The sequence below is a fragment of the Polaromonas sp. genome, from assembly GCF_010365105.1.
Lineage (GTDB): Bacteria > Pseudomonadota > Gammaproteobacteria > Burkholderiales > Burkholderiaceae_C > Polaromonas.
In genome coordinates this window covers 55,776-109,935 of the sequence record NZ_JAAFGZ010000009.1, presented here as the reverse complement: position 1 = coordinate 109,935, position 54,160 = coordinate 55,776, and the positions used below count along the sequence as shown (strand labels likewise).

Annotated in this window: 57 protein-coding genes, 3 tRNA genes and 1 pseudogene (2 of these 61 only partly in view); 31 read left to right on the top strand and 30 right to left on the bottom strand. The window is 61.4% G+C overall.

Annotated features, from left to right (window positions below; genetic code table 11):
• A protein-coding gene (locus tag GZ092_RS08270) for a proline--tRNA ligase (RefSeq protein ID WP_293635912.1) crosses the window boundary here: on the bottom strand, window positions 1–930 show its 5' portion. The gene continues 813 nt to the left of window position 1, outside the view; the window shows 930 of its 1,743 coding nt (coding positions 1–930); the start codon lies at window positions 928–930; the stop codon falls past the left edge of the window.
• 103 nt (window positions 931–1,033) lie between these two features.
• On the opposite strand from GZ092_RS08270, the gene GZ092_RS08265 reads away from it, so the two are divergent.
• Window positions 1,034–1,741: an RNA pyrophosphohydrolase gene (locus tag GZ092_RS08265; RefSeq protein WP_293635911.1), complete on the top strand. Its 708-nt coding sequence runs from the start codon at window positions 1,034–1,036 to the stop codon at window positions 1,739–1,741.
• Entirely contained in the window at window positions 1,738–2,250 is a 513-nt protein-coding gene (locus GZ092_RS08260; protein WP_293635910.1) for a CNP1-like family protein, read from the top strand. Before GZ092_RS08265 ends, GZ092_RS08260 begins: the two co-directional genes overlap by 4 nt.
• A 48-nt stretch (window positions 2,251–2,298) precedes the next feature.
• Here the strand turns inward: GZ092_RS08260 and proB are convergent, their stop codons facing one another.
• The 4 genes from proB to rplU form a co-directional block, all read right to left on the bottom strand.
• Window positions 2,299–3,435: a glutamate 5-kinase gene (gene proB / locus GZ092_RS08255; RefSeq protein WP_293635909.1), complete on the bottom strand. Its 1,137-nt coding sequence runs from the start codon at window positions 3,433–3,435 to the stop codon at window positions 2,299–2,301.
• A gap of 100 nt (window positions 3,436–3,535) precedes the next feature.
• Window positions 3,536–4,630, bottom strand: a complete 1,095-nt coding sequence (cgtA, locus tag GZ092_RS08250; RefSeq protein ID WP_293635908.1) for an Obg family GTPase CgtA — start codon at window positions 4,628–4,630, stop codon at window positions 3,536–3,538.
• Window positions 4,631–4,728: 98 nt separating this feature from the next.
• Window positions 4,729–4,986 (bottom strand): 50S ribosomal protein L27, encoded by a 258-nt coding sequence (gene rpmA / locus GZ092_RS08245; protein WP_036805995.1) that lies wholly within the window; start codon window positions 4,984–4,986, stop codon window positions 4,729–4,731.
• Window positions 4,987–5,013: 27 nt separating this feature from the next.
• Window positions 5,014–5,325: a 50S ribosomal protein L21 gene (gene rplU / locus GZ092_RS08240; protein WP_011800165.1), complete on the bottom strand. Its 312-nt coding sequence runs from the start codon at window positions 5,323–5,325 to the stop codon at window positions 5,014–5,016.
• Between the two features lie 166 nt (window positions 5,326–5,491).
• Between rplU and GZ092_RS08235 the strand changes: the two genes are divergently transcribed.
• Together GZ092_RS08235 and GZ092_RS08230 are read left to right on the top strand one after the other, a co-directional pair.
• Complete coding sequence (locus GZ092_RS08235) at window positions 5,492–6,475, top strand: polyprenyl synthetase family protein (RefSeq protein ID WP_293635907.1); 984 nt, start codon at window positions 5,492–5,494, stop codon at window positions 6,473–6,475.
• A gap of 14 nt (window positions 6,476–6,489) precedes the next feature.
• A tRNA-Pro gene (locus tag GZ092_RS08230) sits at window positions 6,490–6,566 on the top strand.
• A 188-nt stretch (window positions 6,567–6,754) separates the two neighbouring features.
• Here the strand turns inward: GZ092_RS08230 and GZ092_RS08225 are convergent.
• The 7 genes from GZ092_RS08225 to GZ092_RS08195 all read right to left on the bottom strand — a co-directional run bounded on the left by GZ092_RS08225 (window position 6,755) and on the right by GZ092_RS08195 (window position 16,019).
• Window positions 6,755–6,829 (bottom strand) — tRNA-Arg (locus GZ092_RS08225).
• A 76-nt stretch (window positions 6,830–6,905) separates the two neighbouring features.
• Window positions 6,906–10,958, bottom strand: coding sequence for a translocation/assembly module TamB domain-containing protein (locus tag GZ092_RS08220; protein WP_293635906.1), 4,053 nt, complete (start codon window positions 10,956–10,958; stop codon window positions 6,906–6,908).
• Window positions 10,958–12,802, bottom strand: a complete 1,845-nt coding sequence (locus GZ092_RS08215) for a BamA/TamA family outer membrane protein (RefSeq protein ID WP_293635905.1) — start codon at window positions 12,800–12,802, stop codon at window positions 10,958–10,960. Before GZ092_RS08215 ends, GZ092_RS08220 begins: the two co-directional genes overlap by 1 nt.
• A 180-nt stretch (window positions 12,803–12,982) precedes the next feature.
• A complete protein-coding gene (locus GZ092_RS08210) occupies window positions 12,983–14,206 on the bottom strand; it encodes a VWA domain-containing protein (protein WP_293635904.1) in 1,224 nt (407 codons plus the stop codon).
• On the bottom strand, window positions 14,200–14,820 hold the full coding sequence (locus GZ092_RS08205; RefSeq protein WP_293635903.1) for a GNAT family protein: 621 nt from the start codon (window positions 14,818–14,820) through the stop codon (window positions 14,200–14,202). Before GZ092_RS08205 ends, GZ092_RS08210 begins: the two co-directional genes overlap by 7 nt.
• Before the next feature lie 106 nt (window positions 14,821–14,926).
• The gene (locus GZ092_RS08200; protein ID WP_293635902.1) at window positions 14,927–15,160 is read right to left on the bottom strand and encodes a hypothetical protein; all 234 of its coding nucleotides are present in this window, start codon (window positions 15,158–15,160) and stop codon (window positions 14,927–14,929) included.
• Between the two features lie 16 nt (window positions 15,161–15,176).
• Complete coding sequence (locus tag GZ092_RS08195) at window positions 15,177–16,019, bottom strand: MoxR family ATPase (protein WP_293635901.1); 843 nt, start codon at window positions 16,017–16,019, stop codon at window positions 15,177–15,179.
• A gap of 133 nt (window positions 16,020–16,152) precedes the next feature.
• Here GZ092_RS08195 and GZ092_RS08190 point away from each other — a divergent pair, with 133 nt between their 5' ends.
• On the top strand, window positions 16,153–16,830 hold the full coding sequence (locus GZ092_RS08190; RefSeq protein WP_293635900.1) for a c-type cytochrome: 678 nt from the start codon (window positions 16,153–16,155) through the stop codon (window positions 16,828–16,830).
• Between the two features lie 88 nt (window positions 16,831–16,918).
• On the opposite strand, the gene GZ092_RS08185 is transcribed toward GZ092_RS08190, so the two are convergent.
• Entirely contained in the window at window positions 16,919–17,353 is a 435-nt protein-coding gene (locus GZ092_RS08185; RefSeq protein WP_293635899.1) for a DUF1841 family protein, read from the bottom strand.
• Window positions 17,354–17,534: 181 nt separating this feature from the next.
• Here GZ092_RS08185 and GZ092_RS08180 point away from each other — a divergent pair, with 181 nt between their 5' ends.
• Complete coding sequence (locus GZ092_RS08180) at window positions 17,535–17,756, top strand: hypothetical protein (RefSeq protein ID WP_293635898.1); 222 nt, start codon at window positions 17,535–17,537, stop codon at window positions 17,754–17,756.
• Between the two features lie 51 nt (window positions 17,757–17,807).
• Here GZ092_RS08180 and GZ092_RS08175 read toward each other — a convergent pair whose 3' ends face one another.
• Window positions 17,808–18,644, bottom strand: coding sequence for an IclR family transcriptional regulator C-terminal domain-containing protein (locus GZ092_RS08175; RefSeq protein WP_293635897.1), 837 nt, complete (start codon window positions 18,642–18,644; stop codon window positions 17,808–17,810).
• 133 nt (window positions 18,645–18,777) lie between these two features.
• Between GZ092_RS08175 and GZ092_RS08170 the strand changes: the two genes are divergently transcribed.
• The 5 genes from GZ092_RS08170 to GZ092_RS08150 all read left to right on the top strand — a co-directional run bounded on the left by GZ092_RS08170 (window position 18,778) and on the right by GZ092_RS08150 (window position 23,341).
• A complete protein-coding gene (locus tag GZ092_RS08170) occupies window positions 18,778–19,497 on the top strand; it encodes a 3-oxoacid CoA-transferase subunit A (RefSeq protein ID WP_293635896.1) in 720 nt (239 codons plus the stop codon).
• A gap of 9 nt (window positions 19,498–19,506) precedes the next feature.
• Window positions 19,507–20,151, top strand: coding sequence for a 3-oxoacid CoA-transferase subunit B (locus tag GZ092_RS08165; protein WP_293635895.1), 645 nt, complete (start codon window positions 19,507–19,509; stop codon window positions 20,149–20,151).
• A gap of 87 nt (window positions 20,152–20,238) precedes the next feature.
• Entirely contained in the window at window positions 20,239–21,441 is a 1,203-nt protein-coding gene (gene pcaF / locus GZ092_RS08160) for a 3-oxoadipyl-CoA thiolase (protein WP_293635894.1), read from the top strand.
• 5 nt (window positions 21,442–21,446) lie between these two features.
• Window positions 21,447–22,178: an SDR family oxidoreductase gene (locus GZ092_RS08155; RefSeq protein ID WP_293635893.1), complete on the top strand. Its 732-nt coding sequence runs from the start codon at window positions 21,447–21,449 to the stop codon at window positions 22,176–22,178.
• A gap of 143 nt (window positions 22,179–22,321) precedes the next feature.
• On the top strand, window positions 22,322–23,341 hold the full coding sequence (locus GZ092_RS08150; RefSeq protein WP_293635892.1) for a tripartite tricarboxylate transporter substrate binding protein: 1,020 nt from the start codon (window positions 22,322–22,324) through the stop codon (window positions 23,339–23,341).
• Between the two features lie 95 nt (window positions 23,342–23,436).
• Here the strand turns inward: GZ092_RS08150 and GZ092_RS08145 are convergent, their stop codons facing one another.
• A complete protein-coding gene (locus GZ092_RS08145) occupies window positions 23,437–24,078 on the bottom strand; it encodes a trimeric intracellular cation channel family protein (protein WP_293635891.1) in 642 nt (213 codons plus the stop codon).
• A 109-nt stretch (window positions 24,079–24,187) separates the two neighbouring features.
• Between GZ092_RS08145 and GZ092_RS08140 the strand changes: the two are divergent.
• Window positions 24,188–24,933 (top strand): annotated as a pseudogene (locus tag GZ092_RS08140) (sulfite exporter TauE/SafE family protein).
• Between the two features lie 55 nt (window positions 24,934–24,988).
• Here the strand turns inward: GZ092_RS08140 and GZ092_RS08135 are convergent.
• Together GZ092_RS08135 and kefC are read right to left on the bottom strand one after the other, a co-directional pair.
• Window positions 24,989–25,933 (bottom strand): delta(1)-pyrroline-2-carboxylate reductase family protein, encoded by a 945-nt coding sequence (locus GZ092_RS08135; RefSeq protein ID WP_293635890.1) that lies wholly within the window; start codon window positions 25,931–25,933, stop codon window positions 24,989–24,991.
• Window positions 25,934–26,050: 117 nt separating this feature from the next.
• The gene (kefC, locus tag GZ092_RS08130; RefSeq protein ID WP_293635889.1) at window positions 26,051–27,874 is read right to left on the bottom strand and encodes a glutathione-regulated potassium-efflux system protein KefC; all 1,824 of its coding nucleotides are present in this window, start codon (window positions 27,872–27,874) and stop codon (window positions 26,051–26,053) included.
• Between the two features lie 208 nt (window positions 27,875–28,082).
• On the opposite strand from kefC, the gene GZ092_RS08125 reads away from it, so the two are divergent.
• Window positions 28,083–28,538 (top strand): MaoC family dehydratase, encoded by a 456-nt coding sequence (locus GZ092_RS08125; protein WP_293635888.1) that lies wholly within the window; start codon window positions 28,083–28,085, stop codon window positions 28,536–28,538.
• A 35-nt stretch (window positions 28,539–28,573) separates the two neighbouring features.
• Here the strand turns inward: GZ092_RS08125 and GZ092_RS08120 are convergent, their stop codons facing one another.
• Window positions 28,574–29,053 (bottom strand): tRNA (cytidine(34)-2'-O)-methyltransferase, encoded by a 480-nt coding sequence (locus tag GZ092_RS08120; protein WP_293635887.1) that lies wholly within the window; start codon window positions 29,051–29,053, stop codon window positions 28,574–28,576.
• A 100-nt stretch (window positions 29,054–29,153) separates the two neighbouring features.
• Entirely contained in the window at window positions 29,154–29,912 is a 759-nt protein-coding gene (locus GZ092_RS08115; protein WP_293635886.1) for a ComF family protein, read from the bottom strand.
• A 147-nt stretch (window positions 29,913–30,059) separates the two neighbouring features.
• Here GZ092_RS08115 and GZ092_RS08110 point away from each other — a divergent pair, with 147 nt between their 5' ends.
• The 8 genes from GZ092_RS08110 (at window position 30,060) to GZ092_RS08075 (ending at window position 36,590) form a co-directional block, all read left to right on the top strand.
• Window positions 30,060–30,962, top strand: coding sequence for a methyltransferase domain-containing protein (locus tag GZ092_RS08110; protein WP_293635885.1), 903 nt, complete (start codon window positions 30,060–30,062; stop codon window positions 30,960–30,962).
• 198 nt (window positions 30,963–31,160) lie between these two features.
• Complete coding sequence (locus tag GZ092_RS08105; RefSeq protein ID WP_293635884.1) at window positions 31,161–31,655, top strand: DUF2244 domain-containing protein; 495 nt, start codon at window positions 31,161–31,163, stop codon at window positions 31,653–31,655.
• Between the two features lie 132 nt (window positions 31,656–31,787).
• The gene (gene coxB / locus GZ092_RS08100; protein ID WP_293635883.1) at window positions 31,788–32,975 is read left to right on the top strand and encodes a cytochrome c oxidase subunit II; all 1,188 of its coding nucleotides are present in this window, start codon (window positions 31,788–31,790) and stop codon (window positions 32,973–32,975) included.
• 90 nt (window positions 32,976–33,065) lie between these two features.
• The gene (ctaD, locus tag GZ092_RS08095) at window positions 33,066–34,700 is read left to right on the top strand and encodes a cytochrome c oxidase subunit I (RefSeq protein ID WP_293635882.1); all 1,635 of its coding nucleotides are present in this window, start codon (window positions 33,066–33,068) and stop codon (window positions 34,698–34,700) included.
• 17 nt (window positions 34,701–34,717) lie between these two features.
• Window positions 34,718–34,828, top strand: coding sequence for a cytochrome oxidase small assembly protein (locus GZ092_RS08090; RefSeq protein ID WP_293635881.1), 111 nt, complete (start codon window positions 34,718–34,720; stop codon window positions 34,826–34,828).
• A gap of 29 nt (window positions 34,829–34,857) precedes the next feature.
• Entirely contained in the window at window positions 34,858–35,439 is a 582-nt protein-coding gene (locus GZ092_RS08085) for a cytochrome c oxidase assembly protein (protein ID WP_293635986.1), read from the top strand.
• A complete protein-coding gene (locus GZ092_RS08080; protein ID WP_293635985.1) occupies window positions 35,436–35,648 on the top strand; it encodes a DUF2970 domain-containing protein in 213 nt (70 codons plus the stop codon). The genes GZ092_RS08085 and GZ092_RS08080 overlap by 4 nt, the downstream gene beginning before the upstream one ends.
• 57 nt (window positions 35,649–35,705) lie before the next feature.
• The gene (locus tag GZ092_RS08075; RefSeq protein WP_293635880.1) at window positions 35,706–36,590 is read left to right on the top strand and encodes a cytochrome c oxidase subunit 3; all 885 of its coding nucleotides are present in this window, start codon (window positions 35,706–35,708) and stop codon (window positions 36,588–36,590) included.
• Between the two features lie 90 nt (window positions 36,591–36,680).
• Here GZ092_RS08075 and GZ092_RS08070 read toward each other — a convergent pair whose 3' ends face one another.
• Complete coding sequence (locus GZ092_RS08070; RefSeq protein ID WP_293635984.1) at window positions 36,681–36,902, bottom strand: twin transmembrane helix small protein; 222 nt, start codon at window positions 36,900–36,902, stop codon at window positions 36,681–36,683.
• A gap of 18 nt (window positions 36,903–36,920) precedes the next feature.
• Here GZ092_RS08070 and GZ092_RS08065 point away from each other — a divergent pair, with 18 nt between their 5' ends.
• From GZ092_RS08065 to GZ092_RS08045, 5 genes are all read left to right on the top strand, one after another.
• Window positions 36,921–37,667: an SURF1 family protein gene (locus GZ092_RS08065; protein ID WP_293635879.1), complete on the top strand. Its 747-nt coding sequence runs from the start codon at window positions 36,921–36,923 to the stop codon at window positions 37,665–37,667.
• 84 nt (window positions 37,668–37,751) lie between these two features.
• Window positions 37,752–38,399 carry a hypothetical protein gene (locus tag GZ092_RS08060; protein WP_293635983.1) on the top strand — a complete coding sequence of 216 codons (648 nt, stop codon included), beginning with the start codon at window positions 37,752–37,754 and terminating at the stop codon, window positions 38,397–38,399.
• A 244-nt stretch (window positions 38,400–38,643) separates the two neighbouring features.
• Window positions 38,644–39,828: a COX15/CtaA family protein gene (locus tag GZ092_RS08055; RefSeq protein ID WP_293635878.1), complete on the top strand. Its 1,185-nt coding sequence runs from the start codon at window positions 38,644–38,646 to the stop codon at window positions 39,826–39,828.
• On the top strand, window positions 39,825–40,739 hold the full coding sequence (gene cyoE / locus GZ092_RS08050) for a heme o synthase (RefSeq protein ID WP_293635877.1): 915 nt from the start codon (window positions 39,825–39,827) through the stop codon (window positions 40,737–40,739). Before GZ092_RS08055 ends, cyoE begins: the two co-directional genes overlap by 4 nt.
• A complete protein-coding gene (locus tag GZ092_RS08045) occupies window positions 40,739–41,371 on the top strand; it encodes an SCO family protein (protein WP_293635876.1) in 633 nt (210 codons plus the stop codon). Before cyoE ends, GZ092_RS08045 begins: the two co-directional genes overlap by 1 nt.
• A 77-nt stretch (window positions 41,372–41,448) precedes the next feature.
• Here the strand turns inward: GZ092_RS08045 and rpoH are convergent, their stop codons facing one another.
• The 3 genes from rpoH to ftsY form a co-directional block, all read right to left on the bottom strand.
• Window positions 41,449–42,387, bottom strand: a complete 939-nt coding sequence (gene rpoH / locus GZ092_RS08040; RefSeq protein ID WP_293635982.1) for an RNA polymerase sigma factor RpoH — start codon at window positions 42,385–42,387, stop codon at window positions 41,449–41,451.
• Between the two features lie 362 nt (window positions 42,388–42,749).
• Window positions 42,750–43,052, bottom strand: a complete 303-nt coding sequence (locus GZ092_RS08035) for a hypothetical protein (protein ID WP_293635875.1) — start codon at window positions 43,050–43,052, stop codon at window positions 42,750–42,752.
• Between the two features lie 98 nt (window positions 43,053–43,150).
• Window positions 43,151–44,332 (bottom strand): signal recognition particle-docking protein FtsY, encoded by a 1,182-nt coding sequence (gene ftsY, locus GZ092_RS08030; protein ID WP_293635874.1) that lies wholly within the window; start codon window positions 44,330–44,332, stop codon window positions 43,151–43,153.
• 28 nt (window positions 44,333–44,360) lie between these two features.
• Here ftsY and GZ092_RS08025 point away from each other — a divergent pair, with 28 nt between their 5' ends.
• The 5 genes from GZ092_RS08025 (at window position 44,361) to GZ092_RS08005 (ending at window position 48,883) form a co-directional block, all read left to right on the top strand.
• On the top strand, window positions 44,361–45,860 hold the full coding sequence (locus tag GZ092_RS08025) for a pitrilysin family protein (RefSeq protein WP_293635873.1): 1,500 nt from the start codon (window positions 44,361–44,363) through the stop codon (window positions 45,858–45,860).
• A 29-nt stretch (window positions 45,861–45,889) separates the two neighbouring features.
• Entirely contained in the window at window positions 45,890–47,344 is a 1,455-nt protein-coding gene (locus GZ092_RS08020; RefSeq protein WP_293635872.1) for a pitrilysin family protein, read from the top strand.
• On the top strand, window positions 47,341–48,015 hold the full coding sequence (rsmD, locus tag GZ092_RS08015; protein WP_293635871.1) for a 16S rRNA (guanine(966)-N(2))-methyltransferase RsmD: 675 nt from the start codon (window positions 47,341–47,343) through the stop codon (window positions 48,013–48,015). The genes GZ092_RS08020 and rsmD overlap by 4 nt, the downstream gene beginning before the upstream one ends.
• Before the next feature lie 96 nt (window positions 48,016–48,111).
• Window positions 48,112–48,609, top strand: a complete 498-nt coding sequence (gene coaD / locus GZ092_RS08010; RefSeq protein ID WP_293635870.1) for a pantetheine-phosphate adenylyltransferase — start codon at window positions 48,112–48,114, stop codon at window positions 48,607–48,609.
• 4 nt (window positions 48,610–48,613) lie between these two features.
• Complete coding sequence (locus GZ092_RS08005; protein WP_293635869.1) at window positions 48,614–48,883, top strand: YfhL family 4Fe-4S dicluster ferredoxin; 270 nt, start codon at window positions 48,614–48,616, stop codon at window positions 48,881–48,883.
• Window positions 48,884–48,969: 86 nt separating this feature from the next.
• Here the strand turns inward: GZ092_RS08005 and pth are convergent, their stop codons facing one another.
• From pth to GZ092_RS07970, 7 genes are all read right to left on the bottom strand, one after another.
• A complete protein-coding gene (pth, locus tag GZ092_RS08000) occupies window positions 48,970–49,623 on the bottom strand; it encodes an aminoacyl-tRNA hydrolase (RefSeq protein WP_293635868.1) in 654 nt (217 codons plus the stop codon).
• Between the two features lie 139 nt (window positions 49,624–49,762).
• Entirely contained in the window at window positions 49,763–50,419 is a 657-nt protein-coding gene (locus tag GZ092_RS07995; protein ID WP_293635867.1) for a 50S ribosomal protein L25/general stress protein Ctc, read from the bottom strand.
• Window positions 50,420–50,533: 114 nt separating this feature from the next.
• Window positions 50,534–51,508, bottom strand: coding sequence for a ribose-phosphate pyrophosphokinase (locus GZ092_RS07990; protein ID WP_293635866.1), 975 nt, complete (start codon window positions 51,506–51,508; stop codon window positions 50,534–50,536).
• Window positions 51,509–51,723: 215 nt separating this feature from the next.
• Window positions 51,724–51,800, bottom strand: a tRNA-Gln gene (locus GZ092_RS07985).
• Between the two features lie 75 nt (window positions 51,801–51,875).
• Window positions 51,876–52,769, bottom strand: coding sequence for a 4-(cytidine 5'-diphospho)-2-C-methyl-D-erythritol kinase (gene ispE / locus GZ092_RS07980; protein WP_293635865.1), 894 nt, complete (start codon window positions 52,767–52,769; stop codon window positions 51,876–51,878).
• Between the two features lie 44 nt (window positions 52,770–52,813).
• On the bottom strand, window positions 52,814–53,326 hold the full coding sequence (locus GZ092_RS07975) for an outer membrane lipoprotein LolB (RefSeq protein WP_293635864.1): 513 nt from the start codon (window positions 53,324–53,326) through the stop codon (window positions 52,814–52,816).
• 14 nt (window positions 53,327–53,340) lie between these two features.
• On the bottom strand, window positions 53,341–54,160 hold the final stretch of the coding sequence (locus GZ092_RS07970) for a tetratricopeptide repeat protein (protein WP_293635863.1). 977 nt of this gene lie beyond the right edge of the window; only the last 820 of its 1,797 coding nucleotides appear in the window; the start codon falls outside the window, past its right edge; it ends in the stop codon at window positions 53,341–53,343.

Here is a 54,160-nt window from a genome sequence, read left to right as displayed (position 1 = left end):
CATGTGGTGGTCGCCGCGCAGCAGCAGCAGCCAGACCTGTGTCTTGACAACTTCGCCGGCTTCGTTGGTCTGGTCCGTGGCCAGCACCAGCGACTTGACGCTGGTTTCCAGCGGAATGCCGAGCAGTTCGGCCACATCGGCGCAGGTGGCTTTGCCCGGCGTTACCGTTTTGGTCAGCGGCTGCGAAGCCTGCTGGCGCGGGCCGGCGGGAGCCAGCGCCTCGGCTTTTTCCATGTTGGCTGCGTACTCGCTGGTTGGGCAATAAACGATGGCGTCCTCGCCGGTGGCAGCAATCACCTGGAATTCTTCGCTCAGGTCGCCGCCGATGGCGCCGCTGTCGGCCGCCACGGCGCGGTACGTCAGGCCGAAACGGTCAAAGATCCGGCGATACGCCTGCGCCATGTTCTGGTAGCTGACCTTGGCGGCGGTGGCGTCGCGGTCGAAGCTGTAGGCGTCCTTCATGATGAACTCGCGGCCGCGCATCAGGCCAAAACGCGGACGGCGCTCGTCGCGGAACTTGGTCTGGATCTGGTAGAGGTTTTTCGGCAGCTGCTTGTAGCTGCGGATGTCCTGGCGCATCACGTCGGTGACAACTTCCTCGCTGGTCGGCTGCACCACGAAGTCGCGGCCATGGCGGTCCTTGATGCGCAGCAGTTCAGGCCCCATGCTTTCGAAGCGTCCGGTTTCCTGCCAGAGTTCGGCGGGTTGCACCACCGGCATGCTCATTTCAATCGCGCCGGCCCGGTTCATTTCCTCTCGGACAATCGCTTCGACCTTGCGGATCACGCGCAGGCCCATGGGCATGTAGTTGTAGATGCCGGCGCCCAGTTTCTTGATCAGGCCGGCGCGCATCATGAGTTGGTGGCTGACGATTTCCGCGTCGGCCGGAGCTTCCTTGAGAGTGGAAATGAAGAACTGGGAGGCTTTCATGGGCTATTTTTCTGGGTTTGGAGACTGTCGTCCGGCCGGGCGCTTGGCGGGTGCGCCTTCGCTGTGCATAATGGACTCAGTTTAAAAATTTTGAGGTTTGATTATGCTTGACAGGGACGGATTTCGGCCCAACGTCGGCATCATCTTGCTCAACCAGAGAAGTCAGGTATTTTGGGGCAAACGCATCCGTACCCACTCATGGCAATTCCCGCAAGGCGGCATTGATCGGGGCGAAAACCCCGAGCAAGCCATGTTCCGCGAGTTGCATGAAGAGGTTGGACTGCACCCACAGCACGTTCAGGTGCTGGCCCGTACCCGAGACTGGTTGCGCTATGAGGTGCCTGACCGATTCATCCGGCGCGATGCGCGCGGACATTACAAAGGCCAGAAACAAATCTGGTTTCTCCTTCAACTGGTCGGTCACGACTGGGATTTGAACCTGCGCGCCACCAACCATCCCGAATTCGATGCGTGGCGCTGGAACGACTATTGGGTGCCGCTCGATGTGGTGGTCGAGTTCAAGCGCGGTGTTTATGAAATGGCACTGACAGAGTTGTCCAGGTTTGTGCCGCGTTGCGAATTCCGTTTCGACGCGCGTCCGGAGCAGCGCAACCGCTATCTGCGCGGCGGACTGCACCAGCGTGACCTGCTGGCCGGCCAGCCGGCGGAGTCGGCATCGTTTCTCGCCGGGGGCGGGATTCCTTCTTGCGCCAGCCGGCCGGGAGTTCCTTTCGAGTTGCCGCCCGGCGCCACTTTTGAGCCTGATCCGCAGACCAGCTTCGGTCTGGATGCACCCACGAAAAAAGCATGAAATTCAAGTCAGTCGCGATAATTGCCAGTCTTCTGCTGCTTGGCTTGACCACCCCGGCCTGGTCGCAGTTCGATGTCGATGAACCCGACTGGAAGGAATCGGACTTACCGCCACCGCCCGCTTTCGATGTGGGCAAGCTGGTCGCTCTGGAGGTGTCCCCCAATTCATCGCTGGTTTACGGCGTCGATCCTGCGTCCATCAGCATCACCCGGAGTGACGGCGTGGTGCGTTATGTGATGGTGGCGACCAGCGCCAGCGGTGTGCGCAACGTGATGTACGAAGGCATACGCTGTGCTACTGGTGAGTTCAAAACCTATGCCCGTTACTCGAGCGACGGGAAGTGGACTTCGGTCAGCAATCCGGAATGGCGCCCGATGTTTGGCAATATGCCTTCGAAACACCCCTTGCGCCTGGCGAAGGCTGGCGCTTGTGACAACGCAGCGCCAGCAACGTCGGTCAAGGAGATGGTGAGCCGGCTGAAAAACCCGAATTACAGGGTGATGCCATAAGCCAGGAGCCGGCAGAATTTTGCTGGCGATGCCGGCCCGGCGCCAGGCTCAGCGGCTTAGGATCAGGTTGGTGCGGTGGACCATTTCGGATTCGCCGGTGTAGCCGAGCAAGCGTTCGAATTCCGACGAAACCTTGCGGCAAATCAGCCGGGCTTCCGAACTGGAGTAGTTGGCAAGTCCCCGTGCAATTTCGGTTCCATCCGCATCCCTGACGGCAATCACGTCGCCGCGTGAAAAATCACCCTGAACCGCGGTCATGCCGATGGGCAGCAGGCTTTTTCCGCCGATCCGCACCATGCTGGCAGCACCGGGGTCCACCGTGACGGAACCACGCAATTGCAGGTGATCTGCCATCCATTGCTTGCGCGCCTGCATCTTCTGGGTCTGGGCCACCAGCAGCGTGCCAATCGCCTCGCCTTGGGTCAGCCGGATCAGGGCTTGGGGTTCACGGCCCCAGGCAATCACGGTCGAGGCACCTGAACCCGCCGCACGCTTGGCCGCCAGGATTTTGGTGATCATGCCGCCGCGGCCAATGCTGGAGCCGGCGCCGCCCGCCATGGCTTCCAGTGCCGCATCGCCGGCCTTGGCTTCATGAATGAATTCCGCCGCCGGGTTTTTGCGCGGATCGGCGGTGTACAGGCCCTTCTGATCGGTCAGGATGATGAGCGCATCAGCTTCGACCAGGTTGGCCACCAGCGCACCGAGCGTGTCGTTGTCGCCGAACTTGATCTCGTCATTGACGACCGTATCGTTCTCGTTGATGACCGGCACTACGCCAAGCTGCAGCAGCGTCAGCAGGGTGGAGCGGGCATTGAGGTAGCGCTCGCGGTCGGCCAGGTCGGCATGCGTCAGCAATACCTGTGCGCTGCCGATGCCGTTTTCGCGGAGCTTGGTTTCATACATCTGCACCAGGCCCATCTGGCCCACGGCCGCCGCCGCCTGCAGTTCGTGGATGGCCTTGGGCCGTGTACGCCAGCCCAGGCGTTTCATGCCCTCGGCAATCGCGCCGCTGCTTACCATGATGACTTCGCGTCCGTCCTTGACCAGGGCAGCCAGCTGCTCGGACCACTGGCCGATGGCCTCGGCATCCAGGCCGCGGCCTTCGTTGGTCACCAGGCTGGACCCGACCTTGACCACAATGCGCCGGGCGTTGCGCAGAACAGGAGAACCTGAAGGAACGTGCATTTTTCAGTGTTTTAAGGCTCTAGCGCAAGGTGGGCGGGCGCAGCCAGCTATTGTTTACAGAGCAACCAGAAAGCTTTGGCTGCGGGGAAAAGGACAGTAATCAGTCGGAGGACGCCGGGCTTTTGGGCTCGGGCGGCAGTTCGATGAAGCGTGGATCGATTTCTTCTTCGGGCTGCTCGCTTTTCTGGACTTTCTTGACATGCTGGTAGATCGTCTTGACAAGCTGCTCGCAGCCTTCACGGGTCAGCGCCGAAATTTCAAACACCGGGCCTTTGAACTTGAAGCGCTTGACGAAATCCTTGACGAGGGCTTCTCGCTTGTCTGCATCGACCATGTCGAGCTTGTTGAGGACCAGCCAGCGTGGCTTTTTATACAGCGCTTCATCGTATTTCTTGAGCTCGCCGACGATAGCCTTGGCCTGAGCGACCGGATCGACGTTTTCATCAAACGGTGCCATATCAACGATATGCAGCAACAGGCGGGTGCGCTGCAGGTGGCGCAAAAACAAATGGCCCAAGCCCGCGCCTTCAGAGGCGCCTTCAATCAGACCTGGCAAGTCGGCGACCACAAAACTTTGCTCGGGTCCGACCCGTACCACGCCCAGATTCGGATGCAAGGTGGTGAACGGGTAGTCGGCAATGCGCGGTCGGGCATTGGAAACTGCCGAGATAAAAGTGGATTTTCCGGCATTCGGCATACCCAGCAGGCCAACGTCGGCCAGCACCTTGAGTTCGAGCTTCAGGCTTTTGCGGTCGCCGGGCCAGCCAGGCGTCTTGCTGCGCGGCGCGCGATTCGTCGAGCTTTTGAAGCGCAGGTTGCCAAAACCGCCGTCGCCGCCCTTGGCGATCAGGATCTGCTCACCGGGTACCAGCAACTCGAAAAGAACCTCGCCGGTTTCAGCATCGGTCAGGATGGTGCCAACCGGCATTTTCAAAATGATGTCGTCGCCCTTGGCGCCGAACATGTCCGAACCCATGCCGTGGCCGCCGTTGCGCGCATCATGCCGGCGTGAAAACCGGAAGTCGACCAGCGTGTTCAGGTTGATGTCCGCCACCGCGTACACATGGCCGCCGCGCCCGCCATCACCCCCGTTGGGACCGCCGAACTCTTTGTATTTTTCGTGGCTGAACGAGACGCAGCCGCTCCCGCCATCGCCGGCGGCAATGTCAATATAAGCTTCGTCAACAAATTTCATGATGGAGTGATGTGCAGGTAGGAAAGGTTATCTGGGGGCGGTTGACAAACAAAAAAGCCCCGACTGGTCGGGGCTTCGATGCCATCGAAGTGATCGGCTTACGCCGAGGTCACATTGACAGTGCGCTTGTTCATCGAACCCTTGACGCAAAAGGAGACTTGACCGTCCACCAGTGCATACAGTGTGTGGTCTTTGCCGATGCCGACATTGACGCCCGGGTGGAACTGGGTACCACGCTGGCGCACGATGATGCTGCCTGCGTTGATGACTTCGCCGCCAAATTTCTTGACGCCAAGCATCTTGGGCTGTGAATCACGCCCGTTTCGCGTAGAGCCGCCGCCTTTTTTCTGTGCCATTTTTCGTTACTCCTGGTACTGGACTGATTAGCCGACGATCGCGCCGATTTGCAGTTCAGTGAAGTTCTGCCGGTGACCCTGGCGTTTCTGATAGTGCTTGCGACGGCGCATTTTGAAAATGCGAACCTTGTCGTGCCTGCCGTGAGACAGCACCGTGACAGTAACAGTTGCGCCGGAAACCAAGGGCGTACCAACCTTGATTGAACTGCCTTCGCCGACAGCCAATACCTGGTCAATAACGATCTCTTGGCCTACGTCCGCAGCAATCTGTTCTACTTTAATTTTTTCTCCAGCAGCAACTTTGTATTGTTTGCCACCGGTTTTTATGACCGCGTACATGTAAACCCTCGTAAATTGAGTTCTGCGGACGGATTTCCACAGAGCCCAAGATTCTAGCATTGCGCTTAAAAAATGTACAGCTGTACCTGCCCTGCTTCGGATTGATGGCATGTAAGGCAAGTCTGGCTTTCTATAATCTGACCAAACTTAACGTCGGGATTTCCCTTTGTCTGCCAATTCTTCCAGTACCGCTGCTGCACTTGCACTGATCGCCGACGACATGCAAGCCATGGATGCCATCATTGCCCTCCGCCTTGAATCCGACGTGCCCCTGGTCGGCCAGGTGTCGCAATACATCATTGCCGCCGGTGGCAAGCGCTTGCGGCCCGCCCTGGTGCTGCTGATGTCGGGCGCCCTGGGCTATCGCGGCCCCCAGCGCCTGAACCTGGCCGCCGTGGTGGAATTCATTCACACCGCCACCTTGCTGCATGACGATGTCGTCGATGAATCCACGCTGCGCCGGGGCCGCTCGACCGCCAACGAAGTGTTTGGCAACCCGGCAAGCGTGCTGGTGGGCGATTTCCTGTATTCGCGCGCCTTCCAGATGATGGTGGAAGTCGGCGAGATGCGCATCATGCAGACGCTGGCAGAGGCCACCAATGTGATTGCCGAGGGTGAGGTGCTGCAACTCATGAACATGCATGATGCCGGCCTGACCGAAGAAGGCTATCTGCGCGTCATCCGCTCCAAGACCGCCAAGCTGTTTGAAGCCAGTGCCCGGCTGGCGGCCTTGCTGGCCGGGTCTTCAGCCGCGGTTGAGCAGCATTGCGCCGCTTACGGACAGGCGTTGGGTACGGCCTTCCAGGTGATTGACGATGTGCTTGACTATGACGGCGACGCGCTGGAAATGGGCAAGAACCTGGGTGATGACTTGCGCGAAGGCAAGGTCACGCTGCCGCTGATCATCGCCATGCAGCGAGGCACCGAAGCCGAGCGCTTGACCATCCGGCAGGCGATTGAAACCGGCGGCACCGGGCAGATGGCGGAAATTATTGCCATTGTTCAGCAGACCGGCGCCCTGCAGGCCACCCGGGATGCCGCTGCCGCAGAAGCGCTGCGTGCGCTGAATGCCTTGCAAACCCTGCCTCAAAACCCTTACAGTCATGCCTTGGCGCAACTTGCTTCGCAATTGCTGGTGAGGCGCTCTTGAGGATCAACGGCAGTCGGGGTGTAGCTTAGTCTGGTAAAGCGCTACGTTCGGGACGTAGAGACCGGAGGTTCGAATCCTCTCACCCCGACCAGATTTCTTCAATGAACTCAACGGTCCGGCTTGAAGCGGTACAGAGAGCGCTGGCGAAAACCAGCGAAAAGGCGCGCAATATGCCAAATCGGTGCCAAATTTTGGGTATCTCGTGAAACCGCATAAGACAACAAAAAACCCGCCATGCCAGTAAAGATGCGGGTTTTGAGACGTTGTGAGGCTATCGGCTGGTGCCACCAACAGGAATCGAACCTGTATCTAGCGCTTAGGAGGCACTCGTTCTATCCGTTGAACTATGGCGGCACGTCTTGGCAACTTGCAAATAACCGGCAATTGTATGCGCTGATCAGGCCTTGTTGAAATGCCGCCTACTTGCGCATCAGTCGTAGGGGATGGTAAAAATCAGGTCCACCGCACTTTGCTGGCCTGCCTGGGCGCGGATCGTGAAACGCTGCGACAGATCGTAGAAAACAAACAGCGTTCCGAGTGCGCCCGAAATGCTGCGTTCGTACGCTGCGTAAAAATTGCGTGAAAAGCGTTTGCCCAGTGTGACGGCGCCGCCGGAAGCCGTGCCGTCCGCATTGCTCGACGCTCCCCGGAATGACAATTCGTCCAGACCCAACGACGCGGCCAGACCGCCAGACATGCCGCCGCTTTTACTGCCGAGCAGCGCCAGCGCGGCCTGTTGCAGCAGGGCGGCTTCAGCGCCGCCCGAAGCCGAGGCCCGGCCCACAACCAGCCACGACAGCTTTTCAGCATCCGGCAATTCGGGCTGCGCATACAGCCGGACGCTGGGCAGCAGGGCCGTGCCGGTGATTTGCACGCCAACGCGCTGCGTCAGGTTGGGACGAATGGCCAGGATGTCGAGCGTCGGGTTGTCAATCGCTCCGGTGAAGCGAATCAGGCCCTGTTCGACATCCAGCCGCTGGCCGTAGGCACGGTATTGCCCGCCAGCGGTCCTGACCGTGCCCAGCAGTCGCGGACCGGTGAGCGAGTCGCCGCTGAGCGTCAGCGTGCCTCGAATCCGCGTGTCAATTCCCTTGCCCTGAATCTGGAAATCGCGTCCCAGGTCGATCTCCACCGCCAGCTTGAGCGGCCGGGGTGCCTTGTCGGCGGTCTGGGCGCTGGTTTTCTCGGGGGCCTTCTGCCCTGCCGCCGCACCGCTGGCGGTACGCACCACCACGTCATCGCCCAATTGCGGTGTGCCTTCTTCGGGTAGGAGGATGCGCGCCTGATCGATAAGCAGCTTGCCCGTGAGTTCGGCCGCGTCGCCCTTGAGGCTGGCCTGGACATCACCCGAAACCGTCACTTGACGGTCGGTGCGGATGCTGGCGCGCAGCCGCTGTAATTTGGCGGCAAGTTGCACCTGCGGCTTGCCGTCGATCCAGCCCGCTTCACCCTGTGCGGTCAGACTGCCGCCGGTGCCTTTTTCGCCTGCGCCCTGAAGGGTGAATTCGTCGATGCGCATGCGGGTCCCGTCGAGTCGGGCGCGCAAGCGCCCATTGCCGAACTCGATGCCATCGACGACCGAACGCAATGCCAGGTCATTGGCCTGCAGATCGCCTGACAGGCGGGGTTCCGCACGTGTTCCGCTGACGACGATGGCAGCGCCGAGCGAGCCGCGCAGGCGCCAGCCGGGCGGTGCCAGCAAGGACCAGACGCCGATGCGCGGCAGTTGTGCTTTGAACTGGCCGTTCAGTGGCGCATCTTCCGGCCAGAGCCATCCGCCGATGGCGCCTTGCCCGTCGGCAGCGCGAGCCAGCCGCGTCCTGAACTGGCCGCTGGCCGTGCCAGCGCGTTCGCTGTCCCAGACCAGCGTAAGGCTCAAGGCGTCGCCTGCGGTTTCCAGCGAAATACGGGCTTGCTTGATGCCGGCTGCCACGCGCGCCGAATTGCCTTGCACGCCTTCGGCCTGCACTGTGATGTCGCCGCTGCTGCGCGCCAGGCTGGCCTTGAGTTGCAGGGTGCTGCCGAGCACGGCATCCCATTGACCGTTGAACACCAGGCTGCCGCCCAAGCCAGCGCCCTTCATCTGCGGACCGGCGAGCAATTCAACCCAGGCAATTGGCAGACCTGTGATTTTTCCAGCGGTCACTAGCTCACCGGATCGCCAGCGTACGGGTTGCCAGGAAAGTGTGGCTTGGGACGGCACAGCGCTTGACGCATTGGTGGCTGGCGCGGTCAACAGCGCTTCGCCAGCGCCACTTTCAAAGGCGCCGCCATTGCGCGTGGGTGTCCACCTGAGCGGCAGCGGACCGCGCGTGGCGAGCCGCCAGGCACCGGCGCCCAGGCCGGGGTCTTCAACGCTCAGGCTCAGTTGCCTGACCACGGCTTGCCAGGGCACCTCGTTCAGCCTGGCATTGGCGTTGCCCGCCGTTTGCACGCGCCCGCCATCGCCTGCCATTTGCAGCGCATAGCGGCGCTGGTCGATTTCAACACGGCCCTGCGCTTGCAGTTGCGCCTGGCTCAGGCGGCCTGACAGCGTGGCCCGCAGTTCACGGATTTTCAGCAGGCTTGGGCTGGTTGCGGCGGTCGCAACCGGCGCGAAGGGCGTTGATGGTGTGACTTTTGCCTGCGCCACTGCCTTGGGTGTGGCCGCGATCCAGTCCAGCGACGGGACTTCGAGTGACGCCTGCACGGCCGGGTTCTGCCAGCCGCCTTGCCAGCGGGCCTGAAGCCCGGCATTGCCGCTGGCCGAGGCGTTCAATGCCGCCTCCGGCATGCCAGGAAGTTTTTGCAGCCAGCGCAAGGCCTGCGCTGCATCACCAGCCCGCAGTTGCAATTCGCCGTCTCCGCTGGTGGGCCGCAACGCGCCATTGAACCGGGCGCTCAGGCCAGGCGCTGTCAGGTCCAGCGCGCCCTGGCCGGCTTTTTCCTTGGGCTGGACTTCGATCTTGCCCTTCAGTTCGGCATCGTCGGTGCGGACCTGCAGCGCCGACAGCGCCAGCGTGCCGCCCGCTTGTTGTGCGTTCCAGGTGCCCGTGGCTTTCGCATCACGCAGGCGCAGCTGTTGCAAAAAGTTGTTCTCGCCGGAATGGGTTCTGGGTGCTGGCCTGCTGCCAGCCGAGTTCGTACCGGACACGGTTTGCACGCTGGCATCGAAGCGCAGGTTGGCGCCCTGGCCGCTGGCTTCGGCCTTGCCGTCCAGCGGCAGGGGCGCCAGCTGGGTGTGCAGCTGTGCCGGGTTGATGCGCTTGAGCGTGGCATTGACTTTCCAGGCCGGTTCGGGTGTTGTGGCCGGGATTGTCGCTGCGCTTTCGCCTGCTGGCGGCGGCTGGGTCCATTGGCCGCTGGCCAGCAGTTCACCGCCAGCAAGTTGCGCCTTGAGGCTGCGCACCATGGCCGCGCCATTGCGCCATTCGCCCTGGGTGTCGAGCTGCTCCAGGGGCAGGCGCTGCTGGTCCCAGGGACCGGGCAGCGCGTTGACGAGTTTGAGCTGCAGGGCCCAGGCCTGCAGGGCGGAAGATGGCGCGCCAGGGGCGCTGGTTTCAAGCGGCCTGACGCTGGCGCTGCCCGTCAGCAGCGTTTGCGGCAGGTCCGGAAACAGGGCTGCGATGTCGAGGTCGCGGAAGGTGGCATCGGCTTGCGGCAAGGGCTGCGCCGCCCAGGGCATGACGCGAGCGGTCGCGCTCGCCTGGGGCTGTTTGAATGGTTGTTTTTCACCGGCAGCCGGTGGGATGACTTGCAGTTCGGCCTTGACCAGCAGTTCAGTCACGGGTCCCTTGGCGGTTGCCTGGAATGTCAGCGGCACCAAGGCCGGACTGTTGGGAATCGCCGCATCCAGCGTGCCAGACAGACTTGCATCGAGCGTCAACGGGCCAGTTGCCGTCAGTGCGGCGCGTCCGCTGTAGCGACCCTTGGCGATGTTCACGCTTTTCAGGTCAAGCTGGTGTTGCAGGCCGGTGTAGAGATAGCTCCCCGTAATCGCGGAGGCGGTGAATGCGGTCTTGCCTGCAAGCTGGAACTGGCCCACCGAGAATTCGTCCAGGGCAATCCGCAAGGGAAGGCCCAGCGCGTTGGGCGGTATCGTCGGCGTGAGGGTTGGAGGGCGCATGTCAGTGACCTCAACGCTGGCAGCAGCAAGGCGGTCGAGCTTGAGCGTTCCCTGAAGCAGGGACCAGGCCTGCCAGGCCAGGCTGACATCGCGGGCATCGACGGTGATTCCGTCCTGCTGCCAGTGCAATTGGTCAATATGCCCGCCAGCCCGCAAGGAGCCTGTTGCCTTTTCAAAGGTCAGCGGCTGGGACTGGCCGACCCAGCGCAGCGCCTTGGCCAGCGAGCCTTCAGTGCCCGCCCACCACCACAGCGCGCCCGTTGTGCCAACGGCCAGCGTGACAAGACCCGCAGCTGTCCATGCAGCCGTTTTCAGCCATCGCCTCGCTGGCTTGGCGGCAACCGCGGACTGGTCTTGGGGCGTGTTTGATGCTTGCATCAGAAAACGAAACCGACGCTGATATGCAGACGCGCCTGCTTGACCTTCAGGCCATAGGCCAGGTCAATCTGCAGGGGGCCGATCGGGCTTCTCCAGCGCACGCCGGTTCCGACACCGAAGGACGGCCGCAGATCTTGCGGCTTGTCAGCCACCGCGCCGGCGTCAACGAACACCGTGTGTTCGAATTCGCTGGACCGGCCCCTGAGCGTGATGGGCCGCTGCCACTCGACGCTGCCGACGGTCAGGTATCGGCCCGGGCCAATTACGCCGTTGGCCAGCGCAATGCCGATGTCGCGGTAGCCGTAGCCCCGCACCGTGTTGTCGCCGCCGGTGCGAAACAGTTGGGTGGCTGGAATATTTGCCGTGTCTTTGGCCAGTACCGCACCGGCTTCCGCCCGCATCGCAATCCGGCCGTTTGCCAGGGGCTTGATGCCCAGCCAGCGGCCTACCGTGCGGGTAAACGGCTGGCGGTCCTGACCCAGGGTGGTGCCGGCGCCCAGTTCAACGCCCAGGGCATAGCCCCGGCTGGGAAAAGGCAGGCTGTCAAAGTAGCGGCCGGTCCAGACGTAATTGGCCGTCAGTGCCGAGCCGTCGCCGGTAGCGGCCGCTGAATTGCCCAGAAGCCCAGCGCCCTGCACGTTGGCCCGGTCGTATTGCAGATAAATGTTGCGGTCAATCCGGTCGCCAATTTGCGAGCGGCCAAATCGCAGGCGCTGCGCCTGGGTGATCAACTCCTCGTCATTGATACGCTCGGCACGCGCCAGGACGCCCCAGCGCCAGTTTGCTTCGTCCGGAATGGACGTCCATTCAGTCTGGGCAAACGGCGATTTCTTTTCCAGCTGGAGCTTGGTCACGGCGCGCCAGCCAATCCCGGGTACCCGCAGATGCGTGTGCTCCACCGAGGCGCGCGGCCCGCTGTCGGTGGTCACACCAACGCCCAGAATGATTTTTTGCAGCTTGGCTTCACGAACCTGCACCTGCACCGGAACAGCCTGGGGATCGTCTTCGGGGTTGATGAACACATAGGCCGAGTCAAAGTAGCCGCTGGACGCCAGGCGCAACTGGGCCTCGACAAGCCGGTTCTGGTCATACACCTCGCCCTGGTTCAACCGCGCCAGACGGGGCACCAGCACCGGGTCATAGCGTTCCACGCCGCTGACCTGCATCGGGCCAAGCCGGTACAGCGGGCCCGAATCCAGGTTGACTGTCAGGCTGGCGCTGCGGGCCGGGGCATCCACGTCGGCCAGGCTGCCCGCCAGCCTGCCTGCCGGATAGCGGCGGGCGACCAGCTGACGCAAAGCCTGGGTCTTGGCGCCACTCCAGCCATCCTGGGTGAAACGCAGACCGGTCGGCAAGCGCCAGTCGCGTTCGATTTCAGTGCGTTGCGCGATGGCGTCGCTGTCAGGCGAATCGGCAATATCGCCGGCAAAGGTCATGGCCACCGGGCCAATGGTCGTGGCTTGCCCCGGCTCGACCGCGACCACGATGACGGGTCGTTCGTTGACGCCGCCTTCGCGCGTGATGCGGATGTCGGGGCTGAAATAGCCCAGCGTGCCCACCAGATTGCGGACATTGCGTTCGGCCAGCACGATCAGGCGCGCGAGCTCGGCGTCGTCCAGGTCGGTGACGGCGCGGTAGCGCTGCAGTTCCAGGTGCTTTTCAAGCATCTCGCGAACTTCTGAAGGGGCGCGAACCGCGATGTCAAAAGCCGTCACTTCGGTCTCGGCGCTGGTCGGGCCGACCGAGCCTTGCGGCGTGGCCTCGGGTTCGACTTTTTCGGGCGGGGGTTCAGGCGCAGGCGCAGTTTGCTGGACGCCGGAAGGCGGCGTGGAGGCAGACGACATCGACGGGCTGGCTGGCGGTGCGACGGGCGGAGCAGTTTGTGCCCTGGCAACAGACACAAGGAACAGGGCCGTCAGGGCAAAAAAGGAGAACGCAGCACGGGCAGGAATTGGCATCGTACCAACGGCTGTCCGCGGGCAGTGGGTACTGGGGTAAATCACGGGCGCGAGTTTACTTCGACATTATTTCGAAAGCAGTCGAATGGCTTCCTCAAGCCCTTTCAGGGTCAGGGGATACATGCGCTGACCCATCAGCTGCTGGATCACGCTGATGCTCTGGCGGTATTGCCAGATGCCCTGCGGTTCCGGGTTGATCCAGGCAAACTTCGGAAAGGCGCTGGTCAGCCGCTGCAGCCATTCGGCGCCAGCTTCCTCGTTGTTGTATTCCACGCTGCCGCCCGCCTGCAAAATTTCGTAGGGGCTCATCGTGGCGTCGCCGACGAAGATCAGTTTGTAGTCCTTGTTGTACTTGCGGATGATGTCCCAGGTCGGAAACTTCTCGGCAAAGCGGCGCCGGTTGTTTTTCCACATGAAGTCATAGACGCAGTTGTGGAAGTAATAGAACTCCAGGTGCTTGAACTCGGCCTTGACGGCGGAGAACATTTCCTCCACCCGGTGGATGTGGTCGTCCATGGTGCCGCCCACGTCCATCAGCAGCAGCACCTTCACGTTGTTGTGGCGCTCGGGCACCATCTTGATGTCGAGCCAGCCGGCGTTGGCGGCGGTGGAGCGGATGGTGTCGTCCAGGTCCAGTTCTTCCTGGTTGCCCTGGCGGGCGAACTTGCGCAGGCGGCGCAGCGCCACCTTGATGTTGCGCGTGCCGAGTTCCTGCGTGTCGTCGTAGTCCTTGTAGGCGCGCTGGTCCCAGACCTTGACGGCGCTGCGGTTGCGGCTTTTTTCCTGGCCGATGCGGATGCCCTGGGGGTTGAAGCCGTTGGCGCCAAAGGGCGAGGTGCCGCCGGTGCCAATCCACTTGCTGCCGCCTTCGTGGCGTTCCTTTTGCTCTTCAAAACGCTTTTTCAGCGTTTCCATGAGCTCGTCCCAGCCCATTTTTTCAATCTTCGCCTTGTCCTCGGGGCTGAGCTCCAGCTCCAGGTTTTTGCGCAGCCATTCGAGCGGAATGTCCTGGGTGAAATCGGCAATCATCTCCACGCCCTCGAAGTAGCTGGCAAAGGCGCGGTCAAACTTGTCGTAGTGCTTTTCGTCCTTCACCAGCACCGTGCGGCTCAGGTAATAAAAATCATCGATCTTGTAGGCGCCCTCACTGATCTCGCCATCGGGTCCGTCGGCCTGGCCGCTGTTGGGTCCAACCACGCCGGCCTGCAGCGCTTCGAGCAGCATCAGGAATTCCTTGACGGACACCGGCAACTTGGCCGAGCGCAAGGTATAGAAAAAATCGATCAGCATGGGGTATTCAACAAGCAGTCGCGTGGTTTGCCAAGTTGATGCAACAGGTGCGCCTTGACGGTGGGCCACTCGCTGGCAATGATGCTGAACACCACGGTGTCGCGCAGCGTGCCGTTGGGCGAGACCTGGTGGTTGCGAAGCACGCCATCCTGTTTGGCACCAAGGCGGGCAATGGCCGCGCGGCTGTCGAAATTGAACCAGTGGGTGCGAAATTCCACCGCGATGCAGTTCAGCTTTTCAAAAGCGTGCTTCAGCAAAAGCAGCTTGGCCTCGGTGTTCAGCCCGGTTCGCTGAACGCTTTTGCTGTACCAGGTGTGGCCAATTTCCAGCCGGCGGTTCTTCGGATCGACGTTGAAGAAACGGGTGGAGCCGACAATTTTTCCGTCCGATTTTCGGCGCACGATGAACGGCATGGCGCCGGAATCATCGCGCATTCTCAAGGCGTCGTGCATGTAGCTGATCACGGCGTCCGGGCTGGCAATGGCGGTGTACCAGAGCTTCCAGAGTTCGCCGTCCCTGGCTGCATCGAGCAGTTCGGACTCATGCCTGCTTTCCAGCGGCTCGAGGATCGCCCACTGGCGTCCTGTCAGTGTGATGGGTTCAATGAATCGCATGCAGTTTGCGTCCTTTCGCTTGACGATTGTTTCGCCGGACAACTAGCAGATTGTTGAACAAGGCTGCTTTGCCATGAACAGGGCAGGGACGCCAGGTCCGGCGGGTTCAGCGGTTTTCATTGCGTTTTTGTGCCAGCGTACAACGCCAGCGCCGCGCCAGTTGAAGACCCAGGCCACCGCCCAGCCCGACCAGCAAGATGGCGCCAAGGGTACGGTTGCCGTAGCCAGGTGCAAAAATGTCCAGACCCAGCAGATGCCCGGCCCAAAACCCAAGCAGCGCGCCGCCCAGAAAACCAATGGCGTCGGACACGCCTTCTATCCACAACGGTCGGTGGTTCATTCAGGTGCTTTCCAGGTCAACGGTTGTTGCGCTGCATGAACACCAGCTTTTCGAACAATGTCACGTCCTGTTCGTTCTTGAGCAGCGCGCCGATTAGCGGCGGCACCGCGACCTTCTGGTCACTGCTTTGCAGTGCTTCAAGCGGAATGTCTTCGGCCACCAGCAGCTTGAGCCAGTCGAGCAGCTCGCTGGTGGACGGTTTCTTTTTCAGGCCGGGCAAGTTGCGTACGTCGTAAAACGTTTTCATCGCGGCAGCCAGCAGTTCTTGCTTGAGCGTCGGGAAATGCACGTCCACGATGCGCTTCATGGTGTCGGCATCGGGGAACTTGATGTAGTGGAAAAAGCAGCGGCGCAGGAAAGCGTCCGGCAATTCCTTTTCGTTGTTCGAAGTGATGAACACCAGCGGCCGGTGTTTGGCCTTGATCAGCTCGCGCGTCTCGTAGACGTAAAACTCCATGCGGTCGATTTCGCGCAGCAGGTCGTTGGGAAACTCGATGTCTGCCTTGTCAATTTCATCAATCAGCAGGGCCACCGGCTCGTCTGCTGTGAAAGCCTGCCACAGCACACCCTTGACGATGTAATTGTGGATGTCCTTGACCTTTTCATCGCCAAGCTGCGAATCGCGCAGGCGCGAAACGGCATCGTATTCATACAGTCCCTGCTGTGCCTTGGTGGTGGACTTGATGTGCCACTGAAGCAGCGGAAGGCTCAGGGCTTCGGCCACTTCCTCGGCCAGCATGGTTTTGCCCGTGCCCGGCTCGCCCTTGACCAGCAGCGGCCGCTTCAACGTCGATGCGGCATTCACCGCGAGCATCAGGTCCGGCGTGGCAACGTAGTTTTTTGAGCCTTGAAATTTCATGAGTTTTGGGATGGACGTATTGACATGGATGGGGTGTTTGACGAGATTATCGGCAACGGTCCGGATTTGGGCAGGCCCAGATATAATCCAGCGTTGTTTAAACGATGACTTTTCACCGGATTGTGCGCGCAAAATGAATAAGCTGTTCACCTCGATAGTTGCCCTGGCCCTCTCTTCAGTGACGGTCGCAAGCTTTGCCCAGGACATCAAGGGCGATGCAAATGCCGGCCAGACCAAGAATGCAATGTGCATTGGCTGCCACGGCATCAAGGGCTATCAGTCCTCCTTTCCTGAAGTTTACAAAGTGCCCATGATCTCGGGCCAGAGCGCCGGCTATCTCTCTTCTGCGCTGCATGAGTACAAAAAAGGCGACCGCAAGCATCCGACCATGCGCAGCATTGCCGCCACCCTGACGGACCAGGACATTGCCGACCTTTCGGCCTATTACAGCGCGCATGGCGTGGTCGCCGGTGCACAGTTGCCCGACAAGCCGGCCAAAGAGCCTTCCACCGAAGTTCAGGCGCTGCTGAACAAGGCCAATTGCGCATCCTGTCACGGTGCCAATTTCAGCAAGCCGATCGACCCTTCCTACCCCAAGATTGCCGGCCAGCATGCCGACTACCTGTTCGTGGCGCTGAAGGCCTACAAGGTGGACAACGGTACCAATCCCAATGCCAAGGTAGGCCGCGCCCATCCGATCATGGGCGGTATGGCCAAGCAGTACACCAATGCTGAACTCAAGGCCATGGCAGGCTACCTGTCATCTGTTCAGGGTGACCTGAAGGTGGTTCCCGAGAGCCGCTTTCGCTGATTCGGCGAACCCTCCAGCCAGTTGAAAAGCCGCTGAACAAGCGGTTTTTTTGCGCGTGCATGGCGGACCGGCGGTGGCCTGACAGCGATCAATCCCGCGTGGCGTGACGCTGCACACACTCGATATAGGCTGCGCCATCGGGCTGCTGGCCGGAACGCTGGCTTTCCCAGACCATGCGGCCCAGGCATTCCATGGTCTCATGGTGCGCTGCATGCAGGGAATCGCGCCGGGCGGTCAGCAGCTCGACCGCCTGGCGAATGCCGCGCGGCTGGTCGATGGAACACTGTTCGCTGATCGAGAGGTGCATCGACAAATGCAAAAAAGGATTGGTCTTGCCGCCTTCCACGTCATACATTTTTTCAAGCGCAGCGTCTGTGTCCTTGAAGTCGGCGTGGTATTCAGGGTGTTCATCCATCCATTGGCTTGCTATGGTTTCAATAGCTTCCAGCGGTTGACTGGTAAGCGACTTGGCATAAACAGAGCAAAAAAACCGGCGAACATCGGCTTGGGAGGGGGTAAACATGGCAAGAGCGTAGCACGCACCGATTTTCCGTTGCCGCCGTGATGAATCATTTTTCTGCCGCGCGGTGCAGGGCGCTTTGCTTTGATGGAATCCGGCGGTAAAGGACTTACATTACCTGCAGGGTGGCGCAGTTCCGGGGCGGGGCCGCCCCAAGACCTACAAGCCCGGCAAGGAAATTTCGATGAACGCAGCGCGCATTGCAGGCATTATTTTGATCGTGGGTGGCCTGGCCGGATTTTTTACCGGCGGATTCAGTTTCACCCAGGACACGACAGCCGCCAAAATTGGCCCCATGGAACTGACGGTCACCGAAAAGAAAGCCGTCAACATTCCCCAGTGGCTCAGCCTGGGCGCCATCGCCCTGGGCGCCATCGTGCTGGTGATGGGGTCGCGTAAATCCTGATTCACGTTTCCATGTTTGAACCGGCGAAAGCACTGCCTCCTGCAGGGTCTCTCAGTTTCGCTGCAGGCTGAGCCTTTCTGAAATGCTCCGAGCTGCCTCCAGCAGTGCAGGCAGCATCGTTTCCTGCATGGCCTTGGCGCTGGTCCGGTTGGCCTGGCCGCTGATATTGAGCGCCGCCACCGTCTGGCCGGCCCGGTCGGTGATCGCTGCGGCCATCGACACCAGTCCCTCTTCAAGTTCCTGATTGACCATCGACCAGCCTTGCCTGCGCACCAGCGCTATTTTGGCAGTCAACTCGTCCAGGTCGGTCACCGTGTAGCGGGTGCGCGCGTTGCGTTCTGACGCCTGCAGCACCTGCATCATCTGATCGGGCGGCAAGGCCGACAGCAGCATCCGGCCCATCGAGGTGCAATAGGCTGGCAGACGCGAACCAACGCCCAGGCCGATGCTCATGATCTTGTGGGTCGATACGCGCATGACATACACAATGTCGGTGCCGTCGAGCACCGCAGCCGAGCACGATTCCTTGACCCGGCCGACCAGCGTTTCCATGATGGGTTCGGCCAGGTTCCAGATCGGCAGTGACGACAGGTAGGCAAAACCCAGGTCCAGCATGCGCGCCGTCAGGCGAAACAGCTTGCCGTCGCTTTCCACATAACCCAGTGTTTGCAGCGTCAGCAAGATTCGCCGTGCGCCAGCGCGTGTCAGGCCGGTGCGCCCGGCGACTTCGGACAGCGTTTGCCGGGGCGATTGCGCACTGAAGGAACGAATCACCTCCAGGCCACGCGCAAAAGACTGCACATAGCTGTCGCCGGGCGCGGGTGACGTGCGCTTTGTCGCAGACGTGACATCCGTGCTCGCAAGGGTTGGGGTCGTGGTGGTTGCCATGGCGGTTTAAATCTCCTAGAATTCATTATACGAACACTTGTTCTTATTGCGAACAAAAAATCAGTGTCTGGTTTGTCGCTTCATGGGCTTGCCATGACTTCGCCAGCTATTCCTGAATCCTGGAGACCCCTCAATGATCAACAAGATTGCCCTGTCGGTGGCCGATGCCCTGGCCGATGTCAAAGACGGCGCGACGGTATTGATTGGCGGCTTCGGCACTGCCGGCAACCCGACCGAGCTGATTGACGGCCTGATTGCGCAGGGCGCCAAGGACCTGACCGTCGTCAACAACAACGCCGGCAATGGCGAGGCCGGACTGGCTGCCCTGCTCAAGACCGGGCGCGTGCGCAAGATCATTTGCAGCTTTCCGCGCCAGGCCGACAGCCAGGTGTTTGATGGCCTGTACCGCAGCGGCAGCATCGAGCTCGAACTGGTGCCGCAAGGCAATCTGGCCGAGCGCATCCGTGCAGCGGGGGCCGGCATTGGCGCATTTTTCTGCCCGACCGCCTACGGCACCGAACTGGCCAAAGGCAAGGAAACACGCGAGATCAACGGCAAGCACTACGTGCTCGAATACCCGATTTATGGCGACGTGGCCTTGATCAAGGCTGAGCAGGGTGACCGCTGGGGCAACCTGACCTACCGCATGTCGGCGCGCAATTTCGGGCCGGTCATGGCCATGGCGTCCCGGCACACGGTCGCAACCGTGCATGAGATCGTCGAGTTGGGCGTGCTTGATCCTGAGTCCATCGTGACGCCGGGCATTCATGTCCGCCAGGTGGTGCGCATCGCGCGCGTCGCCACACAGGCCGGCGGCATCAAAAAAAATGCCAAATTGGCCTCTTGCGCATAAGGAGAAAGCATGAGTAGCTATCAAAAAAGAAGCAAAGAAGAATTGGCCAAGCGCGTGGCTCAGGACATCCATGACGGTGCCTATGTCAACCTCGGCATCGGCATGCCAACACTGGTGGCCAACCATATTCCGGTCGGGCGCGAGGTCATCCTGCAAAGCGAAAACGGCATTCTCGGCATGGGACCGGCGCCTGCTGCGGGCGATGAAGACTACGACCTCATCAACGCTGGCAAGCAGCCGGTCACGCTGCTGCCGGGCGGCGCTTATTTCCACCATGCCGACAGCTTTGCAATGATGCGCGGCGGCCACCTCGACATTTGCGTGCTGGGCGCGTTTCAGGTATCCAGCACCGGCGATCTGGCCAACTGGAGCACCGGCGAACCGGGCGCGATTCCGGCCGTGGGCGGCGCGATGGACCTGGCCATCGGCGCCCGGCAAACCTGGGTCATGATGGATTTGCTGACCAAACAAGGCGAGAGCAAGGTGGTGGCGCAGTGCAGCTATCCGCTGACCGGCATTGGCTGTGTCAAGCGTATCTACACCGAACTGGCCACGCTGCAATGCACGCCGCAGGGATTGAGGCTGATCGACAGGGTCGATGGGCTGGCGCATGCCGAGCTTGAAAAGCTGGTCGGTCTGCCGATTGCGGCCTGAACTGGAAAATTTTTCATCGAATTGACAACCTGACAACCTGACAACCTGACAACCTGACATCCAAAGAAAGAGACAAGCCAGATGACCATGAAACAAGCTTTTATCTGCGACGCCATCCGTACCCCTTTCGGCCGTTACGGCGGTGCCCTGAGCAGCATCCGCACCGACGACCTGGGCGCGATTCCGATCCGGGCGCTGATGGCGCGCAACCCGAACGTGGACTGGCAGGCCGTGACCGACGTGATCTACGGCTGCGCCAACCAGGCCGGCGAAGACAACCGCAACGTCGCCCATATGTCCAGCCTGCTGGCCGGCTTGCCGATTGAAGTGCCGGGCGCGACCCTCAACCGCCTGTGCGGCTCGGGGCTGGACGCCGTGGGCACGGCCGCACGCGCCATCAAGGCCGGCGAGGCTGGGCTGATGATTGCCGGCGGCGTCGAAAGCATGAGCCGCGCGCCGTTCGTCATGCCCAAGGCCGAAAGCGCTTTTTCCCGCGCCAACACCGTGTACGACACGACCATCGGCTGGCGTTTCGTCAACAAGCTGATGAAGGCGCAATACGGCGTCGATTCCATGCCCGAAACCGCCGAGAACGTGGCCACCGAGTTCGGCATCGAACGCGAAGCCCAGGACCGCATGGCCATGAACAGCCAGCTCCGGGCCGTGGCCGCGCAAAAGGCTGGCCACCTGGCACGCGAAATCGTTCCGGTGAGCGTGGCGCAGCGCAAGGGCGACCCGGTCATCGTCAGCCAGGACGAACATCCGCGCGAAACCAGCCTTGAAGCGCTAGCCAAACTCAAGGGCGTGGTCCGTCCCGACGGCAGCGTGACCGCCGGCAATGCCTCGGGCGTGAACGATGGCGCCTGCGCCTTGCTGCTGGCCGATGAAGCCACCGCCGGCAAAAACGGCCTGCTGCCGCGTGCCCGCGTGGTCGGCATGGCGACAGCCGGCGTGGCGCCGCGCATCATGGGCTTTGGCCCGACGCCTGCGACGCTGAAGGTGCTGGCGCTGACCGGATTGACCCTTGACCAGATCGACGTGATCGAGCTCAACGAGGCCTTTGCCGCGCAGGGTCTGGCCGTGCTGCGCGCCTTGGGCCTGCAAGACGACGATTCCCGCGTCAACGCCTGGGGCGGCGCGATTGCGCTGGGCCATCCTTTGGGCGCCAGCGGTGCGCGCCTGGCCACCACCGCCGTCAATCGCCTGCATGCCACGGGCGGGCGCTATGCGCTGTGCACCATGTGCATCGGCGTGGGGCAGGGGATTGCCGTGATCCTGGAAAGGGTTTGAACGCCATGAGTGCTGTGGATGAAGTCACGGTCGTCACCGGCGCCAGTTCGGGCATTGGCCGCGCCATTGCCGAAGCGCTGCTGGCCCAGGGCCGCAAGGTGGTCAACCTCGACTATGTGATGCCGGACTGGAGCCATACGCAACTGGTGTCCTACCAGGCCGACCTGACGCAAGAAGCGCCCACGCGCGAGCGCGCCGCCGAGATTGCCGCCCTTCACAACGTCACCGCGCTGGTCAACAATGCCGGCGCCACGCGTCCCGGCACCATTGACACGGCGACGACGGCCTCGCTCGACGACGTGGTCGGCTTGCACCTGCGCGCGCCCATGCTGCTGACGCAGGCTTTTTTGCCCACCCTGCGCGCCTGCGGCCACGGCCGCATCGTCAACATGTCATCGCGTGCCGCCCTGGGCAAAGTGGACCGCATCGTGTATTCGGCGACCAAGGCCGGGATGATCGGCATGACGCGCACGCTGGCGATGGAACTCGGCCGCGACGGTATCACTGTCAATGCGATTGGCCCGGGGCCGATTGCCACCGAATTGTTCCGCAAGAGCAACCCCGAGGGCGCGCCGCAGACGCAGCGCATTCTGGACAGCATTGCCGTGGGCCGCATGGGCACGGCGGGCGACGTGGCGCGTGCGGCGATGTTCTTTTTGTCGCGGGACAACGGTTTTGTCACCGGACAGGTGCTGTATGTCTGCGGCGGAACCACCCTGGGCACGGCGTCTCTCTGATTCTGCTACGAAATTAATAGTTGATGGTGCATATGCACCAAGCGAAAAACGCCAATTTGATGCTAAAAATTCGTTGGCTGGCCAGAACCAATGCGTTCCAGCAACCAGCTTTCCACCAATCCCTTTTATCGAGGACTTTCTCCATGTCTCATTCATCTGATTTCAGCCAGGCTTCACGCCGCCAGTTCAGCCTTGGCGCGCTGGCGTCTGCAGCCCTGCTGGGCGCCGGCCTGCTGGCTGCCGTGCCCGCAGCGGCGCAGGCGGCCTACCCGAACAAGACCATCACCATCATCGTGCCCTTCGCCGCCGGTGGCACCACCGACATCCTGGCGCGCATCGTCGCGCAGGGCCTGACCGCAGAACTCGGCCAGACCGTGATTGTTGACAACCGCGCCGGCGCTGGCGGCAACATCGGCGGCCAGGCGGCGTCCCGGGCGGCGGCTGACGGCTACACGCTGTTCATGGGAACCGTCGGCACGCATGCCATCAATGCAGCGCTGTACAAAAAGATGCCGTTCGATCCGGTCAAGGACTTTGCGCCCCTGACCCGCGTGGCCAATGTGCCCAACCTGCTGGTCGCCAACCCGAAGCAGCCCTTCAAGACCGTCAAGGAACTGATTGCCTATGCCAAGGCGCACCCCGGCCAGCTGAACTTTGCCTCGTCGGGCAACGGCAGTTCCATCCACCTGTCGGGCGAGTTGTTCAAGTCGATGACGAACATCGACATGCAGCACGTTCCCTACAAGGGCAGTGCGCCGGCCGTGACCGACTTGCTGGGCAACCAGGTCGGCATCATGTTCGACAACATGCCCTCGGCGATCCAGCATGTGCGTTCGGGCAAGTTGCGCGCCATCGCCGTGACCACCGCCAGGCGTTCGCCGGAACTGCCGGACGTGCCGACCATCGCCGAAGCCGGCGTGCCCGGCTACGAGGCCACCTCGTGGTTCGGCATGTTTGCGCCGGCTGCCACGCCGCCTGCCGTCATTTCCACACTCAACGCGGCCATCGTCAAGGTGCTGGCCAAACCGGACGTCAAAAAGCAGATCAATGACCAGGGCGCCGAGGTCTATACCGAAACGCCGGCGCAGTTTGCCGACTTCATCCAGAAGGAATCGGTCAAGTGGAGCAAGGTCGTGAAGGATTCCGGCGCAAGCATGGACTGAACGACTGGATATTGACCGGTCATTGCGGCGTTTGCGCCATTTTGATCAACGGCCCGGTCGGCCCGCAGCCTGGGAGTCGCCGGAACGGCATCGCCTCAGACACGCCAGGCGGGCAGTGCCCAGTTGCGCCACAGGGCCATGAGGCGCAGACCGGCCGTCACGGTGACGCAGGCCACCAGCGCCAGCCAGCCGGGCGTGTCCAGCAGCCCCAGGCCTACATACACCCAGCCGCCGGCAAAGGCGCAGACGGCATACGGCCGGTGGTCCCGAAAGGCCGTCGGCACTTCATTGCAGACCATGTCGCGCAGCACGCCGCCGAACACGCCTGTTGTCAGGCCCATCAGCACGGCCACCAGCATCGGCATCTGTGCATCCAGCGCCAGGTGAACGCCGGTCGCCGTGAACAGGCCCAGCCCCAGCGCATCGGGCCACTGGATGGCTTTTTCGGTCACCTCGAAATGGTGCTGGCGCAAAAACAGCATCGCCAGCACGCACAGCGCCATCACGCCCCAGAGCAGTTCGACATGCTCGACCCAGAAAAACGGCCGCCGGTCGAGCAACAGGTCGCGCAGCGTGCCGCCCCCGAACGCCGTCAGAAAGGCGACCACGCACACGCCGACGGCATCAAGCTTCTTGCGCGCCCCTTCCAGCAGGCCCGACACGGCAAAGGCGGCCGTGCCTGCCAGTTCGACCAGCAGGCGCAGCGTTTCTCCCCAGGATTGAATGTCCACCAGCATGGGGCTATTGTCGTGCGGCCAGCGCTTGCCATACGGCGGGTAACATGGCGCACTTTGTTGCCGCCACGCCCGCCTTGCCGCCCGGTGCGGGCCAGAAAGACTTGCCGCCGTGGACTTTCCGCTGATCACCGATCCCTTCTTTTACGCCGTCGCCATTCCTGCCGTGCTGCTGCTGGGCATCAGTAAAAGCGGTTTTGGCGCCGGCTTTGGTTCGCTGGCCGTGCCCATGATGGCGCTGGCCATCAGCGTGCCGCAGGCCGCCGCGATCCTGATGCCGCTGCTGCTGCTGATGGACCTGCTTGGCATCGCCGCGTTCCGCAAGGATTTTGACTTCCAGTTCCTGAAATTCCTCGTGCCTTTCGGCCTGGTGGGAACGGTGGTGGGCGCGCTGCTGTTCCGTGTGCTCGATGCCCGGACGGTTGCCGCCATCGTGGGCGGTTTCACGCTGCTGTTCCTGGCGCAGCGCCTGCTGTTTCCGCCCCGGCCCGACAGCCCGCCGCCGCCAAAATGGCTGGGTGCGCTGCTGACCATCACATCAGGCTTCACCAGCTTCCCGGCGGCCCGCCGATCAGCGCCTATGTCATTCCGCTGCGCCTGAGCCCGGTCAAGTTCACCGCCACCATGGCGTTTTTCTTTTTTGTCATCAACCTGTCCAAGTGGATTCCCTACGCCTGGCTGGGCCTGCTCGACTGGCGCAACATGGCGACTTCACTGGTGCTGCTGCCGCTGGCGCCGGTTGGCGTGTGGGTGGGCGTGCGCATGGCCCGGACGATCAGTCTGCTCTGGTTTTACCGGATTCTGTATGGAGGCATGTTCCTGACGGGGGTCAAGCTGCTGTGGGATGGATTTCACTAGAAGCCGCTGATTGATCAGGCCAGCAAGCGGGAAACGGTGAAAAGCCTGCAGGTTTTCAGGTGGGCAGGTCGGTAATGCAGCGGGCTGCGGCCAGGTCCCAGCCGCCCCAGCCGCAGCTTTTGAAGAACACCGGGCCGGTGGCCAGTCGTCCAGCCTGACGGGTCCAGGCGGCCGTGTGGCCGACCACATCGGCCAGCGTCGGCAAGGCGGTCACGTCGATGCCCGCCTGCAGCAAATCGCCGGCTTCATGGTCGGCGTCGCGGGTATCGACCACGAGCGTGCCTTCGGCCGCTAGCCGGCGGCAAATGGCGGCATCCCACTCAACCATGGCGGGCGTGAAGGCGCCCACGGCCGCGACAAACGCATCCTGCCCAGGCATGGCGCGCAAAACCACCTGCCGGGCTGGCGTGGTGCTGACAACCAGCGGGCAGTCGGCGAGGACTGCGTCGGCGTCATCGACCCGTCGAGCGCGCAGACCCAATGTCCGGGCGTGTTGCACCAGGGCATCGGCACTGGCCGGGTTGCGCGAAGCGACCCACACTTCCTGCAGGCCCAGGCCGGCGTGAAAAGCTTCCAGATGGGAGCGGCCCTGCACGCCCGCCCCGACGATCAGCAAGGGGCCGTCGGTGCGCCTGGCCAGCTTTTGCGCGGTCAGCAGCGACACGGCGGCCGTGCGGCGCGCGGTGACGGTCGGGCCGTCCAGAATCGCCATCCGGCTGCCGGTGACCACGTCAAACACCACGATATCGCCCTGGATGCTGGGCAGGCCGCGACTGGCGTTGTCCGGCGTGAACGTGATGAGCTTGGTGATGGCGACGCGGGCGTCGGTCGCCGGCATGACGAACAGGCTGCCACCACCCGGCAGCGGCTGCACGATGCGCGCCGGAACGACCACCGCCGGGTCGCGCAGCACGGCTTCAATTTGCCGCGCCAGCGCCGGGTAGGGCAAGGCAAGGGCCGTCTGGGCGGCGGTCAGCACGGAAGGGGTACGTTGTGTCATGGGCGAATCCTTGGGGTTTTGCAGGGCGCGGAGCTGCTGGATTGTGACTTGACGCTATCTAAATAGCAGCTGATTGCACCCGCCAGTATTGCGTAAGAGCCCTATTTGGTCACTATTTCAGCCCTTCGAATCCCTGGCCTGCTGCGCCAGTGACTCGCGCTCCAGCTTCATCTGCGCTTCGAGCTGCATCCGTCCCTGCTTGGCCACGGCGATGAATTTTTCGCGGTTGTTGCGGTGCGGGTACATCTGCTCGAACAGTGCCAGGTTGTGCTGGCGAAAGCGTTCGGCGGCCTGCTGCGCGGCAGGGGCCGGCTGGCCCAGCAGTTCGAGCACGGTGCGGGCGCTGCGCAGGCTGGAGTCGAACAGTTCGCGCTCAACGCGCATCACGCCCCGGTCGCGCAGCGCGTTCCAGTGCGGCACATCCCGGGCACGGGCGACGATCTGCAGCAGCGGAAAGTTCTCCTGGACCATATCGACGATTTTCAGCGACTGCTCCACGTCATCGACCGACAGCACCAGGATTTTGGCCTTGGCCGCGCCGGCGGTGCGCAACAGGTCCAGCCGCGTGGCATCGCCGTAAAACACCCGGTAGCCAAAGGTGCGAATGGTTTCGATCATGTCGGCGTCATGGTCCAGCACCGTGGCCGAAATGCCCTGCGCGAGCAGCATGCGGCCAACGATCTGGCCGTAACGGCCAAAGCCTGCAATGATGACCGGCGCTTCCTGCGGCTCCGAGATTTCTTCCATCGTTGACTTCTTGCCCTTGGCGTAGCGTGGCAGCAGCAGCTTGTCGATGGCCACCAGCAGCAGAGGGCTGATCAGCATGGACACCGCCACGGCGCCGATCAGCAGCGAAGCGGTTTCCGACGAAAACACCTGCGCGCCAGCCGCCGCCTGAAACACCACGAAGGCAAATTCGCCGCCCTGCGCCAGCAGCAGCACAAACACCGGCCGCTCCTGATACGGCAGCTTCATCGCCGTTGCCAGCCCATAGATGGCGAGCACCTTCAGGCCCAGGAAGCCGGCCAGGATGGCGAGCATCTGGCCCGGGAATTTCCACAGCACGCCAAAGTCGATGCTCATGCCCACGGCGATGAAAAACAGCCCCAGCAGCAAGACCTTGAACGGTTCGATGTCGGTTTCCAGCTCGCGCCGGTATTCGCTTTCGGCCAGCAGCACGCCCGCCAGAAAAGCGCCCAATGCCATCGACAGCCCGACCAGCTGCATCAGGGCGGCAATGCCGACCACCAGCAGCAGCGATGCGGCGGTGAAGATCTCGGGCGTGCCGCTGTTGGCGATCCAGCGCAGCACCGGGCGCAGCAGCAGCCGGCCGCCAAGGATGATGCCGCCGATGCTTGCTATGATTTTCAGAGCTTCAAACGCCCGGCTGGTATGCGTAAGAGCTTCATTTGCTTCTCCAAGCATGCCAAGAAGCGGCATCAGTGCCAAAATTGGAATGGCCGCCACATCCTGAAACAGCAGGATCGAAAAGCCGGCCTGTCCGCTGGAGGTGCGCATCAGGTTGCGCTCGTTGATCGATTGCAGCGCAATCGCGGTCGACGACAGCGCCAGCCCCAGCCCGGCCACCAGTGCGACACGCCATCCGATGCCAAATGCCATGGCGATGCCGGTCAAAAGCGCAGCGCAGCTCAGCATCTGGGCGCTGCCCCAGCCAAAGATGGAGCGGCGCAGGCTCCACAGCCGCTTGGGCTCCAGCTCCATGCCGATCAGGAAGAGCATCAGCACCACGCCGAATTCGGCAAAATGAAGGATGTCCTGCACATTGGTGACCAGACCGAGTCCCCACGGCCCGATGGCGATGCCGGCCGCCAGGTAGCCGATGATCGAGCCCAGGCCGAGCTTTTTGGCCAGCGGCACGGCCACCACGGCGGCGGCCAGGTAGATAAAGCTGTTGATCAGCCAGACCGGTGCGTGGTTCATTCAGGACTCACGCTTGCAGCTGTGAGGGCCAGCCGCAGGGGCTGAAAAAAAGTTTCATCGTGTGCATGCATCCGGTAACGATAGCGGAAAAGCCGGGCGTCGCCTGTACCGGACCAGATTTTTACCCGCCATGGTTTTTACCCAGGGCCTGTCGCCCAACCGACACCCGGCCTGCTTCGCGTACCGACCATCCGGCTACAGTGGCTTGATGAAAACCTTTCAAACCCTGTCTGACCTGGCGGCCTGCACCGGCCAGGAAGTTGCCGTCAGCGACTGGCTCACCATCACGCAGCAGCAGGTCAACCTGTTTGCCGAGGCTACCGGCGACCACCAGTGGATTCATGTCGACCCTGAAAAAGCCGCCACCGGGCCGTTTGGCGCAACGATTGCGCACGGCTTTCTGACGCTGTCGATGCTGCCAAAGTTTTTTGAATCGTCGATGGAAATCATCGACTGCCGCATGGGCGTGAACTATGGCCTGAACAAAGTGCGTTTCACGGCACCCGTGCCGGTCGGCAGCCGTTTGCGCGCCCGCATGAAACTGCTGAGCGCCGAGCCGATCGAGGGTAATGGCCTGCAGATGGCGTGGGTCGTGACGGTGGAGCGTGAAGGCGCAGACAAGCCGGTGTGCGTGGCCGAATCGCTGGTGCGGCGCTATCCATGAAACGCCTGGCCTGATTCAGCCGGGTTCAGCCGGGTTCAGCCGGGCAGGGCGGCCCCGGTAAAGCCGTTTTGCCGCCAGGCCTCGAACACGGTGACGGCCACGCTGTTGGACAGGTTCAGGCTGCGCTGGCCGGGGAGCATCGGCACCTTCAAACGCTGGCCTGCGCCAAACGACGCGCGCACTTCAGGCGCCAGGCCTTTTGTTTCAGAGCCGAAGACCAGCCAGTCACCCGGCAAAAAGCGCGCACCGTACATTGTGCCGGCGCCCTGCGTGGTCAGGGCAAACAGCCGTTCGGCGGGCGGCTGCTGGCTGTCCAGGAATGCCTGCCAGCTGGCATGGCGCAGCACCTGGGCGTACTCGTGGTAGTCCAGCCCGGCGCGCCGCATGTGCTTGTCGTCCATCGAAAAACCCAGCGGCTCGACAAGGTGCAGCCGGCAGCCGGTGTTGGCCGCCAGGCGAATCACGTTGCCGGTGTTGGGCGGAATCTCGGGCTCGACCAGGACGATGTTGAACATGGGTTGACAAGGGGAGGGGAAAGGGCCGCACCTTGATGGCGGATCAATGCCGATCAAGGCGGCAGCGGTAAAAGAAGGGGCGATGACTGAAGCGGCGATTCTAGGCGGGCGCCGTGCGCGCCAGCACAACCGCAGTGATCTGCGCCGCGCCGGCATCGCGCAGCGCCTGCGCCGCCGAAAAGAGTGATGCGCCGCTGGTCATCACATCATCGACCAGCACCACGCGTCGACCGGCCAGTTCGCCAGCGCGCAGCGGATCGACCTGGAAAGCGCCTCTGACATTGGACAGCCGGGCTTCACGCCCGAGCTGGCTTTGCGGGCGCGTGTGCCTGAGTCGCAACAGCAATTGGGTGTCAGCCCGGGCCCGGGTCCCGGACTGGCGCGCCAGGGCGCAGGCCAGTTCCCACGCCTGGTTGAAGCCGCGCGTTTGCAGCCGCTCGGCCGACAGCGGCAGGGGAAGCAACCAGTCCTGCGCATCCATCTCGCCCAGTGCCTGCGCCACCCCCGGCGTCTGCAGAAGCAGGCCGGCAAAAAAACCGGCCCAGCCGGGCTGCTCGCCAAACTTGTAGCGTGAAATCAGTGCCGACCAGGGATAGGCATAAGGCACGGCGGCCAGCGTGGCGTCCAGGGGCGGGGGCTGGCGCATGCAGGCGGCGCAAAGACTCGGGGCTGTTAGCGGCAGTTCCTGCTGTAGCAATGTGGGCAGGGGCAGTGCGCACATCGCGCAGCAGGGCGGGCACGGCATGAAGCGCGCCAGGCAGGGCAGGCAGACCTGCGTTGCCGGCCAGCTGTGGCAGACGGCGCACTGGCTGGGCACGCTGGGCAGGAATCGTCGAAGGGAAGGCAGGCGTTGGAACACCGTTTCAATATACTCGGCCCGACCTTGTGCGACCATTGTTCCGTTCCCAAATCAATTCGACATGTCGTTGTTTCGCCTTGCAGGGCTTAAGCGTGTTCTATGTCTTCGCGCCTGATCCCGGATTGATTTGAAAACGGAATTACCCCTATGACCACCACCTCGCGTCCACCCACGCTCGATCCGAACGCCGTCAATCGCTGGCAGCGAACGGCATCCCTGACTTCCCCCTGGCTGCATGAGGAAGTGGCCAGTCGCATGCGTGACCGGCTGGAGTGGATCAAGCTCAAGCCGCAAGCCTGGGCCCATTGGGGCGCCTTGCGCGGCGGACTGAAGGCGCATGCCGAACTGGCGAAAATCTACCCAGATTCAGCATGTTTTATTGCTGAAGCGCACGAAGGACGGACACAAGAAGCTATTAAAAATATAGCAAAACCATGGTGGAACCCAAGCCAGTGGCGCGCCGCACCGGTGCGTTTCGAGATGCCGCCCCCGGACAGCGTGGACATGCTGTGGGCGAACATGGCGCTGCACGAATCCGCCGATCCGCAGGTGCTGCTTGCCCAGTGGCACCGCGCCTTGAAGGTCGATGGATTTTTGATGTTTTCCTGCCTGGGACCTGATACCGCCAAAGAGCTGCGCTCGCTGTATGCCCGCCTGGGATGGCCACCCGCCGGCCACGAACTGACCGACATGCACGACTGGGGCGACATGCTGGTGCAAACCGGCTTTGCCGAGCCGGTGATGGACATGGAGCGCATCACGCTGACGTATGAAACGCCGCAACGCCTGCTGCAGGAGCTGGGCGAACTCGGCCGTAATTTCCATCCGGCCCGCTTTGCAGGCTTGCGGGGCAGGGCGTGGAAGGCCAGACTGGAGCGTGAGCTGGCGACGCAATTGACAGGCAGCGACGGCCGGCTGTCGCTGACGTTCGAAGTCATTTATGGGCATGCGCTGAAGGCCAGGCCAAAATTCAAGGTCAGTCCTCTCAGCGCTGTGTCGGTCGAAGACATGCGCAGGATGCTGCAAAGCGGGTCGGGCACAGCGGGTTGAACTTGCCTGCCCGCAATGCGGCAAACATCTTGAAGCACTGTGTTTGAGGGCTTTGCGGTTTCCCCTGAGTAGGTTTGGGAAAGTTTCTGTTCAAATCAACGAAATTACGGCCAGCCCGTTCTGCTTTTGGCTCTGTTCAGGCTGGTCTGCTGACCCTGTTTTTTCCACGTTTCATGCTGTTTTCGTGAGGGTTGTCACATGTTGCAATCACCCCCGGCTTTTCAATTTGCCACCTTGTCGGCAAACCATGTTCCTTCGCAGGGAGCGGTCGTACTGTGGCGTCTCAAGCGGCACAGCCTGATCTCGCCGGCACAGCTCGGATGGTTCTACCTGTCGCTTTGCCTGGCCTGCCTTGGCGTTGCAGCTTTTTTGTCGTCGCAGAATGCGTCAGTCGTGATGACGTTCGCCTTGCTGGCCATCGGCACCGCATTTGTTGTTTATTCACGTCATGCTGGCGATACTGAAAAAATTGTTTTGCAGGACGGACAACTGGTGGTCGAACTGGAAAGCGCTGGCCGGACCGAGCGGGCCGCATTCAATCGGCAGTGGGTTCGCATCGAGCCCAAGAATGAAGACGGTTCACTGATCGAGGTGTCGGGTCAGGGGCGTCTGGTGCGGGTGGGTCGCCATGTGCGACCCGAGTTGCGGCCCCTGCTGGCCCGGGAAATACGCTTTGCCTTGCGCACTTGCTGACCCGTGACCGATATGTTCCTGCCTCATTTTTGATTTTGTAAATTTGACCTGTCGCAAACTTTATAATGACCGGTTAATTCAATCGGTAATTGAAGCAGAAAAAAAGTGATCACGATGAACCTGAGCAACACCATGAGCAAATTGACACGGCTTGGCTTTCAGCATGCAGGCTCGGCAACAGTCTTTGCAGCAGCCTGGCTGAGCACTGCTGCCTATGCCGTCAACGATCTGCCTGGCGGCCCGGCGGTCAACCAGCTCAATCTTCATCCTGCGGTCACCCGCATTGCCGAAGAGCAGCATTGGCTCCACTGGTTCATGATGATCATCTGCGTACTGATCTTCGTGGCTGTTTTTGGCGTGATGTTCTATTCCATCCTGAAGCACCGCAAATCCGTCGGACACAAGGCCGCCAATTTCCATGAGTCGACCGTTGTCGAGATTGCCTGGACCATCGTTCCTTTTGTCATCGTCATCGCCATGGCCCTGCCTGCAACCAAGGTGCTGGTTGCCCAGAAAGACACCACCAGCGCCGACCTGACCATCAAGGCCACCGGTATCCAGTGGAAATGGGGCTACGACTATATCAAGGGCGAGGGCGAAGGCATCGGCTTTGTCTCGACGCTGGACACTGCACAGCGCCAGATGTCCAACAACGGCGGCCCCAAGGCCGGTGAAACGGCACCTGACAACTACCTGCTCAAGGTGGACAACCCGCTGGTGGTTCCCGTCAACAAGAAAATCCGCATCATCACCACTGCCAACGACGTGATCCATGCGTTTGCCGTGCCGGCCTTCGGCATCAAGCAGGATGCAATTCCCGGCTTCGTGCGTGACACCTGGTTCCGCGCCGAAAAGATTGGAGACTTCTACGGCCAATGCCAGGAACTCTGCGGCAAGGAGCATGCCTACATGCCTATCCATGTCAAGGTCGTGTCTGCCCAGGATTACACCGCCTGGGTTGCAGGCAAGGCGAAGGAAGCTGCAGCCCTGGCCGATGACCCGTCGAAAGTCTGGACACTGGTGGACCTGAAGGCCCGAGGTGAAAAGGTTTACACCGCCAACTGCGCTGCATGCCACCAGGCCAACGGCAAGGGGGCCGGCCCCATCAAGCCGCTGGACGGATCGGCCATTGTGCTGGATGCCGATCACAACAAGCAGATCCAGATTCTTTTGAACGGCGCTGTCGGCGGCGCCATGCCTTCCTGGAAAGCGCTGAGTGATACCGACCTGGCTGCCGTGGCAAGCTACACCAAGAACAACTGGTCCAACCAGACGGGGCAGATCGTCCAGCCCTCCGAGGTTGTGGCGGCGCGCAAGTAAATCCATCACTGATAAATGACCGGCTGCCGAGCGATCCGTTCCCAGCCTTAAAGACAAAGCTACAGGCACAAGCCACCAAAGGAAGCCAAGATGAGTGCAGTTCTAGACCATCACGATCACGCGCATGATGCCCACGATCACCATGCCCCGACGGGCTGGCGTCGCTGGGTCTTTGCCACCAATCACAAGGACATTGGCACGCTCTACCTGCTGTTCAGCTTCACGATGCTGATGTTCGGCGGCGTTCTGGCACTCCTGATTCGGGCCGAGCTGTTCCGGCCGGGCTTGCAACTGGTGAATCCGGAGCTCTTCAACCAGCTGACGACCATGCATGGCCTGATCATGGTGTTTGGCGCCATCATGCCTGCCTTCGTCGGATTTGCGAACTGGATGATTCCGCTGCAGATTGGCGCCTCGGACATGGCGTTTGCCCGGATGAACAACTTCAGCTTCTGGCTGATGATTCCGGCGGCACTGATGCTCAGCACCTCCTTTCTTTTGCCCGGTGGCGCGATGGCTGGCGGCTGGACGATGTATGCCCCGCTGTCGCTGCAGATGGGACCGGCGATGGATGCCGGTATCTTTGCAATTCACCTGCTCGGCGCTTCGTCCATCATGGGTTCAATCAATATCATCGTGACCGTCCTGAACATGCGTGCACCCGGCATGACCTTGATGAAAATGCCGATGTTCTGCTGGACCTGGCTGATCACGGCCTACCTGCTGATTGCCGTGATGCCGGTACTGGCTGGTGCCATCACCATGACACTGACCGACCGCCACTTCGGCACGAGTTTCTTCAATCCGGGCGGTGGTGGTGATCCGGTGATGTTCCAGCACATCTTCTGGTTCTTCGGCCATCCCGAGGTCTACATCATGATCTTGCCGGCCTTCGGCATCATCAGCCAGATCATTCCGGCATTTTCACGCAAGCGCCTGTTCGGCTACGCATCGATGGTGTATGCCACCGGCTCGATCGCCATCCTGAGCTTTGTCGTCTGGGCGCACCACATGTTCACCACCGGCATGCCGGTAACAGGCCAGCTGTTCTTCATGTACTCGACGATGCTGATTGCGGTTCCAACCGGCGTGAAGGTGTTCAACTGGATCGCCACGATGTGGAAAGGATCGATGACGTTTGAGACGCCCATGCTGTTTGCGGTTGGCTTCATCTTCGTGTTCACCATCGGCGGCCTGACTGGCGTGATTCTGGCGGTCGCACCGATTGACACCCAGTTGCAGGATACGTATTACGTGGTGGCCCACTTTCACTATGTGCTGGTGGCCGGATCGCTCTATGCCATGTTTGCCGGTTACTACTACTGGAGCCCGAAGTGGACCGGTGTGATGTACAGCGAGCGCCGTGGTCAGATCCATTTCTGGTGGTCGCTGATTTCCTTCAACGTTACATTTTTCCCTATGCATTTCCTGGGCCTGGCCGGCATGCCGCGCCGTTATGCCGACTACCCGATGCAGTTCGCCGACTTCAACGCGATTGCCAGCGTCGGCGCCTTCTTCTTTGGTTTTGCACAGGTGTATTTCTTCTTTTTCGTGGTGCTGCCGGCCATGCGCGGCAAGGGTGTGCCCGCCAAGCAGAACCCATGGCTTGACGAAGGCGGCAAGGGTGCTGAAGGCCTGGAATGGGAAGTTCCATCGCCTGCGCCTTTCCATACCTTTGAAACACCGCCCAAGCTCGATGCCACCGCAACCCGCGTGATTGCCTGAAACTGATGAATCATTCCATGAAGCCTGACCAGAAAAAAAGTAATCTTCGCCTTGCCCTGATCCTGGCGTCGGTCGCTGTCGTTTTCTTTTTTGGCTTTATGGCCAAAATGATTTTTCTGGGCCGTTGAGCCGTACCAGCTTTCAGTTTCAAAAAATTCTGATGCTCAAGCGCGAAAACTTCAACATGTTGGGAAAGCTGGGCGTGATCGTGCTCGGCATGTTCTGCTTCGGTTACGCGCTGGTTCCGATTTACAGGGCCATTTGCGAGATGACCGGCATCAACGTGCTGGCGCTGGGCGACCGGCAGATTCCCGGTGCAACCGCCACGCTGCCGGCCAATACGCAGGTTGACCGCACCCGCACCATCACCGTGGAGTTCGACGCCAACTCGCGCGGCCCCTGGCATTTCAAGCCTGCCCAAAGTTCGCTGCAGGTGCATCCCGGTGAATTGACGACCGTCATGTATGAATTCCAGAATGTTCAGAACCGCACCATGTCGGCGCAGGCTATTCCCAGCTATGCGCCAGCGCAGGCAGGAGCACATTTCAACAAGCTGGAATGCTTTTGTTTTAGTCAGTACACGCTGGCACCCGGTGAGAAAAAGCAGTGGCCGGTTGCTTTTGTGATTGATACAAAGCTGTCCAGGGACGTGAAAACCATCACGCTGTCCTACACCTTCTTCGAGGTGGGCGGTAAGACGCCAGCCGTTCCGGATGCATCCAAAGCGGCAGGTGCCTGAAGGTGGCAAAAACGCCTTCACGCAAGCCTTCGCTTTGGCGAACTGTCAAGGCGGTTGCCTGGTCCTTCGTTGGCTTGCGGGCCAGAGGCGATTATGAAGAAGATGTCAAAAACCTGAATCCGCTTCACATCATTGCCGTCGGTCTGGTCGGTATCTTTTTATTTGTGGCGGTTTTGGTGTTGCTGGTGAACTGGGCGGTTGCGCGCTAGTCACCACAGTTAATTAAAAGATCAGTGAAAATTCGAGAGAAAAACAGGAGTCGAGCGATGTCAGCAGCAACCCATGGGGCAACCCCTTACTACTTTGTGCCCGGACCTTCAAGTCGTCCGGTCATGTCCGCCATTGGCCTGTTTTTTGTAATCCTGGGTGCCAGCCAGTGGATCAATGGCGCCGGCTGGGGCGCATGGTGCCTGGCTTTTGGCATGTTGCTATGGCTTGGCACGCTGTTCCAGTGGTTTCGCGACTCGATTGCCGAAAGCGAAGGCGGCCTCTACGGTCACAGGATCGATTTGTCCTACCGCTGGAGCATGAGCTGGTTCATTTTTTCAGAAGTGATGTTTTTTGGTGCTTTTTTCACGGCACTCTGGTGGGCGCGCGGGCATTCAGTGCCCGCATTGGGAAGTCTGGACAACGCCTTGCTTTGGCCTGACTTCAAGTCTGTCTGGCCAAGCCTGGCTGCCGCCGGGGCGACTGCATCACCTGCCGACATCGTGGAGCCATTTTCAACCGTCGGACCGTTCTGGCTGCCAACGATCAACACGGCGTTGCTGCTCAGCTCAGGCGTGACCCTGACGATTGCCCACCATGCATTGCGTGAGAATCACCGGGGTCGCACGATTGCCTTCATGTGGATGACGGTGCTGCTCGGCATAATATTCCTGTGCGTTCAGGGCTACGAATACTTCCATGCCTATTCAGAACTCAACCTGAAACTCAGTTCCGGCATCTATGGCTCGACCTTTTACATGCTGACCGGCTTTCACGGCTTCCATGTGCTGGTCGGCATGCTGATGTTGCTGTTCATCACCTTGCGTCTGCAAAAGGGTCACTTCACGGCAGACAAGCACTTTGGCTTTGAAGGCGCCGCCTGGTACTGGCATTTTGTGGACGTGGTTTGGCTGGGGCTTTATATACTGGTGTACTGGATGTGACCTGCCAGGCGGTTTGAACCAGCCGCCATGCAACCTTGAGTTTCTTCAAAAAAGGCCGCTTGAAGCGGCCTTTTTTATTGACTTGCCTTGTTATTTACCGGCCGGGATGCCGGTAGGCTGGAGATAACCCAGTTTCCATGAAATCAGAATGCAGACAAACAGCAATATTGAAAAACCGACGCGAAACGCAAGCGCACGTGCCATGTTGCTGGTTTTGCGTTTGCCCTCAGTCCCGTCTTTCATCATGAAAAAAAGGGCTGCGCCCAGGCTGGCGAGAATGGCGATGAATGCCAATGCAACAAGATAAGTCATGAATCCGATTATCAGCCTATGACTTCTGCCGTGCATTCCCGCAATTTCTGGATTCTCACCCTGGCGGCTTTGCTGGTCGCGGGGGGCACCTTTTCGCTCGGACAGTGGCAGTTGCGCCGTGCCGCACAAAAAGAAGCTGTCCAGGCTGCAATCAATAGCAAAAATAGCCTTTATCCGCTTGATGGACGGTCATTGTCAGCTACAGAAAAAATAGCAGATGAGATTTACCGGCAGGCTTTGCTTCAAGGCGTGTGGCAAGCGGAACACACGGTTTACCTTGACAACCGTCCGATGAGCGGAAGAAGTGGCTTCTGGGTGCTGACACCATTGAAGCTGCAAGGCACCGGCCAGGTGATTGTGGTGCAGCGCGGCTGGGCTCCGCGGGATTTTGCCGACCGTTCCCGCTTGCCTCCGGTGCTCACACCCGCAGGCGTGGTCACGGTCCAGGGCCGTATTGCCCCGCCACCCTCCAAGCTTTATGAGTTCAAGGGTGTCGATACAGGGCCGATACGGCAAAATCTTGACTTGGCTGCTTTCCGGAAAGAAACCGGTTTTCCGCTGTTTGAACAGGTTTCCCTGTTGCAGACCGGTCCGCCCAGCGAGGGGCTGCTGCGTGAATGGGCGGCTCCCAATCTGGGGGTCGACAAGCACTACGGCTATGCCTTCCAATGGTTTGGCTTGTGCCTGCTGGTAGTCGTTTTGTATGTCTGGTATCAGATCATTCTTCCTTTTCGTGCTTCCCTGCGCGCCCGGCGCGGTGATTAACTGGTCCCAATTACTGTGACAAAAGATTTCTTTGACGCTTCCCCTGTGCAATCTTCTTCAGCAGCCCAGGACCAGCCGCTGGGCATGACCGTTCACGCCATGCCTGCGATCAACTCGTCCGGCGTACGTTCGCCCGATACCCGCTCGGGTCGCTGGAAAATGATTCTTGTGCTGCTGGTATGCGCCAGCCCGGTCGTGGCTTCCTATTTCATGTACTACGTGGTCAGGCCCGAGGGGCGCCGCAATTTTGGCGACTTGATCAGCCCGCAGCGTCCCTTGCCGCCCCTGGCCACAAAGACGCTGGACGGCAAGGACGGCGAACTGACCGCGCTAAAAAACCAGTGGCTGCTGCTGAGCGTTGCCGGCGGTGCCTGTGACATGCGCTGTGAGCAAAACCTGTATTTCCAGCGCCAGCTGCGCGAATCGCTGGGCCGGGAAAAAGAGCGGCTGGACCGCGTCTGGCTGGTGGATGACGACATTGCGGTACGCCCAGCGTTGCTGCCAGCCCTGGCGGCTGCCACCGTGCTGCGGGTGCCGCCAGGTGCTCTGGCGCAGTGGCTTGAGCCGGCGCCTGGCAAACGTCTTGAGGACCATCTTTACCTGGTGGACCCGCTGGGCAACCTGATGATGCGTTTTCCCGCCGACATGGATGCCGAAGCCGGTGCCAAGGCCAAGCGCGACCTGGACCGATTGCTGCGCGCCTCCAGCAGCTGGGACAAGGAAGGCCGGTGAGTATGGCCCCCACGCTCCCCACTTCGTGTGGTTCGCTGCCCCCCAAGGGGACCGCTGCGCCTGCGGCCCGGCGAAGCCGGTTCCGCGGCCCCTGCTGGGTTGGGGCGGGAACCCCTGCGCTTCCTACTTCGCGTGGTTCGCTGTCTCGTGCTTCATCTGCGGGCCGGTTAAGCCGGTTCCGCCGCGTCTGCTGGCTTGAACATCCAGAACGCCTGGCAATGGCTATTGCCGTATCGGCTTGAACATGGACACGCAAGACCTTTACAACCTCAGCCCGGCCGTGCGGCTGATGCTCATGGGCCTGGTCGTGGCGCTCGGGCCGCTGGCCTGGGTGTGGGCGCGCAACAAGCATGCGCCGGTGGCCCAGCGGCTGCGCGTACTGACGCTGGTCACCCTGTTCCTGACCTTCGACCTGGTGATCTTCGGCGCTTTTACCCGGTTGACCGATTCCGGGCTGGGCTGCCCGGACTGGCCTGGCTGCTATGGCAGCGCCAGTCCGGTCGGCGCGCAGATGCACATCGATGCCGCGCAGAGCGCGATGCCCACCGGCCCGGTCACGCATGCCAAAGCCTGGATTGAAATGATTCACCGCTACCTGGCCACGGGCGTCGGCGTGCTGATTTTGACGCTGACGCTGGTTACCTGGATGGCGCGCCGCGAGCAGCAACGCAGCGCAGGTATTCGCACGCCGGCGTCTGTGCTTTCGCCGTGGTGGCCCACCGCCACGCTGGTCTGGGTCTGCCTGCAAGGCGCTTTTGGCGCGCTGACCGTGACGATGAAGCTGTTTCCGGCCATTGTGACGATGCACCTGCTGGGAGGACTGGTCTTGCTGGCCTTGCTGCGCGCGCAGTCGGTGCGCTATGCCCAGGTGCATGAACAAGCAAAGCCGAGCGTTCTGAACACCGCCAACCGGCGCTTCGTGCTCGCCGCCTTTGCCCTGCTGTGGCTGCAGATTGCGCTGGGCGGCTGGGTCAGCACCAATTACGCCGTGCTGGCCTGCACCGATTTCCCGGCTTGCCAGGGTTCATTCTGGCCATCGATGGATTTCAGCCAGGGGTTCACGCTGTGGCGCGAACTGGGCGCAAGCCACGAGGGCGGTTACATCAGCTTCCAGGCGCTGACGGCCATCCACTATGTCCATCGCCTGGCGGCTTATACGGTGTTTGCCGTGATGATGCTGCTGGCGCTGCGCCTGCACGCGCTGCCGGCGTTTCGTCTTCAGGCACGCTGGCTCGCCGGCCTGATGCTGTTGCAGGTGGCCACCGGATTGAGCAATGTGGTGCTGGGCTGGCCGCTGCTGGCGGCCGTCGGTCACACCGGCGGTGCTGCAGCGCTGGTGGTGGTCCTGACCGGCATTGTTTTTTCCAGCCAGACATTGCCTGAGCCGGTGCGTGTCCCTTCCTTGAATGCTTCGAGAATGTCTGCATGAATTCCCCTCATACGTCTGCTGCCACGCCGTCTGGCGTCCGCGCCCCGTCACGTTTCAGCCAGTTTTACGCGCTGACCAAGCCGCGTGTGGTGCAGCTCATCGTGTTTTGTGCACTGATCGGCATGGTGCTGGCGGTTCCGGGAATTCCGACCTGGTCCGATGTCCAGCTAGCGGTGGTTGCCTGTGCCGGCATCTGGCTGGTCGCCGGCGCGGCGGCGGCTTTCAACTGCCTGGTCGAGCAGCAGATCGATGCCAAGATGCGGCGCACCGCCTGGCGTCCTACCGCCCGGGGCCAACTGAGCAACCCGCTGACGCTGGCTTTTTCTGCCGGTCTGTGCGCCTTGGGATCGTGGATTTTGTATGTCTGGGTCAATCCGCTCACCATGTGGCTGACTTTTGCGACCTTTGTCGGCTATGCCGTGGTGTACACCGTCATCCTCAAGCCGTTGACGCCGCAAAACATCGTCATTGGCGGCGCTTCGGGCGCCATGCCGCCGGTGCTGGGCTGGGCTGCCATGACCGGTTCGGTCGGCCCCGAAGCCCTGATCCTTTTCCTGATCATCTTCCTGTGGACGCCGCCGCATTTCTGGGCCCTGGCCCTTTACCGCGTGGAAGACTACCGCAAGGCCGGCCTGCCGATGCTGCCGGTCACGCATGGCAACGAATTCACCCGGCTGCAGATTTTTCTCTACACGCTGGTGCTGTTCGCCGCCTGCCTGATGCCTTTCATCTTCAAGATGAGCGGCTGGCTTTACCTGGTGGCTGCGGTCGTGCTGAGCATTGGCTTCAGCGCTTATGCCTGGCTGCTCTGGCGCAATTATTCCGATGCGCTGGCACGCAAGACCTTTCGTTTTTCGCTGATCCACCTGTCCGCACTGTTTGCAGCCTTGCTGCTGGACCACTACCTGTGATGAAAACCACCCCGCCCATGCATCCTTCCAGAAGGCGCTCTGTCAAAATCCTGGCAAGCCTTGCGGCGTTGTCGCTGACTTCCACGTGGCTCACGGGTTGCGCGCCTGACAAGCCCCAGTTCAAGAGCATCGACCTGACCGGCGCCGACTATGCGCAGGGTTTTTCCCTGCTGGACCACAACGGCCAGTTGCGCACCGTCAAGGATTTCGCCGGCAAGGTGGTGGTGGTGTTTTTCGGCTTTACCCAGTGTCCAGACGTGTGCCCGACCTCGATGGCCGAACTGGCCGAGGTCAAGCGGCTGCTGGGCGCCGATGGCGACAAGCTCCAGGCGATTTTCATCACCGTAGACCCGGAGCGCGACACGCCCGAACTGCTCAAGGCCTACATGGGCAATTTTGATCCCGGCTTTCTGGCACTTCGGCCGACGCCCGAGCAACTCCCGCAGGTTGCCAAGGATTTCAAGATCTATTACAAGAAAGTCGATGGCAAGACCAAGGGCAGCTACACCATGGACCATTCGGCAGGCAGCTATATTTACGATCCGAAAGGCCGCATCCGCCTGTACAACCGCTACGGCTCGGGCGCGGAAGTCCTTGCATCCGATATCCGCCTGCTGATCAAGACCAGTTAAAAAAAAGCCTGCCACTTTTCAGTGCAGGCTTTCAGCTATATCCGCAACGCAAGCCCGGTATTTGCCGGCCCGCGCGCTCAGGCGTAGGTCGCCAGGACTTTCTTCATTTTCTTCATGGCCGCCACCTCGATCTGGCGAATGCGCTCGGCGCTGACCTTGTATTCGGCCGCCAGGTCGTGCAGCGTCATGCCACCCGAACCGTCGTCGTTTACGTTAAGCCAGCGCTCTTCGACAATGCGGCGGGCGCGTGGATCGAGTTCCTCCAGTGCGGTGCTCAGGCCGCCGGTCATCAGGTCGTCACGCTCGCGCGATTCGATCAGGGCTGTGGGCTCCTGCGCGCTGTCGGCCAGGTAGGCGATCGGACCGAAGGCATCTTCGCCATCGTCGCCCGGGCTCGGGTCAAGCAGGACATCGCCGCCGGACATGCGCTGCTCCATCTCGATGACTTCCTCGCGCTTGACATTGAGCGTTTGCGCCATCGAATCGATCTGGCCCTCGGTCAGCGTGTCACGGTGGGTGGCGACATCGGCATCGTCCTTGTAGCCCTGCTTCATCGAACGCAGGTTGAAAAACAGCTTGCGCTGGGCCTTGGTGGTGGCCACCTTGACCATGCGCCAGTTCTTCAGGATGTATTCGTGGATCTCGGCCTTGATCCAGTGCATGGCGTAGCTGACCAGACGCACGTTCTGGTCGGGGTCAAAGCGCTTCACTGCCTTCATCAGGCCGATATTGCCTTCCTGGATCAGGTCGCTGTGGGGCAGGCCGTAACCCAGGTACTTGCGGGAAATCGACACCACCAGCCGCAGGTGCGACAGCACCAGTTTGCCGGCCGAATCAAGGTCGTTGTGTTCCTTGAGGTTTCTTGAAAATTCCTGCTCCTGCTCCAGCGTCAGCATGGGCAGGCGGTTGGCCGCCGAAATATAGGCATCAAGATTGCCCAGCGGAGGCACCATCGACCAAGGATTCAGTGCAGCCACGGTATTGGCCGACAGGGCAGGCGCAATCGCAGCAGACATCATCGACTTGGGGGAAAGGGCATAAGACATTGCAACACTCCTTTTCGCTAATGCTAAATATTAGCACTCCACTACAGAGAGTGCTAGACAACCTGTTCAATGGGATTGATAGCGGAATGCTAATCAGTGTTAACCCTGCCTGTCAGACAAAAGTTTGACCGATTGGTTCAGCAGACTTGGTTTCGGCCTTGTAAAGCTGCAGGGATTGCCGTGGCCCTGAGGCAAGGAGTCGAGCCCGTGCTCGCTTGATAATTGTTGAAAAATAAAAATGAAAAAGGTACTTTTCGCAATGACTGTATATGTTTTCAGCTATCTAAAATATAGCGGATGAATGGGCAGGGTGCGGCAAATCAGGCCAGCCTTCAGGACTCGCGGCGCTCATCCTGCAATTCGCGCGCTTCGACATCGATCACCTGGCCTGAGGCAGCCTTGGGCGAAGGCTGACGAGCAGGACCGCGGGTCCACATCCCCGCCTGCGAAAATTTCTGAAAATGGGCAAAAGCCATGAGGGGCGCGGATTTCTGGCCGGTGATCCATGATTTGAGCAGGCTCAAGGCAAACACCGTCAGCGCCACCAACAGCAGCCCGACCGCCAGCACGGCTGCAGACAAGGCAAAAACCAGCTTCAAAATAAAACGAAAAATCTGACTCAGAGGGTTGTTCACGTGGGCAATCCTTTAAAAACCCCAGATGGCGACGATCTTGCGGTTTTCAATACCTGCCAAAGGTCGTGGCTGGCATGACATGGCATGACATGGCCAGATCAGCCAAGCAGGGCCTGGGCAAATTCGCGGGCGTTGAAGGTTTCCAGATCTTCGAGCTTTTCGCCAACGCCAATGAAATACACCGCTACCGGCCGCAAGCCCGGCGACGCTTTGGCCCGTTCGCGTGCCCACAGCGCAATCGCCGCCAGCACGCCGCCCTTGGCGGTACCGTCGAGTTTGGTGACGATCAGGCCGGTCAGTTGCAGCGTGTCGTCAAAAGCCTTGACCTGCGCCAGCGCGTTCTGGCCGGTGTTGCCGTCAATCACCAGCAGCACCTCATGCGGCGCGGTGGCGTCAGCCTTTTGCACCACGCGCTTGATCTTGCGCAGCTCTTCCATCAGGTGCAGCTGCGTTGGCAACCTGCCGGCGGTATCGACCAGCACCACATCCTTGCCGCGTGCCTTGCCCGCCGTGACCGCGTCAAAGCTGACGGCCGCCGGGTCGCCGTTTTCCTGGCTGACGATCTCGACTGTGTTGCGGTCGGCCCAGACGCTGAGCTGCTCACGGGCGGCTGCGCGAAAGGTGTCGGCCGCAGCCAGCAGGACCGACGCGCCTTCATTCGCCAGGTGACGCGTGAGCTTGCCGATCGAGGTGGTCTTGCCGGCGCCGTTGACGCCGGTCACCATGACCACGGTGGGCGTGAATTCGCCAATCACCAGTGGCCTTTCGAGCGGTTTGAGCAGCACCGTGATGGATTCGATGAGTGCATTCCTGACGGCCACCGGATGCGTCATGCCGCCTTCCTTGACGCGGCGCCTGACATCGGCCAGCAGATGCCCTGTTGCGCTGACGCCGGTGTCGGCCATCAACAGCGCGGTTTCCAGGTCTTCGTAGAGCTGCTCGTCGATCTGGCTGCCGGTGAAGACGGTCGAGATGCTGGAGCCGGTCTTGCGCAGGCCCTGCTGCAGCTTGCCGAACCAGCGCTGGCGCTCGGGCGCCACGGCCAGAGCCAGCGCCTGCGGGATGTCGATCGGCGTGACCAGCGCGCTGCCAATCATCGAGCCGCCATTGCCGGCAGGCCACTTGACCGGGGCTGGCGCTGATGCCGGTGCTGAAGAAGCGGGCGGCGTGCCGGCAGCGGCTAGTGCGTCACCGGATTCGGGTCGCGCCGGTGGCGCAGGAACCTCGGCAGGCGGGGGCGGCGGGGCGGGGCGTAATTTTTTTTTGAAGAAACTGAACATTGCTTGATCTTGTAGAGTCCACCATTCTATGAAACACCTCAAGCAGATGGGCGTCAAGCCCCCAGTATTGTTTTTCCAGCGTCCGGCGAGCGGTTTTTCAGGGCTGCTGCTGTCGGCTGCGCTGACGGCCGGCCCCGGCCAGGCGGCCCTTGCCCAGGCGCCCGCGCCGGTTGAGCAGTTCCAGCTGGCCAACGGCTTGACGGTCATCGTCAAACCCGATCACCGCGCGCCGACGGTAGCGCACATGCTCTGGGTGCGGGTTGGCGCCATGGACGAGGTTGATGGCACGTCGGGCGTCGCCCATGCGCTCGAACACATGATGTTCAAGGGAACGCCGACCGTCAAGGCGGGCGAGTTCTCCCGGCGCGTGGCGGCCCTGGGCGGCCAGGAGAATGCCTTCACCAGCAGCGACAGCACCGGCTACTACCAGCAGATCCCGGCCGCCAGGCTGGAAGACGTGATGCGCCTGGAGGCCGACCGTTTCGGCCACAGCCGGTGGCCCGACGAGGAATTCAAGCGCGAGATCGAGGTGGTGAAGGAAGAGCGCCGCATGCGCACCGAGGAATCGCCCCGCGCGATGCTTTATGAACAGGCCAGCGCCATCACCTTTCTGGCGTCACCGTACCGCCGCCCCATCGTCGGCTGGATGAGCGACCTGGACGCCATGACGCCGGACGACGTGCGCAGCTTCTACCAGCGCTGGTACGTTCCGGCCAACGCGGCGCTGGTGGTGGCGGGCGATGTCAACGTGGCGCAGGTCAGGAAGCTGGCCGAAAAATACTATGGCGCCATTCCCGCGCGTTCCGTGCCCGTGCGCAAGCCGCGCACCGAGCCCGAGCAGGCAGGCCTGCGCCGCATCGACCTCAAGGCGCCGGCCAGCCAGGCGTATGTGAGCATGGCATTCAAGGTGCCCAAGGTACAACCCGCCGATCTGGCAGCGCCAGGCACCGCGTCGCCCACTGCCGCTGCCAGCCGCGACGCGCTGGCGCTGACGGTGCTGTCAGCCGTGCTCGACGGCTACAGCGGCGCCCGGCTGGAGCGCGCGCTGGTGCAGGGACAGGGCGATAAAGACGGACGCGTTGCGGACAGTGCCGGCGCTTCCAGCGGCCTGATCGGCCGGGGGCCGCAGCTGTTCACGCTCGACGGCGTTCCAGCCAATGGCAAAACCACCCAGCAGGTGGCCGACGCCCTGCGCCAGCAGGTCGCCGTGGTGGCGCGTGACGGCGTGAGTGAAGCCGAGCTCCAGCGCGTCAAGACGCAGTGGGTGGCCAGCGAAACCTACAAGCTCGACTCGGTATTCAGCCAGGCGCGCGAACTCGGCTCCAACTGGGTCCAGGGCCTGCCGCTTGACGCCGGCACGCGCCTGATTGCGCAGTTGCGCACGGTGACAGTCGCCGAGGTGCAGGCCGTGGCCGGCAAATACTTCGGCGACGACCAGATGACCCTGTCCACCCTGCTGCCGCAGCCCCTGGACCCGAACCGCAAGCCGCGCCCCGTCAGCGCATCGTCCAGCGGTGAGCTGCATTGAACGGCTTCCTGAACCGAAAGAATGTTTTCATGATGATTGCTACCAAAAAAATAGCGGCTCGCACAATAGCAGTATGCGCAACAGGCCTTTTTGTTCACATTTCGGCGCAGGCGGTGATTCCCGTCCAGCATTGGACGCAGGCCAGCGGCGCACAGGTCTACCTGGTGGAAAGCCCGGCCATCGCGATGGTCGATGTGCAAATAGATTTTGATGCGGGCAGCCGGCGCGACCCGCCCGCACAGGCCGGCCTGGCAAGCATGACGGCGAACATGCTGGAAAAAGGCGTGCGGGCTTCCCCTCCCCACCAGCAGGGGCCGCAGGACCGGCTTGGCCGGACTGCAGGCGCAGCAGCCCCCTCGGGGGGCAGCGCAGTACGCGAAGCGACAAGCGTGGGGGCCATGGACTCAGCACTCGATGAAAATGCCCTGGGCGAAGCCTGGGCTGATCTGGGCGGCCAGTTCGGCGCCAACGCTTCATCCGATCGCATGAGCTTTTCACTGCGCTCGCTGACCGACCCGGCGCTGCTCGACCAGGCCGTGGCGCTGGCAGCGCGCCAGATCGCCGAGCCGGCCTATCCCGATGCGGTCTGGCAGCGCGAACGCCAGCGCCTGGATGCTGCGCTCAAGGAGTCCTATACCCGTCCGGGCAGCGTGGTGGGCCGGGCCTATGCGAAGGCGGTGTATGGCAGCCATCCGTATGGCTATGAAATGACCGAAGCCACGCTGGCGAACATCAGCGTGGCGGATTTACAGGCCGCGCATGCCGCCGGCGTGGTGGCCTGCCGCGCCCGCGTCAGTCTGGTGGGCGCCGTGACCCGGGCGCAGGCCGATGCCATGGCGGCGCGCTTGCTGTCGCGCCTGCCCGCAGTGCCCTGCGCCAGCCTGCCGCCGCTCCCGGCTGTGCCCGACGTGGCGCCGCTTGCGCAGGCAGAAGACATCACCATTCCCTTTGAGTCGGCGCAGGCGCATGTGCTGATCGGTCAGCCCGGTTTCAAGCGTGCCGACCCCGACTACTTCCCGCTGACGGTCGGCAACTACATTCTGGGCGGCGGCGGTTTCGTCTCGCGCCTGACCAATGAAGTACGCGAAAAACGCGGCCTGACCTACGGCATTTCCAGCTCGTTTTCACCGGGTCTGCATGCCGGCAGCTTCACCGTCGGCCTGCAGACCCGACCCGACCAGGCGGCGCAGGCGGTCCAGATTGCCCGCCAGGTGGTCAGGGACTTTGTCGCCAGCGGCCCGACCGAAGCAGAACTGAAGGCCGCCAAGGACAACCTGGTCGGCGGCTTTGCGCTGCGCATCGACAGCAACCGCAAGCTGCTGGGCAACCTGGCCGGCATTGCCTGGAACGACTTGCCGCTCGACTACCTCGACACCTGGACGCAGCAGGTCGAAAAAGTCAGCGTGGCCGACATCAAGGCGGCTTTTGCGCGCAAGCTTCAGCCCGACAAAATGGTGACTGTTATTCTCGGAGCCGCAAAATGAAATACACACCCAAACCCATCGCTCCCGAGACGGCGCCCAAGCCTTCGGCCAAGGCCCACACCGTCAAGCCCAAGGGCACCGCCCACCTCAAGCCGTCCGGCGAAATCCGCATCATTGGCGGGCAGTACCGGCGCACCAAGCTCACGGTTCCCAATCATCCCGGTCTGCGCCCCACGCCCGACCGGGTGCGCGAAACCCTGTTCAACTGGCTCGGCCAGGACCTGACCGGCTGGCGCTGTGCCGACGTGTTTGCCGGCACCGGCGTGCTGGGCTTCGAGGCCGCCTCGCGCGGCGCCGCCGACGTGCTGTTATGCGAGCAGGACCCAGGGCTGGTCGTGCAGCTCAAGGCGGTGCAGGCCAGGCTAAAGGCCGGCACGGTGCGGATTGAGCGCGGCGACGGTCTGAGCGCGCTCAAGCGGCTGGACGCCGGCAGCATGCAGCTGGTGTTGATCGACCCGCCTTTCGACTCCAGTGTGTTCGAGCCGGCGCTCAAGGCTGCTGCCCAGGCTATCAGCCCGACCGGCCTGGTGTACCTGGAAGCGCCACGCGTCTGGCAGGATGACGATCTGCTGCCGCTGGGGCTCAAGGTTCACCGCAGCGCCAAGGCCGGCGCGGTGCATTTTCATTTGCTGGTCAAAAGCGACCAACCGGCGGAGCCTCTGCCTGCTTAAATTCTTCGTGTAGACGCCTCAAGCGTCCGCATGAACGTCAGGGTCAGACCCGCTGCGCTGACGGCCCGGGCAGGGTGCAAGGGCATAATTCGGCCCATGTCCATCCCCCGCATTGCTGTTTATTCCGGCACGTTCGATCCGTTTACCCTTGGCCATGGCGACGTGGTGCGCCGCGCGGCAGCGCTGTTTGACCAGCTGGTCATCGCTGTCGCCGTTGCCCATCACAAAAAGACCCTGTTTTCGCTGTCCGAGCGCGTCGGGCAGGTGCAGAAGGCGACCGCTTCCATCGCGGGCATCCAGGTGCTGCCATTTGACGGCCTGATCATGGATTTCTGTGCTGCGCAAAACGCCTGCGCCGTGGTGCGCGGCATTCGCAATCTCACCGACTTCGACTACGAAGCCCAGATGGCCGCCATGAACCGCAAGCTGCGCCCGCAGGTGGAAACCGTGTTCTTGCTGCCCGAGGCGCCACTGGCCTGCATCAGCAGCACGCTGGTGCGCGAGATCAGCAAGCTGGGCGGCAGCGTGGCCCAGATGGTCAGCCCGTCCATCGCCGCTGCGCTGGCGCAGGTTCACGCTACACCAGGAGCTTGAGTCCATGGCTTTATTGATCACCGACGAATGCATCAACTGCGATGTCTGCGAACCCGAATGCCCGAACGAGGCAATTTTCCTGGGCGCCGAGATCTACGAGATCGACCCGAACAAATGCACCGAATGCGTTGGCCATTTTGACGAGCCGCAATGCGTGCAGGTCTGTCCCGTGGCCTGCATCCCGGTGGACCCGCAGCACCGGGAAACCCGGGAAACGCTGTGGGAAAAATACAACCGGCTGCAAGCGGTGATCCCGGTGGTTCAGGTACGTTGAGGCCTCTGGCGCTGTATTTCATGCATCAAATAGGCACTTTTCGCACAGTCAGTATGTGCAAGCAGCTATCAAAATAATAGTAAGTGCTACACCGGCCTTGATACGCTTGCGGCCGTGTCGGTCGCAGCATCTGGTATCGACGCTGGACGGGGAGGTTTCGGGCGTGGCGGCTGGTTGGTGTGAATCAGCATCGTGGCCTTTTCCATCTCGCCCCTGAGCAGGTCGGGAACCGCTTTCAGGCTGCGCGCGATGCAGTCCTCGATGGCGGCGCGGTGTTCCTGCGAAGGCTTTTTCAGCACCCAGTTGATGACTTCGGCCTTCACGCCCGGGTGGCCCACGCCAATGCGCAGGCGCCAGTAGTCGGCCGAGCCCAGTTGCGCATGAATGTCACGCAGGCCGTTATGCCCGGCATGGCTGCCGCCGAACTTGAGCTTGACCTGGCCGGGAACGATGTCGAGTTCGTCATGCGCGACCAGCACCTCGCCGGGGGAAATCTTGAAAAAACGCGCCAGCGATGCCACCGACTTGCCCGACAGATTCATGAAGGTCAGCGGCTTGAGCAGCCAGACGGTCTGGCCGTTGACCGTGGTGCGGGCCACCTGGCCGTGGTAATTCTTGTCGAGGCTGAGTGGCGCCTTCAGTTCCTGCGAGAGCGCGTCTATCCACCAGAAGCCGGCGTTGTGGCGCGTCGCTTCGTAATCCGGGCCTGGGTTGCCCAGGCCGACAAACAGCTTGATCATGGGGTGTGCAATAAAAAAAGGGGAGGGCGGTACAGAGTAGCAGAAGCCTCCGCGCATGAAAAAGGCCCTTGACCTTGTGAAAGGAAAAGGGCCGCTTTCCTGGGCACGACCTTTTCAGGCCGGTGCCGCAAGCCGGGAATTACTTCTTGGCTGCAGGTTTTGCTGCGGGCTTGCCGCCCTTTGCGCCGGGTTTGGCTTTGGGATCCACAGCCTCGACAGGTGCGGCTTCGACTTCTTCGACAATCGGCGTCACCGAGACCATGACCGGATTGACCTGTCCCTTGAGAGCGGCTTTCACACCCTTTGGCAGGACGACGTCCTTGACGTGCAGCGACTTGCCCTTGGTCAGGCCGCCGAGGTCGACAGCGATGAAGTCGGGAATGTCGGCAGGGAAGCAGGAAACCGTCATCTCGGTCAGCACGTGGGTGACGAGGCAGTTTTCCGTTTTGAAGGCTGGAGATTCTTCTTCACCGCTGAAATGCACGGGCACTTTCACGGTCATGCGGGTGCGGGCTTCGACGCGCTGGAAGTCGATGTGCTGGACTTGCTGCTTGTAGGGGTGCATTTGCAGGTCACGCAGGAGAACCTTGTGTTCCTTGCCGGCCAGTTCCATTTCCAGGATGGAGCCGTGGAAAGCTTCCTTCTTGATGGCGTGCCACAAGGCGTTGTGATCGATTTCGATCAGGATCGGCTCGGCGGTGCCGCCATAAACGATACCGGGCGTACGGCCGGTGATGCGGAGACGGCGGCTCGCACCCGTGCCCTGCTTTGCGCGCTCAAAAGCGACGAATTTCATAATCTTCTCCAAAATGGGCGGACCGCGACCAGTCTCACCCTGACTTCAAAAGACTGCCCAGGCTGGAAACCTCGCAAGGTCCCGTGGCTGTGCAGCCGGCTTTTTTGCTTCAGATCAAATCAGATCGGGCTGGTCTTGATCCGAGAACAAACTCATGACCGACTCTCCCTTGGCGATGCGCTGCATGGTTTCAGCGATCAGCGGTGCCACGGAGAGCTGGCGAATTTTTTTGCAGGCCAGTGCGTTGGCGCTCAGCGGAATGGTGTTGGTGACCACGACTTCATCGAGTGCATCGCCCTGCGTGATGCGCTCGATGGCCGGCCCCGAGAAAATCGGATGGGTGCAATAGGCGTAAACCTTCTTGGCGCCGCGCTCTTTCAGTACTTCGGCCGCCTTGACCAGCGTGCCGGCGGTGTCGATCATGTCGTCCATGATCACGCAGTTGCGGCCTTCGATGTCGCCAATCACATGCATGACTTCGGACACATTGGCCTTGGGACGGCGCTTGTCGATGATCGCCATGTCGCAGCCGAGCTGCTTGGCCAGCGCACGGGCGCGCACCACGCCGCCGACGTCGGGCGACACCACCATCAGGTCGGTGTAGTTTTTCTGCCGCAGGTCGCCCAGCAACACGGGGGAGGCATAGATGTTGTCCACCGGAATGTCAAAAAATCCCTGGATCTGGTCGGCATGCAGGTCCATGGTCAGGACGCGGGTCACGCCTACGGCCTGCAGCATGTTGGCAACCACCTTGGCGGTGATGGGAACCCGCGCCGAACGCGGGCGGCGGTCCTGCCGGGCATAGCCGAAGTAAGGGATCACGGCGGCGATCTGGTCAGCCGATGAGCGCTTGAGCGCGTCCACCATTATCAGCAGTTCCATCAGGTTGTCATTGGTCGGCGCACAGGTGGACTGCACGACGAACACGTCGCGGGCGCGGACGTTTTGCTGGATTTCGACGGTGACTTCACCATCTGAAAATCGTCCTACGTGGGCAGTGCCCAGCGAGATGCCAAGGTTCTGGGCAATTTCTTCGGCCAGGCCAGGATTGGCATTGCCGGTGAAAACCATGAAGTCAGGGTGGTGCATTTGCGTATGAAGTCCAGCTGCGGACGGACTTGGAAGTGGAGTGAACTATTTATCGAAGCAAAATACGCACTGAAAGTAATGTGCAACGCGGACTTGGCAGTGAATTGCGTTGCAGTCTTTCAAAACACACAGACCCGCCACTTGCGGGTCTGGAAGCGCCGCAATCATGCGGCGCCTGGATCAACTCAGACCTGCGACTGGCAGGTCTGGAAATTTGGCAGGGGTGGAAGGATTCGAACCTGCGAATGCTGGAATCAAAATCCAGTGCCTTAACCAACTTGGCGACACCCCTACACAGGACAATTGTTGTTGCCAACAACCGACCTATAACCGTTGCTTGCTAATTGCGTCCCAGGAAGCCGGTAGTTTACCAACCTGCCAGGGGATGCATCTCCAGATTTCTGCATTTGCGAGTCAGCCAGTCGCCAGGAGCGTCTGCCAAGTCGGCATCTTCAAAAATCTGTGCAAATACAGCACTTCCCGAGCCGGTCATGCGTCCTGAAAGCTGCTGCGATTCTAACCACTCAAGTGACTGGTCAATCTGCGGGCAAAGCTTTTGCGCTACCGGCTGCAAGTCGTTATGGCCAAATTTAAAAACCTGTCCATCAGCATATGCAGCAAAGCCTAGCATTGTAGCAGTCCCGGTGTCACGTTTTAGCCCCGGTGCGTTGAAAATTTCTGGTGTTGACACGCCAGCAGGTGTTTTGACCACCAAAAACCGTGCCGATGGCAAGGCCAGCGGGGTGATTTTCTCGCCAATCCCCTCGACCCAGGCATGGCCTCCCGAAAGGAAGAAAGGAACGTCCGCGCCCAGTGAAAGCGCCAGGGCTCGCAGGTCTTTTTCCGGCAGTCGAACGCCCCAAAGTCTCTGCAGCGCGAGCAGGCAACTGGCCGCATCGGATGAGCCGCCGCCCATGCCGGCCTGCGATGGAATATTTTTTTCCAGACCGATGTGAACGCCCAGGGGCGTACCGCAGGCCGCCTGCAAGGCGCGGGCGGCGCGCACGGCCAGGTCTTCGGCCGGCAGCGTTTCGGAATCGGTACCGTCGGCGCTTTTCAGGTCGGTGCGGCTGATCTGCCCGTCGGTGCGCAGCTCAAAATGCAGCGTGTCGCACCAGTCAATCAGCATGAAAACCGATTGCAGCAAATGGTAGCCGTCGGGCCGGCGGCCCGTGATGTGCAGGAACAGGTTGAGCTTGGCCGGCGCTGGCACGTCGTATATCGCCTTGAGGGGCTGCGAGGAAACAGGAAAGCGGGTCACGCTGGAAACCTTCAAAACAGTGAGCCGGTCAGGCGGGCAGGGTGTTACTGGTCGAGCACGACACGAAGGTATGCCTGAGGCATGGGCTGCATCCGGGTGGCGGCGATGCGGCCTTCACTTTGCCTTGACAGATCGGCTGACCAGCCACTGGCTGTCGCGTTGTCCCCCTGCAGCCAGGCGAACAGCGCACCCAGCGGAACGGCTGCGCCCGTGGCCTGTGCCATCAGCGCATCGACGGATTCAAAGCGCTGGATGTTGCGGTTTCCTGTATCCAGTTCTGCTTCGCCGGGTGCCCAGCGCAGCACGCCGAGCACATTGCCCAGCGGACTGATCAGCGTCAGCTCGCCGCGCTCAGACCGGCCCTTGAGTTCAAAGCCGGCCGAAAAAGACTGCTCGGGCTCGCTTTTGACATTCAGGCTGATACGCCCTGTCCAGAACTCGTTTTTTAGGCTATTTAAGGCTGTACCGCTTACCGGACGGGCGCAACCAGCTATTAAAAGTGTAGCAAAAATGAATCCATGAAGAAGCAGGGCGCGCAGCCGGTGGGTGAAGTGCAAGGCAAATCCCTGTTTTATGGCGTCACCTTGAGGCGTTTGAGCGTCTCAAGCAGCGTTTCATTGTCAGCGTTGATGAGCTGGCCTTCTTTCCACATGGCCAGGGCGCGGTCTCGCTGCCCCAGGCTCCAGAGCACTTCGCCGAAGTGCGCGGCAATTTCAGCGTCGGGCCTGGCCTTGTAGGCGGCCTCGAAAATCCGAACCGCTTCAAGCGAGTTGCCCAGGCGAAATTCGACCCATCCCAGGCTGTCCTGGATGAAGGGGTCGGCCGGTGCGAATTCGACCGCCTTGCGGATCAGATCGCGGGCTTCAGAGAGCCGGACATTGCGATCGGCCAGTGAATAGCCCAGCGCGTTGTAGGCATGGTGGTAATCTGGCTTGAGCTGGATCACCTGGCGCAGCAGCCGCTCCATTTCGTCAGGCATCCCGAGCTTTTCAGCCACCATCGACTGCTCGTACAGCAGGTCGGTATCTTCGGGCGTTTTGACCAGTGCCTGCGCCAGAAGTTCATGGGCCTGGCGGAACTGCTTGAACTCGCGCAGCAGGCCGACTTCGGCGTTGAGTTTCAGCCGCGCTTCTTCAGGTGTGCGTTCGGGCAGCGCCCGAATCAGGCTGCGGCCTTCCTCGATTTTTCCCTGGCTGGCCAGGATCGAGGCGCGGCGGGTTTGAGCCTGCATCAGGTCGGCGGCGTTTTCAATCTTGCCGAGCCAGCTTTCGGCCGCCGCGTAGTCCTTGCGCTTTTCGGCCAGTTGCGACAGCGACAGATAGGCCTGCGCCAGGCCGGGGTTGCGTTCGGCCTGCGGCGTCTGCCCGGCCAGCGCAACATAGCGTTCCAGC

Coding starts and splice junctions, on each gene's coding strand:
- GZ092_RS08265 (WP_293635911.1), top strand. CDS start 1,034: ATGCTTGACAGGGACGGATTTCGGCCCAACGTCGGCATCATCTTGCTC.
- GZ092_RS08260 (WP_293635910.1), top strand. CDS start 1,738: ATGAAATTCAAGTCAGTCGCGATAATTGCCAGTCTTCTGCTGCTTGGC.
- proB (WP_293635909.1), bottom strand. CDS start 3,435: ATGCACGTTCCTTCAGGTTCTCCTGTTCTGCGCAACGCCCGGCGCATT.
- cgtA (WP_293635908.1), bottom strand. CDS start 4,630: ATGAAATTTGTTGACGAAGCTTATATTGACATTGCCGCCGGCGATGGC.
- rpmA (WP_036805995.1), bottom strand. CDS start 4,986: ATGGCACAGAAAAAAGGCGGCGGCTCTACGCGAAACGGGCGTGATTCA.
- rplU (WP_011800165.1), bottom strand. CDS start 5,325: ATGTACGCGGTCATAAAAACCGGTGGCAAACAATACAAAGTTGCTGCT.
- GZ092_RS08220 (WP_293635906.1), bottom strand. CDS start 10,958: ATGCAAGCATCAAACACGCCCCAAGACCAGTCCGCGGTTGCCGCCAAG.
- GZ092_RS08215 (WP_293635905.1), bottom strand. CDS start 12,802: ATGTCGTCTGCCTCCACGCCGCCTTCCGGCGTCCAGCAAACTGCGCCT.
- GZ092_RS08210 (WP_293635904.1), bottom strand. CDS start 14,206: ATGCTGATCGATTTTTTCTATACCTTGCGCTCGGCCAAGTTGCCGGTG.
- GZ092_RS08205 (WP_293635903.1), bottom strand. CDS start 14,820: ATGCGATTCATTGAACCCATCACACTGACAGGACGCCAGTGGGCGATC.
- GZ092_RS08200 (WP_293635902.1), bottom strand. CDS start 15,160: ATGAACCACCGACCGTTGTGGATAGAAGGCGTGTCCGACGCCATTGGT.
- GZ092_RS08195 (WP_293635901.1), bottom strand. CDS start 16,019: ATGAAATTTCAAGGCTCAAAAAACTACGTTGCCACGCCGGACCTGATG.
- GZ092_RS08190 (WP_293635900.1), top strand. CDS start 16,153: ATGAATAAGCTGTTCACCTCGATAGTTGCCCTGGCCCTCTCTTCAGTG.
- GZ092_RS08185 (WP_293635899.1), bottom strand. CDS start 17,353: ATGTTTACCCCCTCCCAAGCCGATGTTCGCCGGTTTTTTTGCTCTGTT.
- GZ092_RS08180 (WP_293635898.1), top strand. CDS start 17,535: ATGAACGCAGCGCGCATTGCAGGCATTATTTTGATCGTGGGTGGCCTG.
- GZ092_RS08175 (WP_293635897.1), bottom strand. CDS start 18,644: ATGGCAACCACCACGACCCCAACCCTTGCGAGCACGGATGTCACGTCT.
- GZ092_RS08170 (WP_293635896.1), top strand. CDS start 18,778: ATGATCAACAAGATTGCCCTGTCGGTGGCCGATGCCCTGGCCGATGTC.
- GZ092_RS08165 (WP_293635895.1), top strand. CDS start 19,507: ATGAGTAGCTATCAAAAAAGAAGCAAAGAAGAATTGGCCAAGCGCGTG.
- pcaF (WP_293635894.1), top strand. CDS start 20,239: ATGAAACAAGCTTTTATCTGCGACGCCATCCGTACCCCTTTCGGCCGT.
- GZ092_RS08155 (WP_293635893.1), top strand. CDS start 21,447: ATGAGTGCTGTGGATGAAGTCACGGTCGTCACCGGCGCCAGTTCGGGC.
- GZ092_RS08150 (WP_293635892.1), top strand. CDS start 22,322: ATGTCTCATTCATCTGATTTCAGCCAGGCTTCACGCCGCCAGTTCAGC.
- GZ092_RS08145 (WP_293635891.1), bottom strand. CDS start 24,078: ATGCTGGTGGACATTCAATCCTGGGGAGAAACGCTGCGCCTGCTGGTC.
- GZ092_RS08135 (WP_293635890.1), bottom strand. CDS start 25,933: ATGACACAACGTACCCCTTCCGTGCTGACCGCCGCCCAGACGGCCCTT.
- kefC (WP_293635889.1), bottom strand. CDS start 27,874: ATGAACCACGCACCGGTCTGGCTGATCAACAGCTTTATCTACCTGGCC.
- GZ092_RS08125 (WP_293635888.1), top strand. CDS start 28,083: ATGAAAACCTTTCAAACCCTGTCTGACCTGGCGGCCTGCACCGGCCAG.
- GZ092_RS08120 (WP_293635887.1), bottom strand. CDS start 29,053: ATGTTCAACATCGTCCTGGTCGAGCCCGAGATTCCGCCCAACACCGGC.
- GZ092_RS08110 (WP_293635885.1), top strand. CDS start 30,060: ATGACCACCACCTCGCGTCCACCCACGCTCGATCCGAACGCCGTCAAT.
- GZ092_RS08105 (WP_293635884.1), top strand. CDS start 31,161: ATGTTGCAATCACCCCCGGCTTTTCAATTTGCCACCTTGTCGGCAAAC.
- coxB (WP_293635883.1), top strand. CDS start 31,788: ATGAGCAAATTGACACGGCTTGGCTTTCAGCATGCAGGCTCGGCAACA.
- ctaD (WP_293635882.1), top strand. CDS start 33,066: ATGAGTGCAGTTCTAGACCATCACGATCACGCGCATGATGCCCACGAT.
- GZ092_RS08090 (WP_293635881.1), top strand. CDS start 34,718: ATGAAGCCTGACCAGAAAAAAAGTAATCTTCGCCTTGCCCTGATCCTG.
- GZ092_RS08075 (WP_293635880.1), top strand. CDS start 35,706: ATGTCAGCAGCAACCCATGGGGCAACCCCTTACTACTTTGTGCCCGGA.
- GZ092_RS08070 (WP_293635984.1), bottom strand. CDS start 36,902: ATGACTTATCTTGTTGCATTGGCATTCATCGCCATTCTCGCCAGCCTG.
- GZ092_RS08065 (WP_293635879.1), top strand. CDS start 36,921: ATGACTTCTGCCGTGCATTCCCGCAATTTCTGGATTCTCACCCTGGCG.
- GZ092_RS08060 (WP_293635983.1), top strand. CDS start 37,752: ATGACCGTTCACGCCATGCCTGCGATCAACTCGTCCGGCGTACGTTCG.
- GZ092_RS08055 (WP_293635878.1), top strand. CDS start 38,644: ATGGACACGCAAGACCTTTACAACCTCAGCCCGGCCGTGCGGCTGATG.
- cyoE (WP_293635877.1), top strand. CDS start 39,825: ATGAATTCCCCTCATACGTCTGCTGCCACGCCGTCTGGCGTCCGCGCC.
- GZ092_RS08045 (WP_293635876.1), top strand. CDS start 40,739: ATGAAAACCACCCCGCCCATGCATCCTTCCAGAAGGCGCTCTGTCAAA.
- rpoH (WP_293635982.1), bottom strand. CDS start 42,387: ATGTCTGCTGCGATTGCGCCTGCCCTGTCGGCCAATACCGTGGCTGCA.
- ftsY (WP_293635874.1), bottom strand. CDS start 44,332: ATGTTCAGTTTCTTCAAAAAAAAATTACGCCCCGCCCCGCCGCCCCCG.
- GZ092_RS08025 (WP_293635873.1), top strand. CDS start 44,361: ATGAAACACCTCAAGCAGATGGGCGTCAAGCCCCCAGTATTGTTTTTC.
- GZ092_RS08020 (WP_293635872.1), top strand. CDS start 45,890: ATGATGATTGCTACCAAAAAAATAGCGGCTCGCACAATAGCAGTATGC.
- rsmD (WP_293635871.1), top strand. CDS start 47,341: ATGAAATACACACCCAAACCCATCGCTCCCGAGACGGCGCCCAAGCCT.
- coaD (WP_293635870.1), top strand. CDS start 48,112: ATGTCCATCCCCCGCATTGCTGTTTATTCCGGCACGTTCGATCCGTTT.
- GZ092_RS08005 (WP_293635869.1), top strand. CDS start 48,614: ATGGCTTTATTGATCACCGACGAATGCATCAACTGCGATGTCTGCGAA.
- pth (WP_293635868.1), bottom strand. CDS start 49,623: ATGATCAAGCTGTTTGTCGGCCTGGGCAACCCAGGCCCGGATTACGAA.
- GZ092_RS07995 (WP_293635867.1), bottom strand. CDS start 50,419: ATGAAATTCGTCGCTTTTGAGCGCGCAAAGCAGGGCACGGGTGCGAGC.
- GZ092_RS07990 (WP_293635866.1), bottom strand. CDS start 51,508: ATGCACCACCCTGACTTCATGGTTTTCACCGGCAATGCCAATCCTGGC.